A 56,216-nucleotide genomic window follows, 5' to 3' on the forward strand; every position below is an offset into this window, starting at 1 on the left:
ACGTCGCCGCGGACGACCTCGAGGCCGGGATCGGGCGCCTCGAGCGTCGAGGAGACCACGACCTCGCGCAGGTGCGGGTAGGGCCGGGTGATGCCCACGTCCAGGGCCGGCCGATAGGTCCCGAGTCCCATCAGCAGCGTGTCGAAGTGCTGGTTCGGCGCGTCGGCGAGCCCCAGCGACTCGCGGAACGCGTGCGGCAGGGTCTCGGGGTACTGCTCGCAGATCCAGGTGAGCATCTTCTCCGAGAGGGCGAAGAAGTCGACCTCGTGCTCCGGTCCGGCGATGTAGCCGTCGAGCGACGTGCCGACGTAGTAGACGAGCTTCCGCATGGGGTCCCCCTGAGTACTCTGTTCGTAGTGGTTCAACGGTAGCACTATGACTGGAGTGGTCTCACGTGGCACGATCCAACCCGGCTCGACGGGCTGCGCTCCTCGACGCCGCGATCCAGACGCTCGCTGCCGAGGGAGCACGTGGCCTGACGTTCCGAGCGGTCGACGCCGGCGCCGACGCTCCGGCCGGGACGGCGTCGAACTACTTCCGCAACCGCGACGACCTGCTCACCCAGGCCGGGGAGCGCGTCTACGAGCGGCTCCTCGACGGCGCGAGCCAGGTGGTGGTGCCCGCCGACGCTCCCCGCGACCGCGACCTGCTGGTCCGGCTGATGGTCGACACCGTGCGCCGGATCGTGGACTACCGCACCGGCTTCCTCGCCCTGCTCGAGCTTCGGCTCGAGGCCACCCGGCGCGAAGGCGTCCGCGACGTGCTGACCGATCGCGTACGGGCCGACCTGCTGAGCAACATCAGCACCCACGAGCAGTGGCACATGCCGGGCGACGCCGTCACCGTGCGTCTGCTCTACCAGGCCCTCAACTGGCTGGTGGTCGATGCGCTCACCCTCCCCGGCCTCGTCGACGACGCCGAGCTCGACGCCTACGTGGCCGAGACCGTCGAACGACTCGTGCCGTCCGACCGGCCCGGTCCCCTACCCGCCTGACGCGTGGCCGGGACCGTCGCGGGTACCTCTGGTACGAACCGCGACGAGGAGGCGACCGTGAGCGACGACAGTGTGAGCGACGACGGGCGAGAGCCGGACGACTGGAGCGGCAGCATGAAGCGGCCTTGGTACAACCCGCCTGCGCGGCGTGGGGGCAGCGGGACCGGTGAGGGCTGGTGGCGGTGGACGATCGCGGCGATCACGCTCGTGGTGGTCGCCGTGGTGGTCGTCCTCGTGCTGGTGGACCGGGACGTGCTCCCCCGACCCTGGGCATACGCCGTGCTGCCCGTGGCGATCTTCGCCGCAGGTCTCTCGAGGGTGGTGACGATCCTCAAGGCCAGGACCGCGGACCGGCGGGACCTCCAGGAGCGGGACGGCCCGCCCCACGACACCCGTTGATCTCAGGTCGTCGACTCGTCGGCGTCCGGGCGGACCGGGGCGAGACCACGCGTGGCGGGTCCCTCGATGAGTCGGCCGTCGGCCTCGAAGCGTGACCCGTGGAGCGGGCAGTCCCACGAGCCCTCGACGTCGTTCCAGCGGACGATGCCGCCGAGGTGCGGGCACACGGCGGAGACCGACCGGGTGCAGCCGTCCACGACGGACGTGGCGACGGGCGGTCGACCTCGCGTGACCACGCCCTGCGTCTCACCGGGCGTGACCGGCGCCCGACCGAGGGCGCCCAACCAGCCGGACGTCATGTGCGCGCCGACCTCGGAGTTCCATCCGAGGACCGCTGCTGCGGCGCGAGCGCCCAGGAGCCGGCGCGGAGGCACGACCGGAACCTCGTCCCCTTCTGCGACCGCTCGGGCGAGGCGGCGCGCCGCACCCACGCCTGCCACCAGGCCCCACCCGCCGAACCCGGTGATCACGTGGACCCGCGACGACCCGCGCGTCCGTCCGACGATCGGCACCTCGTCGGGCGTCTGGTAGTCCTGCGCCGACCACGCCGCGACCTCACGTCCGACGTCCAGGTGCTCCCCGGCCCAGCCCCGCAGTGCCTCCACGTGCCGTCCGGCCGGCATGGATCGACCGACCGCGTGACCGTGCCCACCGACCAGGACGAGCGGACGTCCGTCGGCGTCCGTCGCACCGCGCACCGTCCACGACGGCGAGCCGACGGAGACCGCCATCGGCTCGAGCTCCTGGTCGCTCTCGAACGCGACGATGTAGGAGCGGTGCGGCTTCGTCGTGGCGAACGCTGCGCTCCGGTCGAGCACGGGCAGACCGGTCGCGACGACCACCTGCTCGGCGACGAGCTCGGTGCCGTCGTCCAGGGTCACGACGGGCCGCTCACCGCCTCCGACCGACCTGGCACGTCGGCCGACCTGCACGTCGACCCCGGCGTCGACGGCTTCCTGGGCCAGCGCGGCGGTGTAGGCCAGGGGGTCGACCTGCAGCTGGTCCTCGAGCACCACGGCGCCGTACCCCGGAAGACCGCCCGGGACGGCGCGTTGCCAGCGCGTGGCCAGCCCGGCGCGTCGCGCAGCCGCGTCCTCGGCACGCGTGGCCTTGATCTCGCGCTCGTGCGCGGCCCAGCTCACGGCCGGCCTCCGCTGGAACGGCACCTCCCAGCGCTCCAGCACCTGCTCGATCCACGCGAGAGCCTCTTGGCAGGTCTGCACGTACGCGGCAGACGCGCTGGTGCCGTGGTGACGCTCGATCGTCGACAACCGCGTGCCCTGGAGCAGGCTCAGCTTGCCGGTGGAGCGTCCCGACGTCCCGCCGCCGATGACGGGACGAGCCTCGACGACCACGACCCGCCGTCCGCGGTGGGCCAGCTCGGTGGCCACGGACAGGCCCACCACTCCGCCACCCAGCACCACGTCGTCGTACGCCGACCCGGGCGCGGGTCGGAACTGCGGGACGTGGCTGGGGCGCTCGATCTCCCAGAGGCTTCGGGCGGTCATGCGTGCTCCTTCGTCGACGGACACCGTCGACCGACGAGTACCCGGACCTTGCACGGGCATGCGCCCCGCCGCTCTGGGTACGGGGTGTGACGTGGACGAGACGACTGCGCCCTCCCTGGACGACCGCACGACGACCGAGGCAGATCGGCACCGCAGCGCACTGGTGCTCATCGACCTTCAGGAGGACTTTCTCGACGCCCCGGGCATGCGCGAGCGAAGGCCCGCACTCCTGCGGGCGGTGCGACGCTGGGTCGACCTGGCCGAGGCTGCAGGCGCCCCGGTCATCGAGGTGCGGACCGAGCTGCCCGAGGACCCCGAGGCCTGGGCCCTCAACATGCGCGAGGACGGGCAGCCGGTCGCGCTGGCGGGGACGCCGGGCGCGTCACGGGTGTCCGAGCTCGCGGACCTGGAGATGACCACCGTCCTCAAGCGACGGGACGACGCCTTCCTCGGCACCGGGCTGGCCGCGTTGCTGCGGGGACACGGCATCGACCATCTCGTGGTCGCCGGCGTCTCGACCCAGGCCTGTGTGGCCATGACGGCTGCCAGCGCGTACGCCCACGACCTGTCCGTCGTCCTGGCGGGCGAGGCGGTCGCCTCCGACGACGCCCATGCGCACACCGAGGCGATCCGCTGGCTGGCGGACGAGTACCGGCAGCCCGTCGCGGATCCCGCCGACGGCTGGCCACACGGGTGAGCGCGGGCCGGCGTCGGCGCTTGCGCACCCGCCTCACCTGGCACCCCGCCCCACCCGATGACAGTCTGGGTTCGTGGCGGACGCGGTCGAGGTCGAGGTCGACGACCGGCTCGTGCGCGTCTCCAACCCCGACCGCGTCTACTTCCCCGAACGAGGATGGACCAAGCTCGACCTCGTCGAGTACTACCTCGCCGTCGGCGACGGCATCGTCAACGCGCTGTTCGAGCGACCGTGCATGCTGCACCGCTTCCCCAAGGGCCTCGCGGGCGACAAGGTGCACCAGAAGCGCGTCCCGAGGGGTGCACCACCGTGGCTGGAGACGGTGCGCCTGACCTTCCCGCGCTACGACCGGACCGCGGACGAGCTGTGCGTCACCGAGCTCGCCGCCGTGGTGTGGGCCGTGCAGATGTCCACCGTCGAGTTCCACCCCTGGAACAGCCGCCGCGACGACCCCGAGAAGCCCGACGAGTGGCGGATCGACCTGGACCCCGGCCCCGCGTGCGACTTCGCCACGGTGCAGCGGGTCGCAGCCGTGGCGCGCGAGGTCCTCGACGAGCTGGGTGCCGTCGGCTTCCCGAAGACGTCGGGAGGTTCCGGTCTGCACGTGTACGTCCGGATCCCGCCCGAGCACGGCTTCACCGACGTCCGACGTGCGGCCCTGGCCTTCGCGCGGGAGGTGGAGCGGCGCACGGACGAGGCCACCACGACCTGGTGGCGCAAGGACCGTGACCCGTCGCAGGTGTTCATCGACTACAACCAGAACGCCCGAGACCACACGATCGCCGCGGCGTACTCGGTGCGCGGCGTGCCCGACGGGCGGGTCTCGACCCCGATCACCTGGGACGAGGTGCCGGACGTCGATCCGCGCGACTTCACCCTCGAGACCGTGCCGCCCCGCTTCGCCCGGCTCGGCGACCTGCACGCCGGGATCGACGACGCCGTCTTCGACCTCGCCCCGCTCCTGGAGTGGGCGGACCGCGACGGGGTCGACGTCGACGACGACCCCGACGCCTGAACGAGCCGGCCGGCCCGCACGCGACGATCGTGCGTCAGGCGCTTCGCACGCGCCGGCGCGGGTACCCGCCTGGGCACGGGTCCGGCATCGTGGGCGGGCCCGCACCCACGCCGACCGGTCCCGATGGCCCGACGAAGGAGCACCACGGATGACGATTCGCAGCATCGGCGTGGAGGAGGAGATGTACCTCGTCGACCCACGCACCGCCAGGCCGGTGCCCCGGTCCGAGGACGTGCAGGAGGTCGACGACGACCGGGACGAGGGCGCACCGCAGGACGTGACGCAGGAGCTGTTCCTGGAGCAGGTCGAGACGACGACCGATCCGGCCCAGGACCTCGCGACCCTGCGCGCCCACGTCGTCGAGGCCAGGTTGCGCGCTGCGGCGGACGCGCAGGCCGTGGGCGCCGCGCTGCTTCCCTCTCCCACCCCCGTGGTGGGCCGCCCGCAGCACGTGACGCCCCACGAGCGCTACCGGTGGATGGCCGACCGGCATCGCGACCTCTTCCCGGCGGTCGCGGTCTGCGGGATGCACGTCCACGTCGACGTCGAGGACGACGAGGAGGCGGTCCGGGTGATCGACCGCCTCGGTCCGTGGCTGCCCGTCGTGACCGCGTTGTCGGCCGGTTCCCCCTTCAGCGAGGGCGCCGATACCGGCTTCGCGTCGTGGCGCGCCCGACAGTGGGACCGCTGGCCGACGGCAGGGCCCACGGAGCCGTTCGGCGACCTGGCGACCTACCGCCGTGAGGTGGAGGCCGCCGTGGCGTCGGGCGTGGCGATCGACGACGGCATGGTCTACCTCGACGCCCGGGTCGGGCGGGCGACCCCGACCGTGGAGGTCCGGGTCATGGACGTGCAGCTCGACGTGGACGACGCCGTTGCCTTCGCGGGTCTGGTCCGCTCGCTCGTGACGACCGTCGCGGAGGTCCCCGACCTCCCAGGGTGGTCCGTCGCCCGCCTGCGGACGGCGCGCTGGCTCGCGCAGCGCGACGGGGTCACCGGTCGGCTCATCCACCCTGTCGACGGGACACCCGTCCCCGCTGCCGAGGCGGTGGAGGCCCTGCTGGATGCCGTCGACGACGCGCTCGGGGCGGCGGGCGACCGCACCCTGGTCCGGTCACACGTCGACGCGCTCCTGGCGGACGGAGGGGCGGCAGGCCGCGCACGACGGGTCGCAGCCGGAGATCCCCAGCGGTGGGCCGACCACGTCGTCGAGAGGACGCGCCAGTCGCTGGCGACTGCACGCGTCGAGACGTCGGAGTCGGGTACGTCCTCGGCATGAGCGAGACGACCTGGACACCCGCCGACCTGGACGAGCTTCGCGCCCGGATGCTCCTCGAGCAGGACGACCTGGCCGCACGCCTCCGCGAGCACCGCCGCACCGGTCCGGAGTGTGGCGATTCGGTCGACCACGCGAACGTCAACGTGGCGACCGAGCTCGACGTCCTCGCCGAGGCGCGGGACCGCGAGCTCCTCACCCAGGTGGAGCGCGTCCTCCAGCAGCTGGAGGGCGGCACGTACGCCACCTGCGAGTCCTGCGGCGGTCCGGTCGAGCGAGCGCGGCAGGAGGCCTATCCCCACGCGACCACCTGCCTGACCTGCGCCAGGTCTGGGCGTCGGGGATAGCGCTGCCGTTCGCAGCGCGGGACGGGGCCCCGAGCGTGGAGCATAGGAGACTCCGTCGCTCGCAGAGCTCGCTCCTCCCCGAATCACCAGACCCTATTCGAACGAGAGAAGGCCCCCGCCGACACGAAGAAGGCCCCCAGTCCGAGGACTGGGGGCCTTCTCTCGTTCGAGTGGAGCATAGGAGATTCGAACTCCTGACCTCTTCGATGCGAACGAAGCGCGCTACCAACTGCGCCAATGCCCCAGGACGATCCAGGTTAGCACCAGGGCCGGGCGCTTCCGCACCGACCCGGCGAGCACCGGGACCTACTGGCCGGACGCCCGCCGCGGCTGCTCGGCGACCGTCTCGCCGGCCGTCCGGCCACCCGGCAGCTCGACGTCCTCGCCCTCGACGTGGCCCGACGTCCAGGTGCCCGGAGCGTCGAAGTCGATGGTGCGGACCGTGCGGCCGACCCGCGGCTTGGTCACGTAGGTGGGCAGCGTGACCGGGAGCGGGTCCCACAACGGGGTGCCCGACGTGGACACCGACGGCACCGCGATCTGCAGCTTCTCCTCCAGCGCGTCGGCCGGGAGCTCCGTGCGCTGCATGACGTGCTTGCGGTCGGGCTCGACGTCCTCGAACTGGCCGGAGACGACGATCGTGTGCTCGTCGTCGACGGTGCGCTCGGGAGTGGCGCGACGCGACGAGCGCGTGGCGACGTCGGACGCCGCCGACTGGGCTGCACGCTTGAGGGAGGGCAGCCGCGAGGCGAGGGAGGCGCGCTCACGGCGGGGGCTGCTGATGCCACGCTCGGCGCGCACCTGCACGCGGCAGGCCACGAGCCAGGCGACGACCAGAAGGGCGGGCAGACCGACCCAGACCGGGGAGACCACCGAGAAGGCGGCCAGACCGCCGACGAGGACCAGCGACGTGAGCAGGGTCAGCAGCGTGCGACGGCGACGGCGGGCGGCCACGATCGCGGCCCGACGCGTCGGCGCGGAGGAAGCGGGCTGCGGGGCGACGGGCTGGGCCGACTCGGCCGGGACGACGGGTTCGTCGACGATCTCGCCCACGGGATCGACCTCCTCGGGCTGTGCGGCCTCGCGCCGCCTGGAGACGACCCGACTCAGGGGGCTCAACGACTCGAGGGACTCCGAGGAGCTGGCCTCGTCGTACCGTCGCAGGACGAGCGGCACGAAGTACGCCGCCCACACAGCGACGACGAACGCGACGATCAGTCCATTGGCACCCACGCCGCAACGGTAGGGCGGACGCCGAACGAATCGGCGCAGGTCACACCGTGTGTCGCGTGAAGATTGTGACGGGTGTGACTCAGGTGACCGGCTCGCGGGCGTCGTCCGCGCCCGTCACGCGGGCCAGGAGGCGCCCCGGGCGGTCGTCGGCCAGCGCCTGGAAGATCCGGTGGTCACGCCACGCGCCGTCGATGTGCAGGTACTCCCGAGCGAGCCCCACCTCGTCGAGCCCGAGCTTCTCCACGACCCGCAGGCTCGCGCTGTTCTCGGGTCGCACCGAGATCTCGACGCGGTGCAGACCCACGGTGTCGAGCAGGTGGTCGGCCACGAGCGCCACCGCCACCGGCGTGATGCCGTGGCCCGCGTGCCGCCGCGAGATCCAGTACCCGATGCTGCCCCAGCGCGCCGACGCCCACGCGATGCCGTTGACGGTGACCTGGCCGACCATCTCGCCCTTCCAGGTCACGGCGAACGGCATGGCCTTGCCCTGACGGGCCCGACGGCGCTGAGCGCCGATCATGGCCCGGTAGGACATCGGCGCCGAGCCTCCTCCGGGCGGGAGGGTGGCCTCCCACGGCGCCAGCCACGCCACGTCGGCGCGCCTCAGTCGCGCCCACGCGCCCGCGTCGGACCGCTTGAGCGGCCGGACGCCCACGTCGCCGTGCGACAGCTCGACCGGCCACCCCTTCACGTCCGGACCCTCACGTGTGGGCCTGCGGGTGGTCGGGACCGCCGTGGTCGACGCCCGCGAGCTGGTCGACCGCGTGCCCGACCACGGGGGCCAGGACCTCGATCGCGTCCTTGACGCCTCCACGGGACCCGGGCAGGTTCACGACGAGGGTGCTCCCTGCAACGCCGGCGAGGCCACGCGACAGCACGGCCGTGGGGACGCCCTTGGCGACGCCGGCCGCCCTCAGGGCCTCGGCGAGGCCGGGGAGCTCGCGGTCGAGCAGGGGTCGGGTGACGTCGGGGGTCCGGTCGGTGGGGCTGATGCCGGTGCCTCCGGTGGTGAGGACGACCGCCGCGCCGGCCGCCAGCGCGACCGAGATCGCGTCGGCCACGGGCTCGCCGTCGGGCACCACGGCGGCGTCGTCGGTGTCGAAGCCCCAGGCGCGTAGCGCCTCCACGAGCATCGGACCCGTCTGGTCCTCGTAGACCCCGGCGGACGCGCGGTTGGAGGCGACGACGACCGCGGCACGGCGCCCCTCGACAGGCTCGGGGACCGAGGTCACGACGTGCTCCAGTCGCCGCTGCGGCCGCCGGACTTGGCCACGACCTCGACGTCGGTGATGCGCGCGTGCTTGTCGACGGCCTTCACCATGTCGACGACCGTGAGGGCCGCGACCGTGACGGCGGTCAGCGCCTCCATCTCCACGCCCGTGCGATCGGTCGTGCGCACGCTGGCACTGATCTCGACGGCGTCGTCGACGACGGTGAGGGACACGTCGACGCCGCTGATGGCCAACGGGTGGCAGAGCGGCACGAGGTCGGGGGTCCGCTTGGCCGCCATGATCCCCGCGACCCGCGCGACGCCGAGCGCGTCACCCTTCGGCACGCCCTCCCCGCGCAGCAGCGCCACGACCTCGGACGAGACCTCGACGCGACCCTCCGCGGTCGCGGTGCGCCGCGTGACGTCCTTGTCGCCGACGTCCACCATGCGCGCAGCGCCCGTCTCGTCCACGTGCGTGAGCTGCGCGCGTCCATCGTCCGCCCGCGGCCCGGGTCCTGCCTCGGACACGCTAGAACGGCCTGTCGAGCACGAGGGTGCGCACGGTGTCGCCGAGGTTGAGCGCCGTCTCGTCCTCCCCCACCACGATGAGCGCGTTCGCGTGCGCCAGCGACCCGAGCAGGTGCGACCCGTGGCCGCCGAGCGGCGTCACCTTCGCCCCGCGGTGCGTGACCTCGAAGACGCCACGCACGTACTGGCGCCGACCCGGGGACGACACCACGTCCTGCGTGAGGACCGCGTGCACCATGGGCCGCCGGTACGGCGTGAGGCCCATGAGGCGGCGGATCGCGGGCAGCACGAACACCTCGAACGACACGTAGGCCGAGACGGGGTTGCCGGGCAGCGTGATGATCGGCGTCTGCTCGTCGAAGATCGTGCCGAAGCCCTGCGGCTTGCCGGGCTGCATCGCGACCTTGGGGAACGAGACGGTGCCGAGGGCGGAGAGGGTCTCCTTGACGACGTCCTTCTCGCCCTCGCTGATGCCACCGCTCGTGACCACGAGGTCGGCGCGCACCAGCTGGTCCGACAGCGTGCGACGGAACGTGCGGGGGTCGTCGCCCACGGCGCCGACGCGGTAGGCGATCGCGCCGGCCGCGCGCACCGCTGCGGCCAGCATGTAGCTGTTGCCGTCGAAGATCGAGTCGTAGTCGAGGTGGGCGCCGGGCTCGCGCAGCTCGTTGCCCGTGGACAGCACCACCACGCGGGGCCGCGGGCGTGCGGCCACACGACCGAGACCCAGCGACGCCAGGAGTCCGGCCTCACGCGGACCGACCACGGTGCCGGCCGGCAGCACGAGGTCGCCCTCGCGCACGTCGTCGCCGGCACGACGCACGTTGGCGCCGACGCGGGGGGCCGACGTGAACCGCACGCGGGCGTTCCCGCGGTCGGTGTCCTCGAACGGGACCACGGTGTCGGCGCCACGCGGCACCGGGGCACCCGTCATGATCTTGACAGCGGTGCCCGGGGAGATGGCGAACGGACGAGCGGTCCCGGCGTGGATGTCACCCACCACGGGGAGCTCGACCGGCTGGGCCGTGCCGGCCTCGGCGAGGTCCTCGGCACGCAGGGCGTAGCCGTCCATCGCGGAGTTGTCGAAGCGCGGCAGGGAGATCGGGGCGCGCACGTCGGCGTGCAGCGGCAGGCCGAGCGACTCGACCACCGGCTGGTCGTACGGCTCGAGCGGTCCGATGCCGCGCAGGATCTGCTCGAGGTGGTCCTCGACCGTCAGGAACCCGTCGGGCACGCTCTGCGGACGCACCCGAGGGCGGGGTCCACGGACGGGAGCGGCGTCGCCGGTCTGCTGACCGGCCTCGTTCCCCACGTCGGACGACATGCGCGTCAGCCTAACCGGGTGCCCGCCGGAACGCTGCGGGCCGTGCCCTCGTCGTCGAGCCGGGCGTCACCGACCACGACCACGTCGCGCTCGAACCGCCAGTCGCCACGCACCGTCAACGACGACGCTCCCGACAGCGACGGGACGTGCGGCACCCGGGCGTCGAAGTCGGCGATCGTCGTGAAGAACCGGCGGTCGAGGTCCACGAGCGGGCGCGGGTCGACCGTGGCCCGGAGGCGGGCGTCGTCGCCGAGGCCGTACACGTCCGAGCGCAGCAGCATGAGGTCGTTGGTGGTCTTGACCGGCAGGAAGCGCGACCGGTCGACCTCGATGGCCGTGGCCCCGTCGAAGACCTCCACGGCCGCGCCCATCGCCGACTCGATCTGCACGACCTTCGGCGAGGTGGGATCGGTGGGGTCGACGGTCTTCTCGTTGCGGATCAGCGGCAGCCCCAGCACGCCGTTGCTCGAGCGGAGCGTCTCGAGCAGGCGCGGCAGGTCGAACCAGAGGTTGTTGGTGTGGAAGAACGGGTGCACCGTCAGGTCGGCGGCCCGCTCGGCGTCCTCGTCGGCCGTCTGCGCCGTCTCGCGCAGCACCAGCCGGCCGTCGGACCGGCGGACCACGAGGTGGCCGCCCTTGACGTCGGCGGGGGTGCGCCGGCACACCTCGGCGGCGTAGGGCGCACCGGTGGAGGCGAACCACGCCATCATCGCCGGGTCGGGCGCCGCACCGAGGTTGTCGGCGTTGGAGACGGTGGCGTAGCGGTACCCGGCGTCGACCAGGCGCTCCAGGACGCCGGAGACCAGCAGCGCCGTGTACAGGTCGCCGTGCCCGGGCGGGCACCACTCGAGCGAGGGGTCCGCGTCCCAGGTGACCGGGGTGAGGTCGTCGGCGCGCAGCTTGGGCTCACGGTTCTGCAGGAAGTCCAGCGGCAGCCCGTCGACCTCGAGCCCCTCGTGCGCCGCAAGCGCCGCGAGGGAGTCGTCGCGGGTCCGGAAGCTGTGCATGAACAGCAGCGGGAGGGACACGTCGTGGTCGCGGCGCACCTGCTGGACCTGCCGGGCGATGACGTCGAGGAAGGTGAGGTCGGCCCGCACGGGCAGCAGCGTCTTGGCACGGTCCATGCCCATCGACGTGCCGAGCCCGCCGTTGAGCTTGATGACCGCCGTGACGGCGGCGGCGTCGCGCTGGGCCTGCGCGTCGGACTCGACGTCGGCGGCGCGGTCGACGTCGAAGAGCGGGTCGACGTCGGCTTCACGCACGAGCCCCGTCGCCCCTCCCTCGAGCTGGCGGTAGAAGTCGCTGAAGACCTCGATCGCCGGTGCGGCCACGTCGGCCCGTTCCATCTTCGTGCGCGCCAGCTCCAGTCCGTCCACCCGCCTAGGCTAGTCACATGGGCCGGTCGATCGCAGAGGCGAAGCATGCCGCGCGCCGCCCGTTGCTGGAGTCGCGCCGTCGTCGGACCCCCGACCAGCGGGCGGTCGTCGCGGAGGCGCTCGCCGCGCACCTGCTGGCGTTGCCGTCGATCGCCCGCGCCGGCCGCGTGGCGGCCTACCGTTCCATGGCCGACGAGCCCGGGACCGCGGTCCTCCTCGACGGTCTCGTCGCACGCGGGTCCACCGTCCTGCTGCCCGTCACCCACGACGACGGGACGCTCGCCTGGGTCGAGCACGACCCGACGGCGGCCACCCGCAGGTCACGGCTCGGGGTCGACGAGCCGGTGGGCCCTGCCGTCGGCGAAGGAGCGCTCGACGGGGTCGACGTGGTCGTCCTCCCGGCCCTCGCCGCCGACCACCACGGACGACGTCTGGGGCGCGGCGCCGGGTACTACGACCGCGCGCTCGCGTCGCTGTCCGGGACGCGGCGCCCCCTCCTGGTCGCGCTCGTGCACGCCGACGAGCTGGTGCCGGAGGTGCCGCACGAGGACCACGACGTGCCGGTCGACGTGGTCGTCACCGAGAACGGGGTCTTCCGGGTCCCGTGACACCCGAGCCCGAGCGCAAGCACCGAGCAGCGCGTGCTGAGCAGGACTCGGCTCAGAGCACGGCCTGCCCGATCGGTCCCGGGTTGTGCGCGACCTCCCAGCGGAAGCCGGCGGGATCGGCGAAGTAGCCCGAGTACCCGCCCCACTCGCGGTGCTCCCCCGCCGCCACGTGGACGGCACCGGCCTCGCGGGCGGCCGCCAGCACGGCGTCGACCTCCTCGGGCGTGCCGACGTTGTGCGCCAGCGTGATCGGTGCGACGCCCTCGCCGCGGCGGATCGGGCCGACCTCGGCCTCGAAGCCGGCCTCGGACCACAGCGACAGCACGACCTTGTCGGCCACGCGGATCATGATCACCTCGTCGTCCGCCTCCAGCTCGACGGGCCAGCCGAGGCCGTCGACGTAGAAGCGGCGCACCGCGTCGAGGTCGGGCACGGCCAGGGTCACGAAGCTGAGACGGGGATCCACGGGTCAGACCTCGAGGCGCTCGGCATCGCGGATCTCGCCGACGAGCTCCTCCAGCACGTCCTCGAGCATGATCACGCCCAGCACGGCGCCCGACTCGTCGGCCACCCGTGCCATGTGCGAGCCCTTGGCCTGCATCACGCGCAGCGCCTCGTAGAGCCCCGACCCCACGCCCACCGTGGACAGCGGTCGCAGCCACTTGTCGGCGATCGGCTCGTTCCGGGCGGTCTCGTCGGTCTCCAGCACGTCCTTGATGTGCAGGTACCCGGTGAGGTCGCCGCCGGCGTCGGTGACCGGGAAGCGGGAGAAGCCGGTGCTCGCGCACGCCTGCTCGACGTCGACCGGGGTGGCGGACGGCGCGATGGTCATGAGGCTCTCGCGCGGCAGCAGCACCTGGTCGACCCGACCGTCGTGGAACTCCAGCGCGCCCTGCACGAGGCCGTACTCGTCGTCGTCGAGCAGCCCCTCGCGACGGGACTCCTCGACGAGCCCGGCCACCTCGTCGTGGGTGTAGGTGGACGCCACCTCGTCGACCGGCTGCACGCCGAGCAGGCGGACCGAGAGGTTCGCGATGCCGTTGAGCGAGACGACCAGCGGCTTGAGGATCGCGATGACCACCAGCATGAACGGACCGAGAACGAGCGAGGCGCGGTCGGGCTTCACGAGCGCGAGGTTCTTGGGCACCATCTCGCCGAAGACGACGTGCAGGAAGACGATGATCGACAGCGCGATGACGAACGAGATGGGGTGCACCAGGCCGTCGGGGACGTTCGCGGCCTCGAACGCCGGCTCCATCAGGTGGGCGAGCGCCGGCTCGCTGATGGCGCCGAGCCCGAGCGAGCAGATGGTGATGCCCAGCTGGGCGGCCGCCATGGCGAGCGTGACGTTCTCCATGGCCTTCAGGGCGAGCTTGGCGCTGCGCGAGCCGGCCTGGGCCAACGGCTCCAGCTGGGTGCGCCGCACCGAGATGAGGGCGAACTCCGCCGCCACGAACAGGGCGTTGAGCGCCAGCAGCACGACGGTCAGGCCGATGCCGAACCAGTCACCCATGGTCGGCCTCCTCGCCGTCGGCGGGCCCCTCGATCGTCAACGTGACCCGGTCGATGCGGCGCCCGTCCATCCGGTCGATGGTGAGCGAGACGGGCAGCGGCTCCGGGTCGTCCTCGTCGTCGTCGGGCGTGGGGTCGACCTCGAGCCGGACCACATCGCCCCGGACGCCGAGCCGGCCGAGCTCGGCGTGCATGAGGCCGGCGACGGTCTCGTAGTCCTCGCTCTCGGGTAGCGCCACGCCGGTCTGCTCGAGCACCTCGTCAGGCCGCAGCAGGCCCGACAGGGACCACGTGCCGTCCTGGCGGTGGCGGCTGGGCGACGACAGCCGGTCGTGCTCGTCGAGCACCTCGCCGACGATCTCCTCGACCAGGTCCTCCAGCGTGACGATGCCGTCGGTGCCGCCGAACTCGTCGACGACGACCGCCATCTGCATGCCCTGCTCCCGTAGGAGCACCAGGAGCGGGTCGAGCTCGAGGCTGTCGGGGACGGTCGTGACGGGGCCGGCGAGGTCGGACAGACGCACGCTCCTGCGGCGGTCGGGGTCGACGCCCACCGCCTGCTTCACGTGGACGATCCCGATCACGTCGTCGGGCGAGCGCCCCGTGACGGGGAAGCGGGAGTGACCCGTCTGCCGGGCGGCCTCGATCACGTCGAGGGCGGTGTCGCGCGCCTCCAGGAAGTGCACCCGGACGCGTGGGGTGCGCACGTCGGCGGCGGTGCGGTCGCCGAAGGCGATGCTGCGCGCCACCAGGTCGGCGGTCTCGTCGTCGATCGCACCCTCGCGCGCCGACCGGAGCACGAGCGAGCGCAGCTCGAGCGGCGAGCGGGCCGACCTCAGCTCCTCCTGCGGCTCGACGCCGAGCGCACGGAGCGTGCGGTTGGCGGTGCCGTTGAGGAACCGGATGGGCCAGGCCATGACCGTGGTGAACAGCCGCTGCGGCAGCTGGGTCACGGCCGCGGTGCGCTGCGGGAGCGCGAGCGCCAGGTTCTTGGGGATCAGCTCGCCCACGAGCATCGTCACGACGGTGCTGACGAACAGGGCGATCGCGTACGAGACCGCGCTCTGGGCCCCACCGGTGACGCCGAGGTCCTCCAGCGGCTCCCGGACGAGCCGACCGATCGCGGGCTCGGCGAGGAAGCCGATCGCGAGGTTCGTGATCGTGATGCCCAGCTGTGCGCTGCTCAGCTGGGTCGAGAGCGAACGCAGCGCCTTGAGGGTGCCGACCGCTCCGGCGTCGCCCTGCTCCGCGTCGCGCTCGACCGTGGCCCGGTCGACGGTGACGAACGAGAACTCCGCGGCCACGAACACGCCGCAGGCGAGCATCAGCAGGAACGAGAGGCCCAGCAGCAGAAGCTCGGTCATGCGGTCATTCCGGCTGAGTCGGGGTCGGTCACGATGCACTGAACTGTACCCTTTGCCCGTCAGGAGTTCCTGCCGGCTCAGCACCTGAGCGCCGGCATGACGTCAGGAGAGAAGACCCGTGCCGACCTACCAGTACCAGTGCACCGACTGCGGTGAAGCGCTCGAGGTGCACCAGTCGTTCACCGACGACGCGCTGACCGAGTGCCCTGCCTGCCAGGGCCGGCTCCGCAAGGTGTTCAACGCGGTGGGCGTGGTGTTCAAGGGCTCCGGGTTCTACCGCAACGACAGCCGTGGGACGACGACCTCGTCGGACTCCTCGAGCTCCTCGAGCACGCCGGCGAGCAAGGACTCCGGCGGCGCCAAGGAGAAGACCTCGACCAGCAGTGCGACGTCGAGCAGCTCGACGTCCTCCGGAGGCTCTGCCTCCTGACCCCGGCTCCCCGTGCTGCTTCGTGGTCCGCACCACGTGAGCCGCGCCGGGGCTGTGGACGACCGGTGGAGCGCAGACCGCCCACTTCCTAGCCTGCACGGATGGACCGACTCCTCTCCGCCGTGCTCGACCACCGCCGACTCCTGGCCGCGGTGTGCACCGGCCTGGCCGTGCTCCTCACGGTGGTCGCGGTCCGCCAGCCCGGCGACACGGTCACGGTCGCCGTGGCGGCGGCCGACCTGCCCAGCGGGCACGCCCTGACCGACGCCGACGTCACCGTGGCCCGGCTCCCCCGCACCGCGGCTCCCACCCGCGTCCTCACCGACGTCGAGACGCTCCTGGGGCGACGCGTCGGAGGCCCCATGCGCGCCGGCGAGGTGTTCACCGACGCCCGGGTGCTCTCGGCCGGCACCACCGACCAGCTGCCCGAGGGCCACGTGGTGACCACGCTCCGCCTCGCCGACGCAGCGGCCACCCACGGGCTGCGGGTCGGCGACCGGGTCGACGTCGTGGCCGTGGCCGCGCGCGACGACGGACCGAGGGCCACGGTCGTCGCGACGTCGGCGCAGGTCGCTGCCGTGCCCGCGCCGGACGGCGCCGAGGAGGCCACGCTCGCCGTCCAGACGCCACGCGAGACCGCCCTGACCCTCGCCCGTGCCGGTCTCGAGGCGCAGCTCAGCGTCGTGGCGGTCTCCCCCGGCACCGCCTGACCACCGCCACGGCGACGGTGCTCGGAGCCGCGCATCCCGTGCCTTACGCTCGAGGACGACTCTTCCAACCGTCCTAGGGGGACACCATGATCCAGGGATTCAAGGACTTTCTGCTGCGCGGCAACATCGTCGACCTCGCCGTGGCGGTGGTCATCGGCACGGCGTTCACCGCACTCGTCAGCGCCTTCACCAGCTCGTTCATCAACCCCCTGATCGGGCTGGTCAGCGGCGGTGGCACGGCGGGCGGCAGCTTCGAGGTGAACGGTCAGGTGTTCACCTACGGTGCGTTCATCACCGCCATCATCACCTTCGTGCTCACCGCGGCGGTCGTCTACTTCGTCGTCGTCGTGCCCATGAAGGCGGTCAACGAGCGTCTCTCGCGTGGCAAGGAGCCCGAGCCCGAGGGCGTCAGCGAGGACATCCAGCTCCTCCGCGAGATCCGCGACTCGCTGCAGCGTCCGATCGGCTGACCTCTGGTCTAGCCGCCGTGATGGGGCGGGACGTCCCGCATCAGCTCGTCGTCACGACGAGACGGTGCGGGCGTCCCGCCCTTCGTGCGTGGCGGTGGCGACACGTCGTCGTCGCGCTCGTCGCGCGTGATGTCGGGCAGCAGGTCCCCGAGCAGCAGCGCGGCCCGCCGCCGGCGCTCCTGCTCCGCGCGCCGCGCCTCGTCGTCAGCCGACACCGTCGAGCCAGTCCGGGGTGAGCTTGGGGAACAGGGGGTGCCAGCCGGCGCGGTCGCCGAAGCGCTGCGAGCTGATGCGCTGCGACCGCGAGAACGTCTCGAGCCGCACGCCCGCGACCTTCTGGGTGATGCGGTGGTGGAAGCGCCCGCCGCGGCGCCCGCCCGCGAGCGCGAGCTGCTCGGCCAGGTCGGCACGACGGCAGGGCTCGGCGCCCACGTTGTAGGTGCCCACCGGCGCGGTCAGGGCCGACTCCGCTGCGGTGCCGACGTCGTCGACGTGCACGAGGTGGACCCACGACTGGGGGTCGCCCCAGCCGGTGGGCCGGCCGGACCGGGCACGACGCACCATCCAGCGCGAGCTGGGGTCGGGGCCGACGATCTGGCCGAAGCGCAGCACCACCACGTCGGCGCCGTGCCGGCGGACCGCCTCGGCGTGCTGCTCGGCCTCGGCCATCGTGTCGGTGTCGCGGGTGATCTCGACGGGGGCCTGCTCGTCGATCCAGTCGTCGCCACCGTCGGCGTAGATGGACGAACGGCTCTGCTGCACGAGTCGTGGGACGCCGGCCGTGAGGGCCGCCTGGGCCACCCGCTGCGAGCCGATCGCCCGGATCCGGTCGTTGGCCCGCCACGCGCCGGGGCGCAGCATCGACAGGCCCACCGGCATCCGTCCGGCGAAGTTGATGACGACGTCGCAGCCCCGCATGCCCTCGACGAGCGCGTCGGCGTCGAACACGGTGCCGCGGTGCGGGCGGCCGCCGTGGGCCTCGACGACGGAGGCGGCCCGGTCGGATCGGGCGAGACCGACGACGTCGTGTCCTGCGTCGACGAGACTCGTCATCGTCGAGCGGCCCATGACTCCGCTGGCTCCGGTGAGAAAGACCTTCACGTTCTGGCTCCGTGACGTCGGGTGGTGTACCGCCGTGTGTGGACTGGTGTCGACCGCCGGTCGGGCGATCGATCGGACCAGGATAGCGGAACCGGGCCCAGGGCCCTCAGGCGTCGCTGTCGGCCAGCTCGGAGACGAGGGGGACGACGTCGGCGATCGAGTCGACGACGCGGGTGGGCCGGAACGGGAACCGGTCGACCTGGCCCGGGGAGGTGGAGCCGGTGAGCACCAGGATCGAGCGGAGCCCGGCCTCGAGCCCCGAGAGCACGTCGGTGTCCATGCGGTCGCCGATCATGACGGTGGTCTCGGAGTGCGCCTCGATGCGGTTCAGAGCCGTGCGCATCATGAGCGGGTTGGGCTTGCCCACGAAGTAGGGCTCGACGCCGGTGGCCTTCGTGATGAGCGCCGCGACCGATCCGGTGGCCGGCAGGCTGCCCGACGGAGAGGGACCGGTGGGGTCGGGGTTCGTGGCGATGAACCGGGCCCCGCTCTCGATGAGCTGGATGGCCTTGGTGATCGCCTCGAAGGAGTAGGTGCGGGTCTCGCCCAGCACCACGTACTCGGGGTCGCGGGTGGTCATCACGTAGCCGACGTCGTGCAGGGCCGTCGTCAGCCCGGCCTCGCCGATCACGTAGGCGGTTCCCTCGGGACGCTGCTCGCTCAGGAACTTGGCGGTGGCCAGGGCCGACGTCCAGATCGCCGACTCCGGGATGTCGAGCCCGGCGGCGTGCAGGCGGGCCCGCAGGTCGCGCGGGGTGAAGATCGAGTTGTTGGTGAGCACCAGGAACGGGCGCTCCTGCGTGCGAAGTGCCGCGATGAAGTCGGCCGCACCGGGGATGGCGCGCTCCTCGTGCACGAGGACGCCGTCCATGTCGGTGAGCCACGAGACGACGGGCTTGGTCATGGCTTCTCCTGGTCGATGGAGTGCGTGCGCACGAAGTCCCAGATCAGCTGGGTCGCGTCCACGTCACCCTTGGCCGGTCGGGTCCGGGGCGAGTCGACGGTGGCGCCGGGCGCGTCACCGCCGGGCCAGCGGTGCTTGCCGGCGCCCAGGAAGTAGGCCTCGACGTCGGCGCCGCCCGCGCACGGCGTGTAGGCGAGGTGGACGACGCCACCGGGCAGCTTGGTGCGCGCACCCGGCAGGCACCCGTTCTGCTGGGCCCAGCGTGCGGCCGTGAGAACCGCCGACGGGAGCCGCCCGATCTTCGTCTTGGCGGCACCCTTGAGCGGGACGACCTTGTCCTTCATGCCGTGGAACACGATGAGGGGTCGGGCGGGCGCCTGGGCGCACTCGGGGGTGCGGTAGGGGCCGGCCACCGACGCGTACGCGGCGAAGCGGTCGTCGTCGCGGCACGCGAGCGCCATCGTGAGGGCGCCACCGTTGGAGAAACCCACGGCGTAGGTGCGCGACTCGTCGGTGCAGGTCGTGCTGCGGACGTCGTCGAGGAGCGCGTCGACGAAGGCCAGGTCGGCCCCGTCGCGACCGTCGACCTCACGGAACCGCCACGCGGGGACCTTGCCGAGCGCCTGGGGTGCCACGACCACGGCGTCCTCGGTGTCGGCCAGCTGGTCCATGCGGGTCATGCGCAGCATCGACTCCGGATCTCGTCCGAGACCGTGGAACAGCACGACGACCGGCAGCGGGCGGCTGCCGTCGTAGCTGGCGGGTACGTGCACGAGGTAGCGCCGGTCGGCGCCACCGAAGGTCATGGTGCGCTGGCTCGTGCCGATGATGCCGGGCGCGGGGGTGCTGCACGGACCGTCGGCGACGGGCGGGGCCGCCGGCTCGTCGGAACGCGCCATGGTGGTGCCGGCGAGCACGAGGCTCGCCGTGAGCACCGACGCGAGGAGGACGAGGAGCGGTCCCGAGGCATGCGTGCGAGCACGACGGACCAGGGACACCACGGGCACATCCTACGCGGCGCGGACCCCGGCCTCGGCATCGTCGACGCGTCGGCCGTCACCCGCGCTCCGGGGCGCGCACCCCCTGCGGGCGGTCAGCCGTCTGCGGGAGCGACCACGGAGGCGAGCCCCGCAGGCTGCGGGTGCTCGCTGGTGCACCGGGCCCCGGGGTCGATCTGGTGCACGACGGCGTCGACCAGCCACTGGTCACCCGCGCCCCGGCACTCGACCACGACGTACACGCTGGACCCGTTGTGGGTACCCAGCGCGACCACGCCGCTCATCGCCGCGGTGTGGAAGTCGGCGAGGATCCTCTGCTGCTCGCGCACGCCGCTGACCTCGTACACGACCACGGTCCAGGAGCGTTCGTCCATCCGTGACATGAGGCCTCCGAGGTGCGCGGGCGTGCTGCGTGGTGCGGTGAGCGTACGACCGATCCCGCGTCGGCGCGCGTCGGCGACGTGACGACCTCGCCGGAGAGGGTGACGGATCGGCGGACCGCACGGATACTGGGTCGATGAACCTGCGCCGCGTCTCCGTCGTCCTGTGCGCGAGCGCCTCGCTCGCCGCTGCCCTCCTGGTCGGGGGCACGCCGGCCGCCACCTCCGCTGCCGCCGAGGCCCCGGCCCTGGACGTCGAGGTCGTGCAGTCCGGACTCGTCCATCCTTGGGCGCTGACGTTCCTGCCCGACGGTTCGATGCTCTACACCCAGCGCGACGCCCGGACCGTGACGATGCTCGAGCCGTCGGGCCGCTCGACGGTCGTCCTCTCCCGCCCGGCGGGCATGTGGAACGGCGGCGAGACGGGGCTCATGGGGATCGAGACCTCCGTCGACTTCGCCAAGACCGGCCTCTTCTTCACCTGCCACGGCTACCGCTCGGGCTCCACCGCCGACGTCCGTGTGGTCGCCTGGAAGCTGGACCGGACCACGCGCAAGGCGACCTTCTCGCGCAACCTCGTGACCAGCCTGGTCTCCCGCTCGGGGCGCCACGGCGGCTGCGCCCTGGAGCGCGGCGCGGGCTTCTCGCTCTACATCGGCACCGGCGACGCGGCCCGACCGGACGTGCCGCAGGCGCCTCGGTCCGGCGGCGGCAAGGTGCTCCGCGTGGTCAGCTCGACCGGCAACGGGTACCGCGACAACCCGTGGGGCACGGCCGCGAACGCGATGCAGCGGCGGCTGTGGACCTACGGCCACCGCAACGTGCAGGGGCTCGCGCGTCAGCCCTCCACGGGCCGCATCTGGTCGGCCGAGCACGGCTCGTACCGCGACGACGAGATCAACGGCCTGGTCAAGGGCGGCAACCACGGCTGGAACCCCGTGGCGCGGAAGGCCGGCGACCCGTTCTACAACGAGGGCGCCAACTCGCCCATGACCGACTTCGCGATCCCAGGGGCGCAGCGGGCAGCGTCGTGGAGCTCCGGCCAGCCGACCATCGCCACCAGCGGAGCCGCGTTCGTGACGGGCGAGAGCTGGGGTGCGCTCGACGGCGCGCTGGCGGTCTCGGCGCTGAAGGGTCAGCACCTGCGCTTCCTCACGTTCGACTCGGCCCTGAAGCTCGTCGACGACGTGCGCCCGCCGGAGCTCGACGGGACGTACGGGCGCCTGCGGGGCGCGCAGCTCGGCCCCGACGGCGCGCTCTACGTGACGACGTCGAACGGGTCCGACGACAAGATCCTGCGCATCACGCCGCGCTGACGGGACGCCAGGGCGGCACGCAGGTCCCGGCTCAACGCTCGTCGAACGGCGTCATCGGCGGCGCCAGGTGCTCCAGCTCGGCGAACCGGTGGCTCCACGGCGAGCCCTGCTTCATCCGTTCGCCGAGCGCCGTGCGCTGCCCGTCTCCCCAGAGCGGGGGCGTGCCCGTGGCCGTCGCGACCGTGCCGGCGGCGGCGAGCAGGACGGTGGACAGCCCGCTGCGCCGGCGGGTGGGGGCCACGTAGACCTGGTCCACCTCTCCGGTGCGCGGCCACCACCGAACCGCACCGGCCTGGTCGGCGGCGCGGACGCCGGCCTCGCGCGGCAGACGTCCCTGCAGGACCTCACCTGCCGGGACCGTCCCGCCGGCGAAGGCGACGAGGTTGGTCGCGGGCTCACGCTCCTGGGGCTCGTGCACCTGCACGAACCAGAGCCCACCGGTGCGCTCGAGCAGCGCGGGGGCGACCTCGAGCCGCAATGGCGTGCCGTCGGCCCGCGGGGTCAGCCGGCAGAGCACGGTCTCCCCACGCACCAGGTCCTCGGCCTCTGCGGCGAGCAGCTCCGTCACGGTGCCGTCGGGGCGAGCGCCACCGACGACCGACGCGAACCAGGCCGTGGCGCCGTCGGGCCCCAGAGCCCGACAGCGCCAGACCTGCGGCCCGAGCACGAGGCGGCTCAGGCGTCCGAACGGCGTCGGCCGGCCGCGACGGCCGTGCCGCCGGCGGCGACCATGGCGAGACCGAGCGCGAGGAGTGCGCCCTCCGGGCCCCCGGTGTCGGGCAGACGTGCCGAGCCGGCCGCGTCCGAGGAGTCGCTCGTGTCCGAGGGGTCAGCCGGGTTCGAGGGATCGGTCGGGCCCGAGGGATCGGTCGGTTCGGCCGGCTCCTCCGGATTCGGCGCGCCCAGCTCGAACCACACGTCCGCGGTGTCGTCGCAGAAGAGGGCATCGGTCTCGCTCACCTCGCACGGGGTGACGGTTGCGGTCCTCGTCTCGGGCGCCAGCTCGCCCGGGGACGAGAGGTGCTGGACGGTGACCGTGGCCCCCGGCGTCGTGTAGTACCAGTTCAACCGGTCCGTCGCGGACTGGCCGGGATCGTCGATGTCGACACCTCGGGCGCTGGCGCGCAGCTCCGGCTGGTTCGGGTAGGGCCGGAAGAAGTTGCCTTCGCACTGGCTGTCGCCGCTCCCCGGGTCTCCGACCGCGATGGTGGTGCAGTCGAAGGTCTCGGAGTCGGCGCCGTCCTGGCTCGTCACCGTCACCCGGAGGACGCTGCCCTCGGTCACGGTCCCGGCGGGGAGGTCGTTGTCCTCGGCGAGGCGGACACCCACCCGGAACTTGCGCGACCCGTAGTTCGGAACGACCTCCTCGGCCTCGTCGACGTCGTCGACGACCTTCGGGTCGGGCGTGTCCTCGGTGGACGTCGCCTCGGACGTCGACGTCCCGGTCTCCGGGCTGGTGCTCTCCTCGACGTCGGACTCGCCGTCCGGGGCCGCGGAGGTCTCGGGCGTGGAGGTCGGCGTCGACTCCTCGGAGCCGTCGACGTCGCTCGAGGTGGTGTCGTCGGCAAGCGCAGGCGCGGCGACGGTCACGAGACCGGCCACGGCGCAGGCGCCCGCGACGGTGAGGCGGGCAAGGGGCGAGCGAGCGCTCATGAGGGACATCGGTGCTCCGGACGGGACAGGGGGCGGGCCGCGACCAGTATGGGGCTCTGCGCAGGTCGACGGGGCGCACTCCCACGAAAGGGGACCTTGGACCCGGCGCGGCCCGGACCTTTCGGGCCGGCGACCGGCGAAGCCGGGCTGGGTTCGAACCTGGGACCTGCGACTGAGGAGACCGTTTCCCTGCCGCTGCTGCTCCGCGCCCATCACGACCCGGCCGTACGTGCCCCACGCCCCGGCCGTACGTGCCCCCGGCAGGATTCGAACCTGCGACCTGCGGTTTAGGAAACCGTTGCTCTATCCCCTGAGCTACGGGGGCGGGGCGCCGAGCCCCGAGGGGTGACGACGCACCCCCATCTTGGCAGGCGCGGCAGGAGCGGGGCGCAGCCGACCCGACCTCGGCAGGTCAGCGGTAGATCATGCAGGTCGTGGTGCCGTGGGCGACGAGCCGGCCGGAGGCGTCGACGATGGAGCCCTCGGCGGTGGCCACCTGGCGTCCGACGTGGATGGTGCGGCCGGTCCCGACCAGGCGTGCACCGTCGACCGGGACGGTCCGGATGTAGTTGACCTTGAGCTCGAGCGTCCCGTACCCGACGCCCGCCTCGAGCGTCGAGTGGATCGAGCAGCCCATCACCGAGTCGAGCAGGGTGGCGCAGATGCCGCCGTGCAGGGACCCCAGGGGGTTGGCGAAGGTGGGCTTGGTCGGCACCGAGAACACGACCGTCCCCTCCTCCAGCGACTCGACCTCGAGGCCGAGGAGGTCCCCGATGAAGGGCGGCCTGTCCTCGGCCGCGAAGGCGGTCCGGAGGAACTCCAGCCCGGTGAGCTGCTTCAGGTGCTCCAGCTGCTCGGCTGACAGCGACGTCATGACGGACCCTCTCGATCGACGAGGACCCACTATAGACCGATCGGTCTATAGTGGGTCGATGGCCACCGGAGCGAGGGACCGCATCGTCACCGCCACCATCGCGCTGGTGCGCGAGCGTGGGGTCCACGGCACCGGCGTGGCCGAGGTCCTCGAGCGCAGCGGTGCGGCGCGCGGATCGATCTACCAGCACTTCCCGGCCGGCAAGCCGGCCCTCGTCGCCGAGGCCGTCCGGGTCGCAGGACGACACCTGGAGAGACTGATGACCGACGGCGCCGCGGCCGCCCCCGAGCAGCCCGCCGTCGCGATGCTCGAGGCAATGCTGGACTGGTGGGAGCGGGAGATCCGTCGCCACGGCGGAGCACTGGGCTGTCCGATCGCGGCCGCGGCGGTCGATGACGACCCGGTGGTGAACGCTGCCGCCCAGGCGGTGTTCGAGCGCCTGCACGCCCTGCTGTCCGAGACCACGGGCGACCCGAGCGCCGCCAGCGTGGCTCTCAGTGCGGTCGAGGGAGCCATCCTGCGCTCGCGCGTGGCTCGGGACCCGGAGCCCCTCGACGACGTCCGGCGCCACCTGACGGGGCTGCTCGGGGCCTCCCCCCGCACCTAGGCCAGTGGCCTTCCAGGGGTCGGCACGGGGGGAGGTCCTTCCAACGTAACGGCTCAGCGGCGTCGCGCGCGACGACAGCGCGCAGTCTCCGCGACCCACCGCGTCCCCGCCCTCACGTCACTGCGGAGGCAGGGTGCGCGCGTGCTCCATCCCTCGCTCGGCCCAGTCGGCCAGTCCGTCGCCCAGCGAACCCTCAGTCGCCCAGCCCGAAGAACTCGACCATGAGGTCGGTCGCGTCGATCGAGGAGGTGGTCTTCCCCAGCACGGGCACCTCGAAGTCCGCCCCGGGCCAGGTGTGCCCACCGTCGTCGATCACGTACGTCTCGAGGCGCGCGGAGCCGTCGCAGTCGCGCCACCGCTCCAGCTCCACGTCGGAGGCCACCTCGGTCGTGCGCGGCTTCGTGGCGCAGCCGTCGTGCTTCGCCCAGTCGGCCATCACGGCGTCGACCGAGCGGACGGGGAACAACGGGGTCTCCCCGCCGTCGAACGGGACCACCTCGTCGCCCGTGCCGTGGAAGTAGACGACCGATGCCGGCGGGGCGTCACCGCAGGCAGCGTCGTCGTAGAAGGTGGCAGCCACGCCGCCGTAGGCCTTGAACGGGAACTCGCCCGAGCAGGCCATCGCGAAGATGACCGCCGACCCGTTCGACATGCCGGCCGCGTACTGCCGGTCGTCGTCGACGCACCACTCGTCGCCGAGCGACGTCGTGAGCTCGAGCCAGAACGCGGCGTCGGAGCCGGCCGTGGAGGCCGGTGTCAGGACGTCCCAGGTGCTTGGCGTCCCGGTGGCCTGCGGCGAGACGAGGATGAAGTCCCGGTCGTCGGCGGCCGCCGGGAACGACGCGTACGTCGCGACCTCCGCGGCGGAGCTGCCGAGACCGTGGAAGAGGTACACGACAGGCAGGGGGCGTGAGCCGTCGTAGCCGGTCGGCACGTGCACGATGTACTGCCGCAGCGTGCTGTCGACCGTGATCCTGCGGGTCACGTCGCGCGTCGCCCCGGTGACGTCGTCGGGCACGGACCCGCAGCCGGGAGTCGTCCCCGCGGACCCGGCCGTCGACGGCGTGCCGGTCGGTCGCGCCTCGGTGCCTGCCGAACCGCGCGTGCAGGCGCCCAGGGTGAGGGACAGGACGACGACCGCGACGAGAGCTCGCACGCCCCTAGTCTGCCGGGTCCCGCCCCACGCCGAGGTCGACACCTCGTGATCGACGCCGCGTCGGCGCTCGGCTCGAGTCGCGGCGGCCACGGAGGCGACCTACCGTCGCTGCATGGTCCGGCTGCGCAGAGTCTCCGCCTCGATGGACGGCTGGTCGCGGGTGCGACACGGCCGAGGCTTCCGCTACCTCGACCAGGATGGCGCCCCGCTGCAGGAGATCGACGTCGAGCGCTGCAAGCAGCTCGTCATCCCGCCTGCGTGGACGAAGGTCTGGATCTGCCCGGCGCACAACGGCCACCTGCAGGCGGTCGGCACCGACGACGCCGGACGCCGTCAGTACCTGTACCACCCGGCCTGGCGCGAACGGCGCGACGCCGAGAAGTTCGTGCACATGGAGGGCTTCGCCGCAGCACTGCTCGACGTCCGCGACCGTGCCCGCGACGAGGTCACCGACGAGCCGACGCTGCGCAGCGTCTCCGCCCTGGCCTTCGGTCTGCTGGACCTCGGGATCTTCCGGGTGGGCTCGGACCGCTACGCCGACGAGAACGGCAGCTACGGGCTGACCACCATCGAGAAGCAGCACGTCCGACGTGACGGCGACACGCTCGTGTTCTCCTACGTGGCCAAGAGCGGCCAGGACCTGGAGGTCGCGCTGCGCGACGAGAGGCTCATCTCGGCGCTCGAGCCGCTGCGTCGCCGCCGCACCGGCGGCGACGTCCTGCTGGCGTACCGCGGCGACGACGGCTGGTCGACCCTCGGGGCGTCAGCCGTCAACGACTACGTGAAGGAGATGCTGGGCGAGGAGTTCTCGGCGAAGGACTTCCGCACGTGGCGCGGCACCGTGATCGCGGCGGCCGCCCTCTCCTCGTCGGACGCGTCGACCAAGACCGCGCGCAAGAAGTCGGTGGCCGCCGCCATGCGGGAGGTCTCCGAGCACCTCGGCAACACCCCGGCCGTCGCACGCTCGTCGTACGTGGACCCGCGGGTCGTCGACCTCTTCGACGACGGGGTCGTGGTGGCCGGCGGCCACCGTCCCGTCGCTCCGGGCGAGCCGGTGAGCCGCACGCTGGAGAAGCAGGTCCTCGAGCTGCTCGGCAAGGGCTGAGGGCTACTCCGCCACGTCCTGCAGCACGCTCTCGACCGCTCGCCAGAACGTCGGGTAGGCGAACACGGAGTTCCGCAACGTCGCCACCGGGACCTCGGCGCGGACCGCCACCGCCAGACCCGAGACGGTCTCGCCCCCGGCGGGTCCGACCACCGTGGCGCCGACGACGACGTCGCGGGCGGTGTCGACGACGATCTTGACGACGCCCTCGGCGCCCGGGCCGTGGGTGAAACCGCGCGAGCTCTGCGCGAGGTCGGTGGTGGAGACGGCCACGTCGAGACCACGGTCGCGCGCCTGCTTCTCGGTGAGGCCGACGCCGCCGACCTCCGGGTCCGTGAACGTCACCCGCGGGAACGAGGTGTCGTAGTCGGGCAGGTCCTCCCCGAGGATCGCGCGGGCCGCGCGGTCCGCCTGGTACATCGAGACGTGGGTGAAGGCGCCGCGCCCGGCCACGTCACCGACGACCCAGACGCCGTCGGTCGCGAGCATCGCGTCGTCGACCTCGATCGACCGGGCGTCAGGGTCGAGACCGACGGTCTCCAGCCCGAGGTCGCCGATGGACGGCTTCCGTCCGGCCGCCACCAGCACCTGCTCGGCGTGGACGGTGCCCGAGGCAAGGTCGAGGGTGAACTGCGTGCCGTCGTGGGAGACGGAGGTGATGCTGTCGCCCTCGCGCACGTCGATGCCGTCGCGCTCGAACGCACCCCGCAGCACGTCGGAGGCCTCGGGCTCCTCGGGGCCCAGGATCCGGGGTCCGACCTCGACCACCGTGACCTCGCTGCCGAAGCGAGCGAACGCCTGCGCCAGCTCGAGCCCGATCGGCCCGCCACCGATGACCACGAGGGAGCTCGGCAGGACGGTCGCCTCGAGAGCCTCGTGGTTCGTCCAGAAGGGCGTGCCGGCGAGGCCGTCGATCGGCGGCACCGCGGCCCGGGTCCCCGGGTTGAGCACGACGCCGCGCCGGGCCTCGATGCGCTGCGTCCCCCCACCGGCGACGTCGACCTCGACCACGCCGGGACCGGCCAGCCGACCGTGACCGCGGACCAGGCGCGCGCCCGACTTCTCGAGCCGCTCGGCGGCCACGGTGTCGTCCCAGTCGTCGGTGGCCTGCTCACGGATGCGCTTCGCGACCACGGAGAAGTCGGGCTCGACCGTCGCGGCGCCGGCCAGCTCCACCGCGCGCCGGGTCTCCGCGATCGCGCCGGCGGCGCGGATGAACATCTTCGACGGGATGCAGCCCCAGTAGGGGCACTCACCGCCCACGAGACCGGACTCCACGGCCACGACCTCGAGCCCCTCCCCCGCCAGTCGGACCGCCAGCGCCTCGCCACCGGGTCCGAGACCGATCACCACCACGTCGCACGTCGTCATGCCTCCATCGTGGCCCCGCCGTGGTCCTCGCGCAGGACCGGGGCGCGACTCCCGGGTGAACAGAGCCGCGAAAGGCGGGCGGAGTCGGCCGCCGTGACCTACGCTCACGGAGCCCGCACCCGCGGGACGACCCACATCGCACTCCCGCGGAGCCTCATGTCCCTGCCTTCCGGCACCTCGTTCCTGCGCACCCCGATCGGCCGTCTGGCCGTCACGGGTGCCGCCACCCTCGTCACGCTCGTCGGCGTCGCGCCGACGGCCATGGCCGACGAGGACCTCGCTCCCGAGACGTCCTCGACGGACCGGACCACCACCGAGTCGTCCGGCGTCGAGCCGTCCCTCACCTCCGAGCAGGAGCAGGAAGCGCTCGCCGAGGAGCCCCCCGCAGGTGACGCCGTGGACGGACCTGCGTCCGAGGACGTCGCCGCACCGGCCGAGGAGCCGGTCGAGGTGGCCCCGACGGAGGACGAGGCCGAGCCCGCCGCCGAGGCCGCGCCGGGGCCCGAGGTGGCCGCCGCCGACACCGAGCTCGTGCTCGCCGACGACACGGGCGACGTCACCGCGGGCCGGACCGGGACGTTCTACGTCCTCCAGAACGACACCAGCACCGACGCGATCCGCTCGCTCACGATCGAGAGCCAGGGCGAGCACGGCACGGCCTACGTGGTGGGATCCCGCTTCGAGGAGCCCGGCCAGGACGTACCGGGCGAGGGCTCGCTGCGCGTCGAGTTCGACGCCGACGAGGACTACACCGGACCCGACTCGTTCACCTACCGCGTGACGACGGCCGACGGCACCACCGCCACGGCCACGGTGGACCTGCAGGTCGAGGCCTACGTCGCACCGCCGGTGAACGCGGACTTCGGCACCACGAAGTTCCGGGTGGGCGTACAGCTGGCCGACGGGTCCTACGCCCCCCAGGGGACGGCCGGCGGCGTGTTCCGCATCCAGGAGATCCGCGCCGACGGTACGACCCCGGATCCCACGACCTGCACGACGTTCACCACCTTCGAGTTCGGCCCCGGTTCGTCGAGGTGCAGCGAGCGCGAGGGGAACCCCGGCTCGACCTACGTCATCACCCAGGAGTCGGCCGCGCCCGGCGCCATCGCCTCGCCGCGTCGGCGCGTGATCGACCCGTGCACGGAGGAGACACCCGAGTACTGCTTCTTCTTCAGTCCCGGTGAGTCCTCCGACAGCGCCGTCGCCCTGTTCACGAACGCGGGCGCGATCCTCCCCGATGCCGTCGACGACGAGGACGAGTCCTTCGACGGCGACCCGGTCGACGTCGACGTGCTCGCCAACGACGACAGCGAGGACCCGGGCACGACGCTGGACGTCGCGTCCCAGCCCGACGGCGGCACCGCCGAGCTGGTGGGCGAGGCCACGGTTCCGACGCCGGAGCCGGGCCCGGACGACCGCGTCGGCGTGCTGGCCGTGCCGAGCGCGGGCACCCAGCGGATCCGGTACACGCCTGAGCCGGGCTTCGAGGGAGTGGACACCTTCACCTACCGCCTCACCAACGGCAACGGGTCCGACACGGCCACGGTCAGCGTGCTGGTCGGCGACAACGGTGCCGTCACGCCGGTCGACCCCGAGGACCCGGCCGACTCCGACGACGGCTCCACCGCGCCCGCCGACGCGTCGCGCGGGGGCTCTGCCATCGGCACGGTCGCGACGGCCACGTCGAACCTGCCCTCGACCGGTGGCCCGCGGACCGGCCTGCTGGCCCTCGGCGCTGCGCTGCTGGCGACCGGCGCCGCGGCCGTCGCCGGAAGCCGACGCCGCAGGGACGCCGCGGGTGCCTGACGACGCACCCGCGTTCCCGATCTGGCACGTGCGTGTCGTCGACTCCGGCGGCGCGCTCGTGCGGGTCTCGCTCGTCCAGTCCGACCGGCACGCCGACGGGACCGCGCTGACGGTTCCCGAGGCGGGGGCCGGGCCGGAGGAAGCCGCGGGCGTCGTCGCCGTCGCACACCTGACCGACGGGCTCGTGTCCCGGCTCGAGGTGACGGCGGACGCGGCACCCAAGGCACCTCCTCTCTGGTTCGTGGAGGTCCCGGAGCCTGAGCCGGCGTCCGGTCCGCCCGCGACGTCGATCGTGGCGTTCACCGGTGGCGACGTCGAGGAGACGGCTCTCCTGACGGTGCGCCAGGCGCAGCACCATGGCATCCAGTCGGCCGAGCAGGTCGGCGCGTTCCGCTGGATCCCGCACTCGGGCTTCGGCGACCAGCTCTACGTGGCCCCGTCGTGGCGGAGGCGGACCATCGGCACGGGTCTGCTCGCTGCGGGCGGTGTCCTGTCACTCGCGCGCGGGTGGCCCCGACCGTGGGGCGACGGCCAGCGCACGGCCGAGGGCGACCGCATGCGCCAGGTCGCCCGCTGGGCGCACCTCAGCCAGGAGCTCACCCACCTGATGCCGCCCATGACTCCCTTCGAGGAGCGCGGGGACGCGCCACCCCGATAGTGGTCGGCTACCGCGGGCCGTGCGTCTGCAGGAACAGCACGGGGCCGTCGAGAGCGCTCCCGCGGATCGCGGCGAGCGCCTTGGCCGTGTAGACAGGCTCGAGCTCCAAGCCCTGGTCTGCGGCCCAGGCGCGGGCCTCCTCGGCCTCGGGCGTCAGGGCACCGTAGGTCTCGCCGAGCCACGACGCGTCGGCGACGAGGTCGCGCGGACCGATGCGCTCCTCCACGAGAGCGCCCCGGGTGCGCAGGAGTGCGGCCGTCTGGTCGGCCAGCCGCGCGATGGTGACGGCGTCGAGGCGGAAGGAGTCGTTGACGACGATGCCCAGCACCCGCGAGCGCAGACCCGCCATGCGCAGCCCGAGCGTGAGGCCGGCGGCCGTTCCACCGGACCCGACCGCCGTCACGACGGTGGCCGGCTCGGGCAGCAGACCGGCCCGGACCTGCTCCGCGATCTCGAGGGCGGTCTCGACGTACCCGAGGCTGCCGACCGCGGTCGATCCGCCGGCCGGGACGTAGTGCGGCAGACGCAGTCCGTCGGCGTAGCGCGCGAGCAGGAGGGGCGCGGTGCGCTTCAGGCTCCGCACCGACCGGAACCGGTGGATGTCGGCACCGGAGGCGTCGAGGCGTCGTGTCTGCTCGCGCACGTGGTCGTCGACCGGCTGGTCGACGAGGCCGAGCACCACGCGCAACCCGTGCTCACGTCCGTAGAGCGCGGCGGCGAGACCCCAGTGGGTCCCGATGCCACCCACGGTGAACATCACTCTGCGGCGCCGACGATGGAGCTCGGGGATGATCCACTCGAGCTTGCGGACCTTGTTGCCACCCCACCCGCCGTCGCCGAAGCCCGCCTCGTCCTTGACCCAGAAGCCGTCGAGCTCCCGCACCGGCGTGGGGCCGGTCCCGAGCCGGACCCACGGCAGGTCGGCGTCCGGGAAGCGGCGCGCGAGGAAGGTCATCCCACCAGGGCCCTCACGTCGAGCAGGCCGGCGCCGTACGTCCGGTCCTTGCCGCGGGCGCCGAGGTCGCGGGCCGTGCTCTCGAGGCGCGCGGCAACCGTGCCGGCGCTCCAGCCACGCCGGCTCATGGCCATCGCCGCTGCGGCGGCCACGTGCGGCGCCGCCATCGACGTGCCGCTGAGCGAGCAGTAGTAGGTCCCGGAGCAGCCCACCCTGTTCTGCCTCGGCACGGTGGACCAGATGCCGCCCCCCGGAGCGGCGACGTCGACCCAGGATCCGCAGCTGCTGAAGCGCGAGGCGGCGAGCGAGGAGTCGAGCGACCCGACCCCGACGACTCCTGCGTAGGCGGCGGGGTACTGCGTGCGTCCGAACAGGCCGCACCCGGTGTTCCCGGCCGCGGCGACCACGAGCACGCCCCTGCGCTGGGCGTAGGCCACGGCCTGCCGCACGGCGGGGTCGTCGCCCGGGATGCTCAGCGAGAGGTTGATGACATGAGGCCGGCGGTCGGCCGCACGCACGATGCCGCGCGCGACCGCGTCGCTCGTGCCGCGGCCCGCGGAGTCGAGCACCCTGATCGGCAGGATGGCCGCGCGGGGCGCGAGTCCGGCCACCCCACGACTATTGCCCGCGACGGCGGCCACGATGCCGGCCACGTGCGTGCCGTGGCCGTTGGGGTCGGCCGCGCTGGTGCCGGGAGCCAGCACGTCGTAGCCCGCCCCGACGTTGCCCCTGAGGTCGCTGTGCGTGGCGTCGACCCCGGTGTCGAGGACGGCGACGACCGCACGCCTCGTGGTCCTGGTGGCGGCGCCGTTCGCCCGCGTCCAGACGGTCTCGGCCTGGAGCCGGGTCAGGCCCCACTGCCGGGGGCGGAGCGTGTCGTTCGACGCGGTCGTGCGCACGGGCAGCGCGACCGACACCGCGTCGACGTCGCGGTCGCGCAGCGCACGGGCCACGAGCAGCCTGGCTCGATCGCGACTGGACACGACGGTGGTGCTGATCTCAGGTCGACCCTGGGGTCCGAGGGTCGTGGTGACCACGCGCAACGGCTGGCCGTCCGCGGCGCGGGCCACGATCCGCTCCGCCGTCCGGTCCACCGGCGGCTCGTCCGACGCGGCGACCGGAGTGATCCCGGACGCCAGGAGACCGGCGACCGTCGCGGCGAGGACGGTCACAGCGACAGGGGGACGACGACGTCGGGGCGTCACGGGCGAAGACTACCGCGTTCGCCAGCGCCGCACGCTGTAGACGAGCAGACCCCACGCCACCACCGCGGAGGCCATCAGCCCCAGGCCCGTGGCCCATCCAGCCGCGGGGAGCCGGGGTCCGAAGCCGACGCCGAGCACGCTGAACTCCGGGATCGTCGGCGACATCCACCACACGACGCCGAGCGCGAACAGCCACACCCCGCCGAGGGCGCTGAGGGTGATGCGCGGCCAGGTGGCGACGCCGAAGCGCGCCGCCTCGATCGCCTTCTCGCGCACGGGCCCCAGTACCCGCCGCGCCCAGGCGTGCTGGCGCGAGAGCACCGTGATGCCCGCGAGGATGATCAGGAGGCCGGGTCCCGGGAGCGGCCACAGGATGATCCCCACCACGACCAGGACCCAGCCCAACGTCTCGGTGGCGACACGCTCGAGCACGCCGCGCTCACGACGCTGCTGCTTCATGGCCACAGGATGCCCTAGTCCACCCACACCGGGGCACGGACCTGGTGCGGTCCTGGACACACCGATCCACGGTGGCCACGGCATCGAATGGTTCTCGCGGACCCCGGATGGCGGGTCCACGCCGACCAGACCAGGATTGACCCATGAACAAGGCCGCCGCCCTGCTGTCCCTCGCCGAGGAAGCCCTCGACATGTCCCTGCCCGTCCGGCTCCGGCTCTGGGACGGCAGCGAGGCCGGACCGGCCGACGCTCCCGTGCTGGTGCTGCGCGACAAGCGCGCCGTGCGGCACGTGCTGCACTCCCCCGGTGAGCTCGGCGTCGCCCGCGCCTACGTGCAGGGAGACCTCGACCTCGAGGGCGACCTGGCCGATGGCCTGCGCACCATGTGGGAGGCGGTCCGCGTGGCCCGCGAGGCCGACGGCAAGGCCGGTCGGCCGAAGATCGGCCTGCGCCTCAAGCTGCGCGGCGCCTGCCTCGCGGTGCGCCTGGGCGCCATCGGCCGACGCCCCGCCGCACCGGCCGCCGAGTCGAACCTGACCGGCGAGCTGCACAGCCGCGAGCGTGACCGGGCGGCCATCAGCCACCACTACGACCTGTCGAACGACTTCTACGAGCTCATCCTCGACCCGCAGATGGCCTACTCCAGCGGGTTCCACGCCGATCCGTCGATGTCCCTCGAGGAGGCGCAGACGGCCAAGCTCGACCTCGTCTGCCGCAAGCTCGGGCTGCGACCGGGCATGCGGATGCTCGACATCGGCTCCGGCTGGGGCTCGCTCAGCCTGCACGCCGCCGCGCACTACGGCGTGCACGTCACCGGCGTGACGCTGTCGTCGGAGCAGCGCGACTACGTCATGAAGCGCGCCGCCGAGCGTGGGCTGCAGGGTCGCGTCGACGTGAGCCTGCGCCACTTCCGCGACCTCGCCGGAGCGGGCGTGGCCGACGGGACGATCGACGCCATCGCCTCCATCGAGATGGGCGAGCACGTGGGCGACGAGGAGTACGTGGTGTTCACCGAGTCGATCCAGCGCTACCTGCGCCCCGGCGGACGCGTGCTCATCCAGCAGATGTCGCGCAGCAACGACGCGCCCGGCGACCGTCCCGGCGGCGGACCGTTCATCGAGACGTACATCGCCCCCGACATGCACATGAAGCCGATCGCGAAGACCATCGGCCTCATCGCCGGTGCCGGCCTGGAGATCCGCGACGTGCAGGCCATGCGCGAGCACTACCCGCAGACCGTCGCCGGGTGGGCCGCCAACCTGGAGGAGAACTGGGCCACGGCCGTAGCCCTCGTCGGTGAGGAGACCGCCCGCGTGTGGCGCCTCTACCTGGCCGGCGGGTCGCTCGCCTTCGAGGAGAACCGCATGGGCGTCGACCAGATCCTGGCCGTGAAGCCCTCCCCCGCCGGCCGCAGCGACATGCCGGCCAGCCCCCTGGAGTGGTTGGCTTGATCGCCAACGACACCTCGCACGCGCTGGTCACGCTCGGCTTCGGCCTCCTCACGGTCGTCGTCCTCATGGCCGTCTGCATGGCCATCTCGGTGCGCATCCAGAAGCTCACCGTGGTCGACACCGCGTGGCCGCTGGGCTTCGTGGCGGTGGCCGTCGTCTCGGTCTTCGTGACCGGCTACGGCGACGGGATGCCGGGGACCCAGCTGCTGCTGCTCGTGCTCACCGCCGTGTGGGGCGTGCGGCTCGCGGTGTACCTGCACCACCGCAACAGCGGCAAGGACGAGGACCCCCGCTATGCCGAGCTGGCCGAGAAGGACGGACGCTCGTTCGGACAGGTCGCGCTCACCCGGGTGTTCCTCCCCCAGGGCATCGCGATGTTCCTCGTGGCCACGCCGGTGATGGTGGGCATGAACAACGTCGGCACGATCGGCTGGCTCGGCTGGCTGGGCGCAGCCGTGTGGGCCGTCGGTCTGTTCTTCGAGGCCGTGGGCGACTGGCAGCTGGCCCGGTTCAAGAAGGACCCCGAGAACAAGGGCCAGGTCATGGACCAGGGCCTCTGGCGCTACACCCGGCACCCGAACTACTTCGGCGACGCCTGCGTGTGGACCGGCATCTGGATCGTGGCGGCGTCGTCGTGGGCCGGTGTGGCCACGGTGATCAGCCCGATCGCCATGACGATCTTCCTCACGAAGGTCACCGGAGCCTCGCTCAACGAGAAGGGCATGAAGCGCACCAAGCCCGGCTACGACGACTACGTCCGTCGCACGAGCGGCTTCATCCCCCTGCCCCCGAAGAAGGCGTGACGATGGCGCCGGTGCTGGTCACCGGGGTCACGGGTTTCGTCGGGGCGCACCTGGCCGAGCGGCTCGTCGCACGCGGCGACGAGGTGCGTGTGCTCGTCCGCAACCCCGCTCGACTGCCCGACGCCGCATGGGTGTCGTCGGTCGAGGTGGTGCAGGGCGACGCGGGTGACCCGCAGGTCCTCGCCCGTGCCATGGCAGGCGTCGGCGTGGCCCACTACCTGCTGCACGCGATGTCCGACGGTGACGACTACGCCGCCGCCGACCGGGTGCTCGCCACCACCTTCGCCACGGCGGCTGCCGAGGCCGGTGTGCAGCGCATCGTCTACCTGGGTGGCCTGCTGCCGCCCGCGGACAGCGAGCTGACCGAGCACCTGGCCTCGCGCGACGAGGTCGCCCAGATCCTCCTCGGCGGCAGCGTCCCCGCGGTGGTGCTGCGCGCCGGCATGGTGATCGGCCGCGGCTCGGCGTCGTTCGACCTCATGGAGGTCGCCACCCGCCTCCTGCCCGTGGTCGTCGGGCCGACGTGGCTGAAGCACACGATGCAGCCCGTGGGGCTCGAGGACCTGCTGCACTACCTGGTCGGCGTCACCGATCTCGAGGGCGAGGTGCGGCGCAGCTTCGACGTGGGCGGGCCCGACGTCGTCACGTACCGCGAGCTGATCCAGGCCCACGCGCGAGCCGCGGGCCGACGGGTGCCGTCGACGCTGCTGTTCCCCGTGCTGCTGCCGCACACGTTCAGCCTGCTCGTCGGCACCGTCGCGCCGGGTCCCAGCTCGCTCAACGCCGCCCTGGTCCACAGCCTGTCGCTCGACATGGTGTGCACCGAGCACGACATCGACGACCTCGTGGGGCTCCCGCCCGGCGGGCGGACGTCGGTGGAGGCAGCGCTCCGCCAGGCCACGCAGCGCCCCTAGTGCTGCGGCAGCCCTGGGCGGGGTCTACTCCGAGACGAAGATGTGCGCGGCGGCGTCGGCGTCGATCTCGGCCGTCTCGCCCTGGCGGGCGACGACCACGCCGTCGTGACCGCGCGAGACGAGCACGTCGTTGCCGGGCAGCGCGCCGACGCGGCGCAGGACCGACATGACCTCGGTGTCCTTCTGCAGCTCCTCGGCGATGCGCCGGACGATGCGGCGGACGGGCTCGTCGGAACGGCCGGTGACCTTGGTGAGCGGCTCGACGCCGTGCAGGAACGTGGAGTCGTCGACGACCTCGCCGAGCTCCTCGAGCCCGGGGATGGGGTTGCCGTACGGCGACTCGGTGGGGTGCTCGAGCAGCTCGACGAGCCGACGCTCGACCTGCTCGGACATGACGTGCTCCCAGCGGCAGGCCTCTTCGTGCACGAACTCGATCTCGAGCCCGATGACGTCGGTGAGCAGGCGCTCGGCGAGACGGTGCTTGCGCATGACCCGCGTGGCGAGGGCACGACCCTTGTCGGACAGCTCGAGGTGGCGGTCGCCCTCGACGGTGAGCAGGCCGTCGCGCTCCATGCGCGCCACGGTCTGGCTGACCGTGGGCCCGCTCTGGTGGAGGCGCTCGGCGATGCGTGCGCGCAGGGGGACGATGCCCTCCTCCTCCAGCTCGAAGACGGTGCGCAGGTACATCTCGGTGGTGTCGATCAGCTCGCTCACGCGGCCATTGTTCCATGAGGTGCAGACACCGCGTGCACGCGTGAGGATGGTGCCCGTGCCGACCTCCGTGATGTGCTTCCGATCCGACTTCCGGCTGAACGACAACCCGGCCCTGCGCGAGGCCATCGAGGCCGGTCCCGACGGCGTCGTGCCGATGTTCGTGCTCGACGACCACTACTGGGGGCCGAACGGTCGGACCCGTCTGGCGTACCTCATGGGACTGCTGCGCGACCTCGACGAACGCGTCGGTGGGCTCGTGGTGGTGCACGGCAAGCCCGAGGAGGTCGTGCCGCGGGTGGCGCGTGCCGTGGAGGCGTCGAGCGTGCACGTGGCCGCCGACTACGGCCCGTACGAGTCGGGCCGGGACGAGCGCATCGAGAAGGCGCTGGCCGACGACGACCTGGCGTTCGTGCGCACCGGCTCCTCGTACGCCGTCGCGCCCGGTCGGGTGACCAAGGACGACGGCACCCCGTACCGGGTCTTCACTCCCTTCTACCGGGCGTGGCAGGCCCACGGATGGCGCGCTCCGGCCCCGGGTGTCCGCTCGGTGCCGTGGATCCAGGCCGACGTGCGCACCACCCAGCTGCCCGACGTGGACCCGCCCGAGGGCGTCACCCTCCCCCCGCTCGGTGAGGAGGCGGCCCGACGTCGCTGGCGCGACTGGATCGACCAGGTCGACGAGTACGACGACCTGCGCGACGTGCCCGGCCGCGACGCGACGTCGCGCATGTCGGTGCACCTGAAGTGGGGCACCATCCACCCGCGCACCATGCTCGCCGACCTGGCCGAGCGGGGCGGCAAGGGCGCCGAGGCCTACGCGCGCGAGCTGGCGTTCCGCGAGTTCTACGCCGACGTCGTGCACCACCGGCCCGACACGCTCGAGGGCTACTACGACAAGCGGTTCGAGACGATGGAGTACGACCACCCCGGCGGCGACCTGCAGCTGTGGAAGGACGGCCGCACCGGCTTCCCGATCGTCGACGCCGGCATGCGGCAGCTGCAGGCGGAGGGCTGGATGCACAACCGCGTGCGGATGATCGTGGCCAGCTTCCTGGTGAAGGACCTGCACCTGGAGTGGACCGTGGGCGCCGACCACTTCCTCGACCTGCTCGTCGACGCCGACCCCTGCTCCAACCAGCACGGCTGGCAGTGGGTGGCCGGGTGCGGCACCGACGCCGCCCCGTACTTCCGCATCTTCAACCCGACGTCGCAGGGCAAGAAGTTCGATCCCGACGGCACGTACGTGCGCCGGTGGGTGCCGGAGCTGCGCGACGTCCCGGACCGGTTCGTCCACGAGCCGTGGCGCCTGGACGAGCCGCCGGCGGACTACCCCGGGCCGATGGTCGACCATGCCGAGGAGCGCAAGGAGTCGTTGCGCCGCTACGAGGCCATGCGTTCCTGATCAGGGCCGCCGGCGACCGGACTCCTGACGCGAGAGCTTCGGGACCGGGGTCGTCGCCCGGACCGTGCGGCGTGGTTACGGTGGTCCCGTGACCACGATCCCCCGCAGGTTCAACGGCCCGGAGCACTCAGGCAACGGCGGCTGGGTGAGCGGCCTGCTCGCCGCGCAGCAGCAGGAGCGGCACGGCAGCACGGTGGTGACGGCCACCCTTCGGCAGCCGCCCCCGCTGGAGGTCCCGCTCACCTGGGAGGACCACCCCGAGGAGGTGCGACTCGTGACGGCCGGTGGCGCGCTCATCGGCGAGGCGACGTCGGGGTCGTTCGAGCACGAGCCGCTCACCGCCCCGAGCATCGACGAGGCCGAGCAGGGCGTGGCGTCGTACCCCGGGTTCGCGTCGCACCCCTTCGACCTGTGCTTCACCTGCGGAACGGCTCGCGAGCCCGGCGACGGCCTGCGGCTCTTCACCGGTCCGGTGGGCGACGGGCGCACGGCGGGCACCTGGACCCCCGACCCCGCCGTGGCCGGGAGCGACGGCCTTCTCGACGTCCCCACCACGTGGGCGGCGCTCGACTGCCCCGGTGGCTGGGCCGCCGACTTCACCGCGCAGCCGATGGTGCTGGGCCGGATGACGGCCGAGGTGCTGCGTCGCCCTGCCGCGGGCGAGACGCTGCTCGCGTCGGGGCTCCTGCGCGAGCGTGACGGCCGCAAGTTCCGCGCCGCCACCGCCCTGCACACCGTCGACGGCGAGCTGCTGGGTCGGGCCGAGCAGGTGTGGATCGAGATCGACCTCGCCCGCTTCTCCTGACCCTTCCTCGTCACCTCCGTGCCCTCGTGAGAGGTAGGTAGCGCACCTGACACCGCCGTCAGGGGTAGGTGTCGCACCTCATCGACGGCGCATGAGGTGTGAGACCTACCTCAGACGCGCCCGTTCGGTGCGCTAGCTACCTCTGACGAGTCGAGCGACGCGTCGAGCACCCGCTACGGCGTGGGTTCGCGCGCGTCGTAGGCCCGGAACCCACGCGACCGCAGGCCGAACCAGACCGTGGCGGCCACGCACAGCGCCCCGCCGATCGTCATCGCCCAGGCCTCCCCCGCCAGGCCGGCGAGCGAGCCCATCACGAAGTCGCCGAGTCGCGGACCACCGGCGACGACGACGATGAACACGCCCTGCATGCGGCCGCGCAGCTCGTCGGGGGCCGCGGTCTGCAGGATCGTCGACCGGTAGGCGGCGCTGACCATGTCGGCCGCACCCGAGCACGCGAGCATCAGCACGCACAGCCACAGCAGACTCGCGCCGGAGAAGACCGACACCCCCGCCGCCGACACCGCGGCACCGTAGACGCACACGGCTGCCACGACCGCGACCCCGTGCCGGTGCACGCGGCTCACCCAGCCGGACACGAGGAACGCGATCACCGCACCGATGCCGGGAGCGGCCTGCAGGAGTCCGAGGGTCTCCGGGCCGGTCGCGAACACCGTGACGGCGAGGGCCGGAAACAGGGCGCGTGGCTGGGCGAGCACCATCGCGAACAGGTCGATCACGAACGTCATGCGCACGTTGGGTGCGGTGCGCAGGAAGCGCAGCCCCTCGACCACCGACCGGAGGCCCGGGACGGGCTGGCGGGTGAGCGGCGGCAGCGCCGGCAGCCGGAACAGGGAGTAGAGGGCGGCCACGAAGAGCACGACGTCGACGAGGTAGGCGGCGTCGACACCCTTCCAGGCGATGAGAAGCCCGCCGAGCAGCGGCCCGGCGGTGAAGGAGAGGTTGGTCGCGGCCATCCCGAGGGCGTTGGCGGCCGGGAGCAGGTCGGCCGGCAGCAGGCGCGGCAGCATGGCCGACCGCGCTGGTTGGTTGACGGCGAAGAGCGCCGACTGCACGGCGACCAGCCCGTAGAGGAAGCCGACCGAGTCGACGCCGGCCAGGCTGTGGGCGACGAGGGCCATCGAGCAGAGCCACAGCCCGAGGGCGGACACGAGGGCGACCCGACGTCGGTCGAAGGCGTCGGCGAGCGCACCGCCGTAGAGCCCGCCGAGCACGAGAGGCAGGAGTCCGGCCAGGCCGATGAGACCGACGGAGAACGACGACGTGGTGAGCGAGTAGACCTCGTAGGCGATCGCGACGATCGTCATCTGCTGGCCGAACGCGGAGACGGTCTGGCCGAGCCACAGCCGTCGGTACGCCGGTGACGCGCGCAGCGGACGTACGTCGGTCAGCACCGCACCGGCCACCCCTGACAGTCTCCCCACGCAACGATCTTGGCGCATGGCTGACCGACCCTCGCTGGCAGGATCACGTCATGGCCCGGCCACCGATGACGACGCAGCAGGTTCAGCAGTGGATCGTGAGCCTGCTCGTCGTCGCGGTGTCCTGCTTCCCCCTGGGAGCGCTGGCCGCTGCGGTCACGATGCTCGCCGGCGAGCGGCACGACGCCGCGATCGTGCTGGTCGTGATCATGGGCGCGCTCGGCACCGCCGCGGTCTCGGCCGGCCGGCTGGTGCACCGGCTCTCGCCGGTCTCACCGTGGACCCTGCTCGGCGTGCTGCCGGCGGTGGTGACCGCGGCCCTCGTGCTCTGAGTCGGGTCGGTCTCAGGGCTGGAGGCGAGTGCGCGTCCAGCCGGCGCCCTCATGGCGGAAGAGCAGGCGGTCGTGCACGCGGTTGCGCCGGCCGTGCCAGAACTCGATGGTGGTCGGCACCAGGAGGTAGCCACCCCACGTCGACGGCCGTCGGACTTCGGCGTCTCCCGCCCGCTCGGTGGCCTCGCGCACCTGCTCCTCGAGGGCCGCGCGGTCGGCCACCGGCCGCGACTGGTGCGAGGCGACTGCGCCGAGCTGGGCGCCCCGCGGCCGGCTCGCGAAGTAGGCGTCGCTCTCCTCCTCCGGCAGCCGCTCGACGTGTCCCTCCAGCCGCACCTGGCGCTGCACGGGGTGCCAGAGCAACGTGGCCGCGGCCCGCGGGTTCGCTGCCAGCTCCACTCCCTTGCGGGAGCTGTAGTGGGTGAAGAACGTGATGCCCCGGTCGTCGAGCCCCTTCATGAGCACCGTGCGGACCGACGGGAGACCATCGAGCGTGGCGGTGGCGAGCGCCATCGCGTTGGGCTCGGCGACCTGCGCGTCGACGACGTCGTCGAGCCACCGCCTCAACAGGTCCATCGGGTCGTCACCGGCCGTGCCCTCGTCGAGTCCGGCGTTCTCGTACTCGCTGCGCATGGCCGCGAGCCGTGCCGCGTCGAGGGAGCCGGTCATGACCACCACGGTAGTGCGGCTCAGGACCACCGGCAGGACGCGCCGCACACAGGCCCTGCGGTCCAGGGCACAATGCAGCCATGGCTGAAGACGTGAAGGTTCACCACGGGCTCGAGGGCGTCATCGCGTTCGAGAGCGACATCGCCGAGCCCGACAAGGAAGGGTCCGCGCTGCGCTACCGCGGCGTCGACATCGACGACCTCGTGGGCCGCGTGCCGTTCGAGAAGATCTGGGGCCTCCTGGTCGACGGCCACTACGAGCCCGGCCTGCCGCCGGCCGAGCCGTTCCCGATCCCCGTGCACTCCGGCGACATCCGCGCCGACGTGCAGAGCGCCATCGCCCTCACCGCTCCGGCGTGGGGCCTTCGCCAGCTCTACGACATCGAGACTCCCGAGCAGGTCCGCGAGGACCTCTCCCGCACCGCCGTGATGATCCTGTCGTACGTGGCACAGGCCGCCCGCGGCGTCGGCAAGCCGATGGTGCCCCAGGCCGTCATCGACGAGCAGGCCACCATCGTCGAGCGGATGCTGATGCGCTGGCGCGGCGAGGTGAACCCCGACCACGCCAAGGCGATCGACGCCTACCTGGTCTCGGCCGCCGAGCACGGCATGAACGCCTCCACCTTCACCGCTCGCGTCATCGCCTCCACCGGTGCCGACGTGGCCGCAGCGCTCTCCGGTGCCGTCGGCGCCATGTCGGGCCCGCTGCACGGCGGCGCCCCCTCGCGCGTGCTGCACATGATCGAGCAGGTCGAGAAGTCCGGCGACGCCGAGGCCTACGTGAAGAACCTCCTCGACTCCGGCGAGCGCCTCATGGGCTTCGGCCACCGCGTCTACCGCGCCGAGGACCCCCGCGCCCGCACGCTGCGCCGCACCGCCAAGGAGCTCAACGCCCCCCGCGCCGAGGTGGCCGAGGCGCTCGAGCAGGCTGCACTCGCCGAGCTGCGTGCGCGCCGCCCCGACCGCGTCCTCGAGACCAACGTGGAGTTCTGGGCCGCGATCGTGCTCGACTTCGCCGAGGTGCCGCCGAACATGTTCACCGCGATGTTCACGTCGGCGCGCACCGCCGGCTGGAGCGCCCACATCCTGGAGCAGTACAACAAGGGCCGCCTGATCCGGCCCTCGTCGGTCTACACCGGCCCCGACCCCCGCAGCGCCGACGAGGTCGAGGGCTGGAACGAGGAGTGGGCGAAGGGCTGAGCCGCCCCCACCTGCGTCATTCGGCGGGGGTGGGCCACTCCAGGTAGCGCACCTGAGGAAAGTGCGGCGCGATCGAGCTGTCGAAGATCGCTCTGGCCTTGGGATAGCTCCCGCCGAGCAGCTCCACGTCCAGGCCCAGCATCGCTCCGGCGATGGCGACGTGGAGTCGATCGGTTCGCACCTGCCTGGACCCTGCGACGATCTGGAAGAACGGCTCCACCGGGTCGCCGGCCGTGCGCAGACGACTGATGTCGAACGATCCCGCGTCCGCAAGACCACGGTGCTGCTGCGGCGACGCCTCCTTGTCCTCCCGCAGGTAGCTCCGCCGGGTCTGTGCCGGGAGAGGGAGGTCGAGGTCCAGGTCGAGGTAGAACGCCATGTCGTGGCAGAACGTGGCGTCCGGGTTGGCGGCGCGGCTGAGCGAGGTGTCGCGCGCGAAGTAGGTGATTTCGTGGCCGTCCGGGACGTTCGCCGGCCCCAGCTCGTAGGTCGAGGGCAGCACGATCGTTCGTGCCACTGACGGCGCGAGCTCCTCGACGGCGTCACGTCCGTGGGACCAGTTCTCGCACCAGGCACCGCCTGCCGACATCAGCATCAGCGACTTCGACGTGTCGACCTCCGGATGGCGCTTGCCGAGCGTCGACCAGTACTTCCGCCAGCTGATCACATAGTCGATCTCCTCGCGCTCCAGGAAGCGCAGAACTCCCTGGTGGATCAGGGCGTCCCCCCAGTTCCCGACGTTGGGCACGTAGATCACGGGTCGGCCGTCGGCTCCCTTCCGCACGACGTCCGCCAACGTCGCGAACTCCGGAGCGTCCTGCAGATGATGCAGCGCTGTCTGGTGGAACCCGCGCGAGAACTCGCTCGCCGCTGCGGTGGTCTTCTCGTCGCGCTTGCGAAGCATCGCGTCGACGACACGCTCCGCCGCCCTGCCGTCGTCCCACGGCGCGAATCGCTCGACGAAGCTCGCGTAGGCAGCCGCATGGTCCTCGACCGTCCGGTCGAGGTCCGCGAGTGCGTCACGGAGCGCGCTCTGGTCGCGCACCACCGGGCCGGGCGCGATCTCGAGCAGGTCGACATACGTCGGTCGCTGCGCGAGGTATGACTCGAGGTCGGGCGTGTAGAAGATGATCGGTCGCCCCGTGACGCAGAAGTCGAACATCACCGACGAGTAGTCGGTCACGAGCGCATCGGCCACGAGGTAGAGGTCGTTGATGCGGGGATGCTGCGTGACGTCGATGACCTGACCGGAGGACCGCGAGGGGTCTCCTGCCCGGGCGTTGAAGCCGTGGCCGCGCAGGAGAACAGTCCAGTTCTCCCCGAGGTCCTTCGCCAGTCGCTCCAGGTCGAGCGCCTCGAAGAACTTCGCCGACCAGCCGGACTTGAGGTTGTCCCGCCAGGTGGGCGCGTAGAGGACGACCTTGTCGCCCTCGGGGATCCCCAGCATCGACCGCAGCGCTGCGATCCTCCCGGCATCGGCCCGAACGACCTCGTCATTCCTCGGGTACCCGGACTCGATCACCTCTGCCCGCGTACAGAACTCCCGGGCGACGACGTCGCTGTAGTAGGGACTCTGCGACACGAGCAGGTCCCATTGGGCACCCTCTCGAATCAGCTCGGAGTCGTCCTTGCCCTGCTGGTTCAGCAACGAGTGGCCGACGATCTTCAGCGGGGTTCCGTGCCAGGTCTGGACGTCGACCTGGTCGGGACGGCGCTCGTAGCCCTGCATGATCGAGCCCACGTTGTTCACGAGGAACCGCGAGGTGGCGATCGCCTCGTGCCACTCCTGGCTCATCATGACGACCGGCGTGCCACCCTCGGGCACCACGACTGAGCGGTCGACCACGCCCCAGTACACGGGCAGCTCGGGGAAGCGCCGCCGGATCTCGTGATGGATCGCCTCAGGTGAGTCCGACGCCTCGAACCCGAAGTAGGTGGTGCAGAAGACGGCCTCCTGGATCGGCAGCCGACGCGACGCCGCCGCCCGCTCCACCTGGCAGTGCTTCGAGCGCTCGTCGGGCTCCAGGGGTGGCTCGGACCAGAAGTGCAGCTCACGCGATCCGGTCAGGTTGACCTGGATGGCGTGATCGTCGAACACCCTTCGGAAGGGCGCGTGAGCCGCTCCCTCCACCGACGATCGCAACAGCCAGTCGTACCGGTGCGATGCCCGCTCATCGGTGGCTCGCACGACGAACTTGTAGGTGCCCGACTTCAGCGGTGCTTCATCGTCCCCCGACGACATCGGCACCTCGACCTCGAAGGTCCTTCCGTCGCGCCGGGCGGTCACCCACACCTCCGTGGTGTGGCGCAGCTGCTTTCGTCCGACGTCGATGGAGACGCCCGGAGCCGCCGTCCCACGAAGGATCACCGCTCCTGGGACGAGCTCCACCTCGTCGACCTCGACCACCCTTGGTCGGTCCGTCACGGTCAGCAGACCCCATCCCGTGCGTCCGAGCCACAGCGCCGTGTCCGGCGACTCGGTCGAGGTCGTCGCTCCCATCGGCAGCTCGACCCGGTGGACCGAGCCGGTCATGGTCTTGACCTTCAGGTACCGCGTGACCCAGCCGCGGTCGCCGACGTCGCGCAGTTCGGCCGAGACCGTGACGCGCCCGTCCGAGGAGTCCATCTCGACGTCCGTGCGCGCGCCGCTCGTGTCGTGCTCCAACCAAGCCTCGACCACCCGCGCGGCAGACGTCTCCGAGAGCTCCACCGTGAGCTGCCGGTCGACCAGGGACGCGGTCGAAGCCGTGATCCCCGCGCGTCCGACGGCGACGACGAGCGGATCGCCTGCGCGCCCGACCACGTGCACCCGCAGATCGTTGCTGGTGTGGCGTGCGACCAGGCTGTGGATCGAACCGCCACGCCACACCTTGGCGACGGGACCCTTTCGGACGAGTCCTGCCCGCTCCACCTCGACCTGCAGCGGCAGTCGCGTCGTCCGTTCGAGATCGTCCGTCCAGGCAGGCAGGTGCTCGACGTCCAACGACGCCGTGAAGCCCGTGCATGCGTGCGACCGCAGCTCCGACGCCGCGTACCTGCTGGCGTACGGGGTGTCGTGTCGTTCGACCTCGAAGGCGAACGACCGATCGCCGCGCCCGGCCACGACCCTGACGACTTGCTGCTCGAGGTGCTCGTCGTTGGGGATGTAGGCCCAGCCCGTGATGACGAGCCGCGTTCCCGTCCACCTGACGTCGGTGACGGTGCAGTTCAGCTGCGACTCCGCCTCGATCACCCAGATGGACTCCGGGAGCACCGGGGCCTCGGGGTCGAGACGTTCGAGATCCACCGTTAGTCGGCCGTCCCGGATGACGGTCGGCAGCCGGAACCGGTTCTCGCGGACCCACTGCCAAGCACGCAGCGCCTCGTCGAGACCGTGCTCGACGATCGAGGCGTAGAACACACGGCGCTCCAGCCACATCGAGTCGAGGACGTGCATCTCGCCGTCCCGCGGCCAGTGCCTGCGGACCGCCGAGACGAAGGCCTCGTCGAACGCGAGATCCTGGCCGAGCCACTGTCTGTAGGCGAAGAGATCCCCGTCGAAGAGCTTCTGCACGAAGAGCTCGCGAAGCGCTGCGTCACCGGACTCCTCGACGAGGACGGCCCCGCGGTCGACCATCTCGATCTTGTCCACGAGGTTGCGCAGGTCGCGACGGCGCTGCGTGATCGAGTCGAACTCGTCGCGGCTGCGCCAGCGGTAGATCACGTCGTGGACCACGTCGACCGCTTCGGCGGCGAAGTAGGCGCGTTGCACCGGGAACATGTCCTCGTAGAGACGTCCCTCGACCCACTGGACCTCGATGCGGTCGTAGAAGTCCTTGCGGAAGACCTTGTTCCAGGCCTGGGTGTCGTAGAGCAGCTCGGGAGTCTTGTGGATCGTCGTGCGGCGCGCCTCACGGCGGTGCGAGATCGCCTGGTTCCACGCAGGCCAGGTCCTGCTCCCGGTGAACCGCTCGGCGTTTCCCGTCACGAAGTCCGAACCGGTCTTGCGCACGACTCCGAGCATCGTCTTGTAGGCGCCGGGCGGGACGATGTCGTCGCTGTCGACGAAGGCGATGTACTCACCCCGCGCTGCTCGCGCCCCGGTGTTGCGCGCGTGGCCGAGTCCGCCGTTCTCCTGGTGGATCACCTGGACGTTCGCGTGATCGTCGGCGAGCCGGTCGGCGATGACGCCGCTGTCGTCCGTCGACCCGTCGTCCACGACGATGATCTCGATGTTCGGGTACGTCTGATCGACCAGGCTGTTCACGGCCTCGGCGAGGTAGGCCTCGACGTTGTAGGTCGGGACGATGACGCTGAGCAGTGGCGAGCCAGCGACCTCGACTCCTTTTCGCCTTCTGAGTCGGGCCTTCCAGGAGCTCATGAGACCTCGAAGCTTCCAGGCGGGAGTCCGAACCCCGACAACGTCGTGTTGAGCGCCATCACCTGGACAGCAAGGGTGTACTTGGCGACATCGGGATGGTCCTGGATGTTCTCGTTCCTGGACGACAGAAGGGCGAGATCGCTCAAGCAGCCGGCCAGCGCGCGTTCGATGTAGGGCTTCTGTGGAGACGCCGGCGAGGTGATCACCGACTGCACGAGCCGGGCGTCCGGAAGTCGTCGCGCCCGAGACTCGACGACACCGGCCACGACCTCCTGCTTGGAGCGCGGATAGATGCCGCCCGTCGTGAAGTGCAGGTCCTGCATCTCGGTCTCGTAGTAGTCGTCCGACAGGATCGGGTCCACGGCGACGAAGCTCCAGTCGCCGGCCAACCCGTGGATCGAAGCGCCCGACCCTCCTTTCGAAGGCCCGTACAGCACGACGTTCTCTCGCGGGACCCCCCACTGGAGTCGCTGGTCCTGGATGAATCTCTGCACTGCGTCGAAGTTCGACGGCAAGTACGACGTGTCGATGTAGAAGCCGCCCTTGACGCCGCCGACGTCAGCGAGTCGGATCACCGCCGTCGACGGAACGAGATGCCGAATCAGGCTCGGGTACGTCCTCACGAGGAAGCGTTGGATGCTGGTCTCGAAGGCATCGTTCGCCATCGGCGAGAAGACCACCACCAAGCGCTCGACGCGACCGCTCTCGGGCAGCTCTACGTCGTAGACGAGCCCGTCCTCCGAACGCCGATACGTGCCGTCCTTGACGTGGTTCCAGAGCCTTGGGAGCGCACCGTGCTGGACGAATCTCGTGGTCTGGTCCTCAACCCGGTAGTGATAGAAACCAAGGTTGGTCAGACCATCCTGGATGAGACGCAGCCTCTGATCGCCGAACGCCAGTCGACTCAGGTTGGCCCCGTCTGCACCCTCGGCGTGATGGGCGACGTGGATGAACTCCGGGACTCCCTCATTGCGACCGATCGCGTCCTCGATGGACTCCCAACCGTCCCGCGAGTCGACCTGCAGCACCTCTTGCTTCATTCACCGAGCTTCCAGATTGCGCACCGTGGCCAGGCCACCTCGGGAAGAACCTTACGTCCCCACCCCGTGGAGAATTCTTAAGACGCGCGTTGACCACCGCGGGGTACCGATGGACGCATTCGCGTGTCGGTAGACGCAGATCCTTGGCCGCGTCTGTCGTTTGCTTGGCGGTTTCCGTCGGCGTGATTCGACTGTTCGCCGTTCCGGCGACCGGTTCACGAAGCGCGTCGTCTCTGTTACCAGGGACACATCGCCTCACTTCTTCAGACGATTGACCAGTTTCGCGTTAACATTCTCAGGTTGATCTCAGATGGACCGGGGGACCATGCGCTGGACACGACCTGCCAGGCGAGCGCGTCAGCCTGCTCGCGGCGTGGCTCCTGCTGCCCAGGTGCAGAGCAGCTCTGGTCACAGCCTTCCTTCGATCAGCGTCGTCGTACCCGTCCACAACGTCGAGCGGTATCTGATCGACGCGGTGCGCAGCGTGCAGCGCCAGACGTACCGAGACCTGCAGATCATCCTGGTCGACGACGGCTCGACCGACCGCTCCGGCTCGATCTGCGACGAGATTGCCGCCGAGGACGAGCGGGTCATGGTCATCCACCAGCCGAACGGTGGGCTCTCGCACGCGCGCAACGTCGGCATGGCCGCGGCGACCGGCGAGTTCGTCGCCTTCGCCGACAGCGACGACCTGGTGCACCCCACGGCCTACGAGCGCATGCTCTCGACCTTGATGGTCAGCGAGTCGGAGTTCGCGACCGGCAACGTACGCCGGTTCAACTCCACCCGTAACTGGCAGGCCTGGAACCAGCGCGAGTCCCACCGTCGGCGGCGCCTCCGCACCAACCTGGCTCAGCATCCCGAGCTCGTCTACGACACCGTCGTCTGGAACAAGCTGTTCCGGCGCACGTTCATCGACCGCATCGACCTCACGTTCCCCGTCGGGCGGCTGTACGAGGACATGGCGCCCATGTCGCGCGCCTACGTGCTCGCCGAGTGCGTCGACGTGCTCCCGCAACCGGTCTACTCCTGGCGCGAGCGGGACGAGGGCGGATCGATCACCCAGCGTCGCAACGAGCTGCCCAACATGCAGGCCAAGCTCGAGGCGATCGCCGAGATGCACCAGATCCTGCGGGCCGACCGCGAGACCTCGATCAGCGACCACCTCTTCCTCAAGCTGTTCCACGGAGACCTGTGGGTCTTCGCCCGCCACGTCGGTGACGCGGACGAGGCGTACTGCGACCTGTTCACCGAGGTGGTCCGCACCTACTGGGCCCGCACCTCCGAGCAGCTGCGCAACAGGATCCACGACGGGCACCGACTGTTCTTCTCCTCGACGGTGGCCTTCGGAGCAGCCACCGCCGCCGACATCTACGCCTGGTTCCTCGCCAGTGGCACCGAGCGGCTGACCGACGTGCGCAGCGGCGAGCTGGTGCTCAGCAGCGCCAACTACCCGTCCCGCCTGCCTCCGCTGTCCCGCCCCAGCCGCACGCTCATCAGCGGGTCGCAGGTCAAGCACAAGCTCACCGCCATGCGCTGGCGCGGCAACGTGCTCGAGATCGAGGGTTGGGCCTACGTCCCCTACACCGTCGACGCCGGTCAGCAGACCCTCGAGATCAGCGCCCTGAACGTCGCCGACGGCACCCGCGTCGAGCTGCCGCACAGCCGACGCACCGACCACTCCGTCGACGTGCTGGCCAAGGACGCCATGCGCACCTACGCCGACTCCGCCTTCACCGCCGTCCTCGACCTGGACGATCCCCACGTGGCCGAGGCCATGAGCTCGGGACGTTGGGTCCTCGTGGCCACCGTGGTCGCCGGCGAGGTGAAGCGGTCGACCGAGCTGGTCGAGCAGGACCGGAACGGCACCCTGCGCACCGTCGCCGCCCACGAGGTCGGCGCCGGCCTCGTGGTCGACCCGCTCGTGGAGCCGCGCCAGCCCGTCACGCTCGTGCTGCGCCGCCCCAAGGTGCGCGCCACCCGCGTGCAGCTGTCGCACCGCCGTCTCACGGTCGACCTGAGCTCCACCCTCACGTCGCCGTTGGTGGCGGCGTGGCTCGACCACCCGCACCCGGTGGAGCGCAGCGAGGCCACGCTCACCCAGCGCATCACCCGCGGCTACCGCCTCCGCGTCGACGTCCCCCCGCCCACCACCCGCGGCAACCTGGTGCGCAGTCTCAAGGTCCGCACCGCCGCCGGGCGGGTCCTGCCCGTGGACCTGCCCGAGCACCTGGTCACCGCGCAGGACGACGTGACCATGAGCGTCATGCGCACCCGCCGCGGCATGGTCGCGGTGAGCGACGAGCGCAGCTCGGCCACCATCGAGGCGCTCGACGTGGTCAGCGCCACGAGGGTGCGCCTGTCGGGCACGACCCCTGGGCAGCGACTCCAGCTGGCGGTGCACCGGGCCGAGAACCAGCCGAGCGCCTGGAAGGACCTCGAGGTGGACGGTTCGCGCTTCTCGACCACGGTCGACCTCGGCTTCACCGACTGGTACGGACGCCGCAGGCCGCTGCCCGCGGGCCGCTACTCCCTCACGCTGCGCGATGCCGAGACGAAGGAGCCGTGGACCCTGCGCACGGCGCTGCCCATCGTCGAGACCTACCCGATCCAGCGCGATGACTTCGACGCGCACCTCACGGTCAAGGCCACCACCACCGGTCGGCTCAGCCTGATCCTCGACGCTCCCGTGCCGGAGCCGGACCGCAGCGTCTACAGCCGGCGCCAGTCGCGCATCGCCTTCGGCGAGGACGCCCAGGTCGAGCCGGAGGAGGCGGTGTTCTTCTACGTCGACCTGGGGTCGAACGCCTGCGACAGCGCCCTGGCCATCCACCGCGAGCTCCTGCGCCGCGACACGCACCTCACGCTCTACTGGGGCGTCGACGACCACTCCGTCCAGGTCCCGCCCGGCGGCGTCCCCATCGTCAAGCACAGCACCCAGTGGTACGAGAAGCTGGCCGCGGCCCGGTTCCTGGTCAACAACTACGGCGGCATCGACGGCTACGCCCCCCGCGAGCACCAGCGCTACCTGCAGACCTGGCACGGCACGCCCTACAAGTTCGTGGGCCGGTCCCAGGTCGAGCACCAGCGGATGAGCGCCGAGGAAGCAACCGTGCGCCGCGCCGAGGGCGGACACTGGCACGCGATGATCTCGCCCAGCCCCTACTTCACCGACCTGGTCCCCCGGGAGTTCTCCTACGACGGGACGGTTCTCGAGACCGGCTACCCCCGCAACGACGCCCTGGTCGACACCACCCTCGACGAGCGCCTGCGACTGCGCGAGGAGCTGGGCATCCCGCAGGACAAGAAGGTGCTGCTGTACGCGCCCACCTTCCGTGACCTGAACCGCGAGGGCTGGACCGCTTCCCTGTTCACCGGGCTCGACCTGTCGGCGCTCACCCGTCACCTCGGCGACGACTGGGTGGTGCTGCTGCGCGGCCACAGCTTCAACGCCCGGCACGACCTGAGCGACCGGTCCACCGCCCAGGTCATCGACGTCACCCACCACCACGACATCAACCACCTGTACCTCAGCGCCGACGCCCTGCTCACCGACTACTCCTCGGCCATGTTCGACTTCTGCCTGACCGGTCGGCCGATCCTCTACTTCGTGCCCGACTTCGCCCAGTACGTGCGGGCCCGGGGTGTCTACTTCGACCTCGAGCCGATCGCGCCCGGGCCGTGGTGCAGCACCCAGCCGCAGCTGTTCGCCGCGCTCGACGCCCTCGAGTCCTACGACGCGGAGTACGGCGCGCGCTACGCCTCGTTCAGGGAGCGCTTCGCCCCGTGGGACGACGGCAAGGCCGCGCGACGGGTCGTCAACGAGTTCTTCGTCGACTGACCGACCTCGCCGGCACTCAGCGCAGCAGGCCCTGCAGCTCGCTGGGCAGAGCGTCGAAGGACAGCCTCCACTGCGTGTCGGCGAGGCCGTAGGTCTCGTCCTTGCCGCGTGTGCGGGTGTAGCCGGACGACTGCGTACCGTTGAACGCCCACCAGGCGAACCCGATGTCGGTCGTCTCGAGGTTCGACGCCATGCGGGTCAGGAACTTGGCGCGCGAGGGGTCGCAGTCGGTCTCGGAGGCGTCGTGGCGGATGCACGCACCCCACTCCGTGAGCAGCACCGGAGCGGCGAAGTCGTTGCGGGCGTCGTTCATGCCGCCCCACCGGGTCTGGATGCGTCGGTTGAAGAGCGACTGACTGCTGAGCGCCTCGTCGGAGTGACGCCAGGCGTAGTCGTGCACCGCGTACACCAGCTTGTCCTGGCGCGAGATCTTCAGCGGGTCGCGGAACTGCTCGATCAGCTTGGAGTTGTGCTCCAGGCCGCCGACCACCACGAGCAGGCGTGGCGCCACCGAGTGCACGGCCTCCACGCCCAGCGTTGCCGCACGCTTCCAGTCCGTCTCCTCGTCACCGCTCCCCCAGGTGGGCATGCGGTCGGTCTTCACGTCGAACCGGATCTCGTTGCGCAGCTCGGCCGCGATCACGGCCGGCTGGTCCTCGTACCGCTTCGCCATGAGCGTCCAGTGCTCGAGCCACTCGCTCTCGGGGTGCTCGGCGGTGTACCAGAGACCGTTCCCGTCGCGGATGTTGCAGCACCAGTCGGCGGTGGAGTGGTGGTTGTCGAGGATGATCCTGAGGTCGGCGTCGGCCAGTGCCTCCACGACCGCGTCGTAGACCTCGAGCGCGGTCTTGCCCTGGAGCTGAGGGTTGGCAGCGACCCGCGCCGGGTCCGGCACCTCGTCGTCACGCACCATCTCGTTCGACCACGGGAGCCGCACCGTGTTGAAGCCGGCGTCCGCCAGCTCCTCGGCCATGTCGGCCAGCGGCCGACGGTCCAGGCCACCGGGCACCAGGTCGGGCGTCTCCGCGCCGTACCAGTTGGCGGCCGACACCTTGAACCGCTCGCCGGTCTCGTCGACGATGCGCATGCGACCGTCGATCTCCTCGGCCCGCATGCCGCCCACGGCGGGCAGCGTCGGCGTGGGTGAAGCGCTCGCGGCCGGCGTCGCCGACGTGCTCGCGCCCGTGTCACGGTAGGGACCGACGTCGAGCAGGCGGGCCCCCACCACGCCCGCCAGGGCCACGACCAGGAGCGCCACCACGGCCACGAGGCCCTTCCACGTGGTGGAAGGGCCTCGCTGCCGGTGCGAAGAGGTCATCGCAGCTTCATGAACGCTGCGTGGGTCGAGCCGCAGCTCGTGGACTTCTTCCAGATGTTGATCCAGTCGGTCTTGTACCTGTTGTAGAGCGTCGGGTCGTTCCAGACCCGGAGGGTCGTCTCGTCGCTCAGCCTGAAGCCGGAGTAGTCCAGGTTGCGCGGCCCCGTCCACACCGACGACTTCTCGTCGCTCAGGATGTTCTTGGTGTGGATGTACTGGCCACAGCGCAGGTACGTCGTGGATCCGCCGAGCTGCTTCTTCAGCCCGTCGAACGTCGCCTTGTCGGTACCGAAGACGTGCGAGCCGGACGGGATCGGCCGGCTCATGACCACGTAGACCTTGCAGCCCTTCGCCTTGAGCTCCTTGATCGTGTCGACCCACTTGGTGCCGATGTCGCCGGTTCCGAGCAGCACCGCGAACCGCACAGCCTCACCCTTGTCGCACGTGTAGCTCGAACCCTTCAGCCGATCGAGGATCGGGTCGTAGCCTCCGGACGGCGAGAACGAGACAGCCGTGCGAGCCGCGCCGAAGCCCGAGCCCTTCCGCTCCTTGGCGCTCACCATGCCGTCGCCCGAGCTGACGTCGGCCGGGGCCCACGTGTTGTCGTCGGCGCTCTTGACCAAGCCGTCGGCGCCCGAGGTCGCCCAGCCACCGTTGCCGGCCGAGGTCCGCTCGGCGGCCTGGATCATCTGCGACAACCGTGCCGAGGAGCGCGCGTAGATGTTCGCGTCGTTCCACAGCACCGAGCTGGAGTTCCAGTAGTCGCGCAGCTGCCAGTACGACCAGTTGGAGGTCGAGATGACCGTGACGGGTGCGCCCTTGGCCTTGCTGATGGTCAGGAGCTTCTGGTGGTTGTCACCCGCGTTGTTCTGCCCGCTCAGCCCGCGGTCGCTCATGCAGGCTTCCTTGCACTCGTAGTAGCCACCGCCGTTGCGGGCAGCGATCTGCTTGAGCCACTCCGTCGTGTAGGCCTGCTTGCCGGTGGTGTCGTTGACCACCATGCTGACCTTCACCTTGCGGGTCGCGCTCACGTAGTCGAGCGCGCGCAGGATCGGGTTCACCATCTCGGGAGGGTTCTTGTAGAGCCCATCGTCGTCGATGTGCCACATGGCCAGCTTCAGCTCGGCGCCGGTGTCGGCGGCGCAGATGGTCTTGACCAGCTGGTCGCGCAGTGCCTTGGACCGCTTGGTCCTGTCGGCCGTGGAGTACGCGCCGGGGTTGGAGAACGCGGGCTGGATGCCTGCAGGGCGCGAGGGGTAGGTGGTGCAGCTGACCACGTGCACGGCGGGAGTGGTGGAGTACCCGATGGCGTAGAGGCCCACCAGCTTGGTCGACACGCGGTACTGCCACCGGCCGGGGGGCGTGGAGACGGACCCGAAGCTGACGGTCCGGTTGGCACCGGTGGAACCGGTCGTGGCGGTCTTGACCGTGGCCCACTGGGTGCCGGTGATCTTGCCCGACGAGCTGCGGGTGGGCACCCGTCGCTGCAGGTAGGCCGGGTTGCCCTTGACGCCGTACGACAGGACGGCCGAGAAGGTGATGCCGCTGCGGCTGTAGATCTCCTCGTTCGTCGCCACGGCGGTCTTCTTGCCGCTGATCGTCTTGCTCAGCGAGACCGACACGGGTCGGTAGGAGTTGACCTGCCGGGCGGCCGACTGGGTGGAGCCGACCCGGACGCGGTAGTTGCGGAAGCCGTCGACGTACTTCTTGCCCTCGACGACATGGGCCGAGACCACGGTGATCTTCCAGGTGCCGTTGGAAGTGGCCTTTGTGCTGGCTCCCGGGACCTTGGTGCTGGCCGTGGTGCTGGGCGTCGGGATCTTGTGTGCCCCCTGGTAGAGCTGCACCGTGGAGCCGGCGGGCGCCTTGCCGGAGAACTCCACCGGCGAGCCCTCCCGGACCTTGGTGAGGTTCGACGTGATGGTCACCGTGACGGCCGAGGCCGGGGCGGCGACCAGCAGTCCGCCGAGCAGCGCGAGCAGCGGTGCGAGCACGGCTGCGCGCATGAGTGAGCGGACAGACACAGGGGTACGACCTTCCAAGCCCGAGACGAAGTCTGGATGATCGTACCAAGATGGCCGCCGCGCACCGACCGGTTCGCGCACATCTCCCCTGCTCTTCAGGGCGGTCGACCGTCGGACTTGCCGGTCCCCACCTGGTTGCCATGCTGGGGGTTGTGGCTGCGGAGCGCCGACCATCGCGCAGCTCCCGCCCCGACCGACCCTCCCCCACGAACAGGAGCACCACCATGACCGTGCGTGACATCGCCCTGAACGACGGAACCACCATCCCCCAGCTGGGGTTCGGCGTGTTCCAGATCGATCCCGCCGAGACCCAGGCGGCCGTCGAGAAGGCCCTCGAGGTCGGCTACCGCCACATC

General features: G+C 71.6%; 55 protein-coding genes and 2 tRNA genes (2 of these 57 running past the window's edge). 24 read left to right on the top strand and 33 right to left on the bottom strand.

Going from position 1 to position 56,216, the window contains the following annotated elements; all coding sequences use genetic code 11:
• A protein-coding gene (locus tag ASF35_RS14800; protein ID WP_055969059.1) for a dihydrofolate reductase family protein crosses the window boundary here: on the bottom strand, positions 1–329 show its 5' portion. 241 nt of this gene lie to the left of the window's left edge; only the first 329 of its 570 coding nucleotides appear in the window; it begins with the start codon at positions 327–329; its stop codon lies beyond the left edge, outside the window.
• Between the two features lie 65 nt (positions 330–394).
• Between ASF35_RS14800 and ASF35_RS14805 the strand changes: the two genes are divergently transcribed.
• A complete protein-coding gene (locus ASF35_RS14805) occupies positions 395–994 on the top strand; it encodes a TetR/AcrR family transcriptional regulator (protein WP_055969061.1) in 600 nt (199 codons plus the stop codon).
• Positions 995–1,051: 57 nt separating this feature from the next.
• On the top strand, positions 1,052–1,393 hold the full coding sequence (locus ASF35_RS14810; protein WP_055969063.1) for a hypothetical protein: 342 nt from the start codon (positions 1,052–1,054) through the stop codon (positions 1,391–1,393).
• A 2-nt stretch (positions 1,394–1,395) separates the two neighbouring features.
• Here ASF35_RS14810 and ASF35_RS14815 read toward each other — a convergent pair whose 3' ends face one another.
• Entirely contained in the window at positions 1,396–2,901 is a 1,506-nt protein-coding gene (locus ASF35_RS14815; protein WP_055969066.1) for an FAD-dependent oxidoreductase, read from the bottom strand.
• A 91-nt stretch (positions 2,902–2,992) separates the two neighbouring features.
• Between ASF35_RS14815 and ASF35_RS14820 the strand changes: the two genes are divergently transcribed.
• The 4 genes from ASF35_RS14820 to ASF35_RS14835 all read left to right on the top strand — a co-directional run bounded on the left by ASF35_RS14820 (position 2,993) and on the right by ASF35_RS14835 (position 6,236).
• Positions 2,993–3,598, top strand: a complete 606-nt coding sequence (locus ASF35_RS14820) for a cysteine hydrolase family protein (RefSeq protein ID WP_055969069.1) — start codon at positions 2,993–2,995, stop codon at positions 3,596–3,598.
• 73 nt (positions 3,599–3,671) lie between these two features.
• Positions 3,672–4,613, top strand: coding sequence for a non-homologous end-joining DNA ligase (ligD, locus tag ASF35_RS14825; protein ID WP_055969072.1), 942 nt, complete (start codon positions 3,672–3,674; stop codon positions 4,611–4,613).
• Positions 4,614–4,761: 148 nt separating this feature from the next.
• Positions 4,762–5,892: a glutamate--cysteine ligase gene (locus ASF35_RS14830; RefSeq protein ID WP_055969075.1), complete on the top strand. Its 1,131-nt coding sequence runs from the start codon at positions 4,762–4,764 to the stop codon at positions 5,890–5,892.
• Positions 5,889–6,236 (top strand): TraR/DksA C4-type zinc finger protein, encoded by a 348-nt coding sequence (locus ASF35_RS14835; RefSeq protein WP_055969078.1) that lies wholly within the window; start codon positions 5,889–5,891, stop codon positions 6,234–6,236. Before ASF35_RS14830 ends, ASF35_RS14835 begins: the two co-directional genes overlap by 4 nt.
• 171 nt (positions 6,237–6,407) lie before the next feature.
• Here the strand turns inward: ASF35_RS14835 and ASF35_RS14840 are convergent.
• From ASF35_RS14840 to ASF35_RS14870, 7 genes are all read right to left on the bottom strand, one after another.
• A tRNA-Ala gene (locus ASF35_RS14840) sits at positions 6,408–6,480 on the bottom strand.
• A gap of 62 nt (positions 6,481–6,542) precedes the next feature.
• On the bottom strand, positions 6,543–7,469 hold the full coding sequence (locus ASF35_RS14845) for a hypothetical protein (RefSeq protein WP_055969081.1): 927 nt from the start codon (positions 7,467–7,469) through the stop codon (positions 6,543–6,545).
• A 79-nt stretch (positions 7,470–7,548) separates the two neighbouring features.
• Positions 7,549–8,160 carry a GNAT family N-acetyltransferase gene (locus tag ASF35_RS14850; RefSeq protein ID WP_055969084.1) on the bottom strand — a complete coding sequence of 204 codons (612 nt, stop codon included), beginning with the start codon at positions 8,158–8,160 and terminating at the stop codon, positions 7,549–7,551.
• 10 nt (positions 8,161–8,170) lie between these two features.
• A complete protein-coding gene (locus ASF35_RS14855) occupies positions 8,171–8,701 on the bottom strand; it encodes a molybdenum cofactor biosynthesis protein B (RefSeq protein WP_055969087.1) in 531 nt (176 codons plus the stop codon).
• Entirely contained in the window at positions 8,698–9,126 is a 429-nt protein-coding gene (gene moaC / locus ASF35_RS14860; RefSeq protein WP_056580971.1) for a cyclic pyranopterin monophosphate synthase MoaC, read from the bottom strand. Before moaC ends, ASF35_RS14855 begins: the two co-directional genes overlap by 4 nt.
• Positions 9,127–9,208: 82 nt before the next feature.
• Positions 9,209–10,531: a gephyrin-like molybdotransferase Glp gene (glp, locus tag ASF35_RS14865; RefSeq protein WP_082495541.1), complete on the bottom strand. Its 1,323-nt coding sequence runs from the start codon at positions 10,529–10,531 to the stop codon at positions 9,209–9,211.
• Positions 10,532–10,536: 5 nt separating this feature from the next.
• Positions 10,537–11,877, bottom strand: coding sequence for a UTP--glucose-1-phosphate uridylyltransferase (locus ASF35_RS14870; protein WP_055970259.1), 1,341 nt, complete (start codon positions 11,875–11,877; stop codon positions 10,537–10,539).
• Between the two features lie 47 nt (positions 11,878–11,924).
• Here ASF35_RS14870 and ASF35_RS14875 point away from each other — a divergent pair, with 47 nt between their 5' ends.
• Complete coding sequence (locus ASF35_RS14875; protein WP_055969093.1) at positions 11,925–12,515, top strand: 5-formyltetrahydrofolate cyclo-ligase; 591 nt, start codon at positions 11,925–11,927, stop codon at positions 12,513–12,515.
• A gap of 52 nt (positions 12,516–12,567) precedes the next feature.
• Here the strand turns inward: ASF35_RS14875 and ASF35_RS14880 are convergent, their stop codons facing one another.
• Genes ASF35_RS14880 through ASF35_RS14890 form a run of 3 tightly spaced genes read right to left on the bottom strand, consistent with a single transcriptional unit; the run spans position 12,568 to position 15,391 of the window.
• Positions 12,568–12,981 (bottom strand): VOC family protein, encoded by a 414-nt coding sequence (locus tag ASF35_RS14880; protein ID WP_055969096.1) that lies wholly within the window; start codon positions 12,979–12,981, stop codon positions 12,568–12,570.
• Positions 12,982–12,984: 3 nt separating this feature from the next.
• Complete coding sequence (locus ASF35_RS14885; protein ID WP_055969099.1) at positions 12,985–14,028, bottom strand: hemolysin family protein; 1,044 nt, start codon at positions 14,026–14,028, stop codon at positions 12,985–12,987.
• Positions 14,021–15,391, bottom strand: a complete 1,371-nt coding sequence (locus ASF35_RS14890) for a hemolysin family protein (RefSeq protein ID WP_055969102.1) — start codon at positions 15,389–15,391, stop codon at positions 14,021–14,023. The genes ASF35_RS14885 and ASF35_RS14890 overlap by 8 nt, the downstream gene beginning before the upstream one ends.
• A gap of 118 nt (positions 15,392–15,509) precedes the next feature.
• Here ASF35_RS14890 and ASF35_RS14895 point away from each other — a divergent pair, with 118 nt between their 5' ends.
• The 3 genes from ASF35_RS14895 to mscL all read left to right on the top strand — a co-directional run bounded on the left by ASF35_RS14895 (position 15,510) and on the right by mscL (position 17,001).
• Positions 15,510–15,821: an FmdB family zinc ribbon protein gene (locus ASF35_RS14895; RefSeq protein WP_055969105.1), complete on the top strand. Its 312-nt coding sequence runs from the start codon at positions 15,510–15,512 to the stop codon at positions 15,819–15,821.
• Between the two features lie 101 nt (positions 15,822–15,922).
• On the top strand, positions 15,923–16,531 hold the full coding sequence (locus tag ASF35_RS14900) for an SAF domain-containing protein (RefSeq protein WP_055969109.1): 609 nt from the start codon (positions 15,923–15,925) through the stop codon (positions 16,529–16,531).
• An 86-nt stretch (positions 16,532–16,617) separates the two neighbouring features.
• Positions 16,618–17,001: a large conductance mechanosensitive channel protein MscL gene (gene mscL / locus ASF35_RS14905; RefSeq protein ID WP_055969111.1), complete on the top strand. Its 384-nt coding sequence runs from the start codon at positions 16,618–16,620 to the stop codon at positions 16,999–17,001.
• Between the two features lie 8 nt (positions 17,002–17,009).
• Here the strand turns inward: mscL and ASF35_RS14910 are convergent, their stop codons facing one another.
• The 5 genes from ASF35_RS14910 to ASF35_RS14930 all read right to left on the bottom strand — a co-directional run bounded on the left by ASF35_RS14910 (position 17,010) and on the right by ASF35_RS14930 (position 20,378).
• Positions 17,010–17,216, bottom strand: coding sequence for a hypothetical protein (locus ASF35_RS14910; RefSeq protein WP_055969116.1), 207 nt, complete (start codon positions 17,214–17,216; stop codon positions 17,010–17,012).
• Positions 17,206–18,102 (bottom strand): NAD(P)-dependent oxidoreductase, encoded by an 897-nt coding sequence (locus ASF35_RS14915; RefSeq protein ID WP_156368056.1) that lies wholly within the window; start codon positions 18,100–18,102, stop codon positions 17,206–17,208. The genes ASF35_RS14910 and ASF35_RS14915 overlap by 11 nt, the downstream gene beginning before the upstream one ends.
• 106 nt (positions 18,103–18,208) lie before the next feature.
• Complete coding sequence (locus ASF35_RS14920) at positions 18,209–19,006, bottom strand: HAD-IIA family hydrolase (protein ID WP_055969122.1); 798 nt, start codon at positions 19,004–19,006, stop codon at positions 18,209–18,211.
• Positions 19,003–20,007: a PHB depolymerase family esterase gene (locus tag ASF35_RS14925; protein ID WP_055969125.1), complete on the bottom strand. Its 1,005-nt coding sequence runs from the start codon at positions 20,005–20,007 to the stop codon at positions 19,003–19,005. Before ASF35_RS14925 ends, ASF35_RS14920 begins: the two co-directional genes overlap by 4 nt.
• Positions 20,008–20,099: 92 nt before the next feature.
• Positions 20,100–20,378 (bottom strand): hypothetical protein, encoded by a 279-nt coding sequence (locus ASF35_RS14930; protein WP_055969128.1) that lies wholly within the window; start codon positions 20,376–20,378, stop codon positions 20,100–20,102.
• 143 nt (positions 20,379–20,521) lie between these two features.
• On the opposite strand from ASF35_RS14930, the gene ASF35_RS14935 reads away from it, so the two are divergent.
• A complete protein-coding gene (locus ASF35_RS14935) occupies positions 20,522–21,700 on the top strand; it encodes a PQQ-dependent sugar dehydrogenase (protein WP_055969132.1) in 1,179 nt (392 codons plus the stop codon).
• Positions 21,701–21,731: 31 nt separating this feature from the next.
• Here the strand turns inward: ASF35_RS14935 and ASF35_RS14940 are convergent, their stop codons facing one another.
• From ASF35_RS14940 to ASF35_RS14955, 4 genes are all read right to left on the bottom strand, one after another.
• Complete coding sequence (locus ASF35_RS14940; RefSeq protein WP_055969137.1) at positions 21,732–22,367, bottom strand: hypothetical protein; 636 nt, start codon at positions 22,365–22,367, stop codon at positions 21,732–21,734.
• 8 nt (positions 22,368–22,375) lie between these two features.
• Positions 22,376–23,353, bottom strand: a complete 978-nt coding sequence (locus ASF35_RS14945) for a hypothetical protein (RefSeq protein WP_156364665.1) — start codon at positions 23,351–23,353, stop codon at positions 22,376–22,378.
• 252 nt (positions 23,354–23,605) lie between these two features.
• Positions 23,606–23,678, bottom strand: a tRNA-Arg gene (locus ASF35_RS14950).
• Between the two features lie 87 nt (positions 23,679–23,765).
• Positions 23,766–24,227 (bottom strand): PaaI family thioesterase, encoded by a 462-nt coding sequence (locus tag ASF35_RS14955; protein ID WP_055969144.1) that lies wholly within the window; start codon positions 24,225–24,227, stop codon positions 23,766–23,768.
• 58 nt (positions 24,228–24,285) lie between these two features.
• Here ASF35_RS14955 and ASF35_RS14960 point away from each other — a divergent pair, with 58 nt between their 5' ends.
• The gene (locus ASF35_RS14960; RefSeq protein WP_055969147.1) at positions 24,286–24,834 is read left to right on the top strand and encodes a TetR/AcrR family transcriptional regulator; all 549 of its coding nucleotides are present in this window, start codon (positions 24,286–24,288) and stop codon (positions 24,832–24,834) included.
• 193 nt (positions 24,835–25,027) lie between these two features.
• Here the strand turns inward: ASF35_RS14960 and ASF35_RS14965 are convergent, their stop codons facing one another.
• A complete protein-coding gene (locus ASF35_RS14965; RefSeq protein WP_055969149.1) occupies positions 25,028–25,990 on the bottom strand; it encodes a PHB depolymerase family esterase in 963 nt (320 codons plus the stop codon).
• A 112-nt stretch (positions 25,991–26,102) separates the two neighbouring features.
• Between ASF35_RS14965 and ASF35_RS14970 the strand changes: the two genes are divergently transcribed.
• Entirely contained in the window at positions 26,103–27,095 is a 993-nt protein-coding gene (locus tag ASF35_RS14970; RefSeq protein WP_055969152.1) for a DNA topoisomerase IB, read from the top strand.
• A 3-nt stretch (positions 27,096–27,098) separates the two neighbouring features.
• On the opposite strand, the gene ASF35_RS14975 is transcribed toward ASF35_RS14970, so the two are convergent.
• Positions 27,099–28,466 (bottom strand): NAD(P)/FAD-dependent oxidoreductase, encoded by a 1,368-nt coding sequence (locus ASF35_RS14975; RefSeq protein WP_055969155.1) that lies wholly within the window; start codon positions 28,464–28,466, stop codon positions 27,099–27,101.
• A gap of 156 nt (positions 28,467–28,622) precedes the next feature.
• Between ASF35_RS14975 and ASF35_RS14980 the strand changes: the two genes are divergently transcribed.
• Together ASF35_RS14980 and ASF35_RS14985 are read left to right on the top strand one after the other, a co-directional pair.
• Positions 28,623–30,272, top strand: coding sequence for an Ig-like domain-containing protein (locus tag ASF35_RS14980; RefSeq protein WP_055969158.1), 1,650 nt, complete (start codon positions 28,623–28,625; stop codon positions 30,270–30,272).
• Positions 30,265–30,930, top strand: a complete 666-nt coding sequence (locus tag ASF35_RS14985; RefSeq protein ID WP_156368057.1) for a hypothetical protein — start codon at positions 30,265–30,267, stop codon at positions 30,928–30,930. Before ASF35_RS14980 ends, ASF35_RS14985 begins: the two co-directional genes overlap by 8 nt.
• Before the next feature lie 7 nt (positions 30,931–30,937).
• On the opposite strand, the gene ASF35_RS14990 is transcribed toward ASF35_RS14985, so the two are convergent.
• From ASF35_RS14990 to ASF35_RS15000, 3 genes are read right to left on the bottom strand one after another with little or no spacing between them, the layout of a single operon-like run.
• Positions 30,938–31,885: a 1-aminocyclopropane-1-carboxylate deaminase/D-cysteine desulfhydrase gene (locus tag ASF35_RS14990; protein WP_055969163.1), complete on the bottom strand. Its 948-nt coding sequence runs from the start codon at positions 31,883–31,885 to the stop codon at positions 30,938–30,940.
• A complete protein-coding gene (locus tag ASF35_RS14995) occupies positions 31,882–33,090 on the bottom strand; it encodes a S8 family serine peptidase (protein ID WP_082495542.1) in 1,209 nt (402 codons plus the stop codon). Before ASF35_RS14995 ends, ASF35_RS14990 begins: the two co-directional genes overlap by 4 nt.
• Before the next feature lie 9 nt (positions 33,091–33,099).
• On the bottom strand, positions 33,100–33,549 hold the full coding sequence (locus ASF35_RS15000; RefSeq protein WP_055969169.1) for a PGPGW domain-containing protein: 450 nt from the start codon (positions 33,547–33,549) through the stop codon (positions 33,100–33,102).
• Between the two features lie 143 nt (positions 33,550–33,692).
• Here ASF35_RS15000 and ASF35_RS15005 point away from each other — a divergent pair, with 143 nt between their 5' ends.
• From ASF35_RS15005 to ASF35_RS15015, 3 genes are read left to right on the top strand one after another with little or no spacing between them, the layout of a single operon-like run.
• A complete protein-coding gene (locus ASF35_RS15005; RefSeq protein ID WP_055969173.1) occupies positions 33,693–35,000 on the top strand; it encodes a cyclopropane-fatty-acyl-phospholipid synthase family protein in 1,308 nt (435 codons plus the stop codon).
• A complete protein-coding gene (locus tag ASF35_RS15010) occupies positions 34,997–35,803 on the top strand; it encodes a DUF1295 domain-containing protein (RefSeq protein WP_235492863.1) in 807 nt (268 codons plus the stop codon). Before ASF35_RS15005 ends, ASF35_RS15010 begins: the two co-directional genes overlap by 4 nt.
• A gap of 2 nt (positions 35,804–35,805) precedes the next feature.
• Positions 35,806–36,717, top strand: a complete 912-nt coding sequence (locus ASF35_RS15015) for an NAD(P)H-binding protein (RefSeq protein ID WP_156368058.1) — start codon at positions 35,806–35,808, stop codon at positions 36,715–36,717.
• A gap of 24 nt (positions 36,718–36,741) precedes the next feature.
• On the opposite strand, the gene ASF35_RS15020 is transcribed toward ASF35_RS15015, so the two are convergent.
• Complete coding sequence (locus ASF35_RS15020; protein ID WP_055969178.1) at positions 36,742–37,431, bottom strand: metal-dependent transcriptional regulator; 690 nt, start codon at positions 37,429–37,431, stop codon at positions 36,742–36,744.
• Between the two features lie 46 nt (positions 37,432–37,477).
• Between ASF35_RS15020 and ASF35_RS15025 the strand changes: the two genes are divergently transcribed.
• Entirely contained in the window at positions 37,478–38,833 is a 1,356-nt protein-coding gene (locus ASF35_RS15025; protein WP_055969182.1) for a deoxyribodipyrimidine photo-lyase, read from the top strand.
• An 88-nt stretch (positions 38,834–38,921) separates the two neighbouring features.
• Entirely contained in the window at positions 38,922–39,638 is a 717-nt protein-coding gene (locus ASF35_RS15030; protein ID WP_055969185.1) for a hypothetical protein, read from the top strand.
• Between the two features lie 173 nt (positions 39,639–39,811).
• Here the strand turns inward: ASF35_RS15030 and ASF35_RS15035 are convergent, their stop codons facing one another.
• Positions 39,812–41,080, bottom strand: a complete 1,269-nt coding sequence (locus tag ASF35_RS15035) for an MFS transporter (protein WP_200931782.1) — start codon at positions 41,078–41,080, stop codon at positions 39,812–39,814.
• Positions 41,081–41,130: 50 nt separating this feature from the next.
• Here ASF35_RS15035 and ASF35_RS15040 point away from each other — a divergent pair, with 50 nt between their 5' ends.
• The gene (locus ASF35_RS15040; protein ID WP_156368059.1) at positions 41,131–41,409 is read left to right on the top strand and encodes a hypothetical protein; all 279 of its coding nucleotides are present in this window, start codon (positions 41,131–41,133) and stop codon (positions 41,407–41,409) included.
• A 12-nt stretch (positions 41,410–41,421) separates the two neighbouring features.
• Here ASF35_RS15040 and pdxH read toward each other — a convergent pair whose 3' ends face one another.
• Positions 41,422–42,078 carry a pyridoxamine 5'-phosphate oxidase gene (pdxH, locus tag ASF35_RS15045; protein ID WP_055970264.1) on the bottom strand — a complete coding sequence of 219 codons (657 nt, stop codon included), beginning with the start codon at positions 42,076–42,078 and terminating at the stop codon, positions 41,422–41,424.
• An 80-nt stretch (positions 42,079–42,158) separates the two neighbouring features.
• Between pdxH and ASF35_RS15050 the strand changes: the two genes are divergently transcribed.
• On the top strand, positions 42,159–43,277 hold the full coding sequence (locus tag ASF35_RS15050) for a citrate synthase 2 (protein ID WP_055969195.1): 1,119 nt from the start codon (positions 42,159–42,161) through the stop codon (positions 43,275–43,277).
• Between the two features lie 16 nt (positions 43,278–43,293).
• Here ASF35_RS15050 and ASF35_RS15055 read toward each other — a convergent pair whose 3' ends face one another.
• Complete coding sequence (locus ASF35_RS15055; protein WP_055969198.1) at positions 43,294–47,637, bottom strand: CDP-glycerol glycerophosphotransferase family protein; 4,344 nt, start codon at positions 47,635–47,637, stop codon at positions 43,294–43,296.
• Positions 47,634–48,677: an XcbB/CpsF family capsular polysaccharide biosynthesis protein gene (locus ASF35_RS15060; protein WP_055969201.1), complete on the bottom strand. Its 1,044-nt coding sequence runs from the start codon at positions 48,675–48,677 to the stop codon at positions 47,634–47,636. The genes ASF35_RS15055 and ASF35_RS15060 overlap by 4 nt, the downstream gene beginning before the upstream one ends.
• A gap of 373 nt (positions 48,678–49,050) precedes the next feature.
• On the opposite strand from ASF35_RS15060, the gene ASF35_RS15065 reads away from it, so the two are divergent.
• On the top strand, positions 49,051–52,518 hold the full coding sequence (locus tag ASF35_RS15065; protein WP_162239317.1) for a CDP-glycerol glycerophosphotransferase family protein: 3,468 nt from the start codon (positions 49,051–49,053) through the stop codon (positions 52,516–52,518).
• 16 nt (positions 52,519–52,534) lie between these two features.
• On the opposite strand, the gene ASF35_RS15070 is transcribed toward ASF35_RS15065, so the two are convergent.
• Positions 52,535–53,836 (bottom strand): glycoside hydrolase family 5 protein, encoded by a 1,302-nt coding sequence (locus ASF35_RS15070; protein WP_082495545.1) that lies wholly within the window; start codon positions 53,834–53,836, stop codon positions 52,535–52,537.
• Positions 53,833–55,842 carry a phospholipase D-like domain-containing protein gene (locus tag ASF35_RS18575; RefSeq protein ID WP_055969209.1) on the bottom strand — a complete coding sequence of 670 codons (2,010 nt, stop codon included), beginning with the start codon at positions 55,840–55,842 and terminating at the stop codon, positions 53,833–53,835. Before ASF35_RS18575 ends, ASF35_RS15070 begins: the two co-directional genes overlap by 4 nt.
• Before the next feature lie 242 nt (positions 55,843–56,084).
• Here ASF35_RS18575 and ASF35_RS15080 point away from each other — a divergent pair, with 242 nt between their 5' ends.
• Positions 56,085–56,216: the start of an aldo/keto reductase gene (locus ASF35_RS15080; RefSeq protein WP_055969213.1), read on the top strand. 687 nt of this gene lie beyond the right edge of the window; 132 of the gene's 819 nt are visible here — the first part of the coding sequence; the start codon lies at positions 56,085–56,087; its stop codon lies off the right edge, out of view.

This window comes from Aeromicrobium sp. Leaf291, assembly GCF_001423365.1.
Taxonomy (GTDB): Bacteria; Actinomycetota; Actinomycetes; order Propionibacteriales; family Nocardioidaceae; genus Aeromicrobium.

Bases quoted from the DNA above. Each gene is read 5' to 3' on its own strand.
- ASF35_RS14815 (WP_055969066.1), bottom strand. From the start codon at position 2,901: ATGACCGCCCGAAGCCTCTGGGAGATCGAGCGCCCCAGCCACGTCCCG.
- ASF35_RS14830 (WP_055969075.1), top strand. From the start codon at position 4,762: ATGACGATTCGCAGCATCGGCGTGGAGGAGGAGATGTACCTCGTCGAC.
- ASF35_RS14835 (WP_055969078.1), top strand. From the start codon at position 5,889: ATGAGCGAGACGACCTGGACACCCGCCGACCTGGACGAGCTTCGCGCC.
- moaC (WP_056580971.1), bottom strand. From the start codon at position 9,126: ATGGTGGACGTCGGCGACAAGGACGTCACGCGGCGCACCGCGACCGCG.
- glp (WP_082495541.1), bottom strand. From the start codon at position 10,531: ATGTCGTCCGACGTGGGGAACGAGGCCGGTCAGCAGACCGGCGACGCC.
- ASF35_RS14870 (WP_055970259.1), bottom strand. From the start codon at position 11,877: ATGGAACGGGCCGACGTGGCCGCACCGGCGATCGAGGTCTTCAGCGAC.
- ASF35_RS14875 (WP_055969093.1), top strand. From the start codon at position 11,925: ATGGGCCGGTCGATCGCAGAGGCGAAGCATGCCGCGCGCCGCCCGTTG.
- ASF35_RS14885 (WP_055969099.1), bottom strand. From the start codon at position 14,028: ATGGGTGACTGGTTCGGCATCGGCCTGACCGTCGTGCTGCTGGCGCTC.
- ASF35_RS14890 (WP_055969102.1), bottom strand. From the start codon at position 15,391: ATGACCGAGCTTCTGCTGCTGGGCCTCTCGTTCCTGCTGATGCTCGCC.
- ASF35_RS14900 (WP_055969109.1), top strand. From the start codon at position 15,923: ATGGACCGACTCCTCTCCGCCGTGCTCGACCACCGCCGACTCCTGGCC.
- mscL (WP_055969111.1), top strand. From the start codon at position 16,618: ATGATCCAGGGATTCAAGGACTTTCTGCTGCGCGGCAACATCGTCGAC.
- ASF35_RS14920 (WP_055969122.1), bottom strand. From the start codon at position 19,006: ATGACCAAGCCCGTCGTCTCGTGGCTCACCGACATGGACGGCGTCCTC.
- ASF35_RS14930 (WP_055969128.1), bottom strand. From the start codon at position 20,378: ATGGACGAACGCTCCTGGACCGTGGTCGTGTACGAGGTCAGCGGCGTG.
- ASF35_RS14935 (WP_055969132.1), top strand. From the start codon at position 20,522: ATGAACCTGCGCCGCGTCTCCGTCGTCCTGTGCGCGAGCGCCTCGCTC.
- ASF35_RS14945 (WP_156364665.1), bottom strand. From the start codon at position 23,353: ATGAGCGCTCGCTCGCCCCTTGCCCGCCTCACCGTCGCGGGCGCCTGC.
- ASF35_RS14955 (WP_055969144.1), bottom strand. From the start codon at position 24,227: ATGACGTCGCTGTCAGCCGAGCAGCTGGAGCACCTGAAGCAGCTCACC.
- ASF35_RS14960 (WP_055969147.1), top strand. From the start codon at position 24,286: ATGGCCACCGGAGCGAGGGACCGCATCGTCACCGCCACCATCGCGCTG.
- ASF35_RS14970 (WP_055969152.1), top strand. From the start codon at position 26,103: ATGGTCCGGCTGCGCAGAGTCTCCGCCTCGATGGACGGCTGGTCGCGG.
- ASF35_RS14975 (WP_055969155.1), bottom strand. From the start codon at position 28,466: ATGACGACGTGCGACGTGGTGGTGATCGGTCTCGGACCCGGTGGCGAG.
- ASF35_RS14980 (WP_055969158.1), top strand. From the start codon at position 28,623: ATGTCCCTGCCTTCCGGCACCTCGTTCCTGCGCACCCCGATCGGCCGT.
- ASF35_RS14990 (WP_055969163.1), bottom strand. From the start codon at position 31,885: ATGACCTTCCTCGCGCGCCGCTTCCCGGACGCCGACCTGCCGTGGGTC.
- ASF35_RS15000 (WP_055969169.1), bottom strand. From the start codon at position 33,549: ATGAAGCAGCAGCGTCGTGAGCGCGGCGTGCTCGAGCGTGTCGCCACC.
- ASF35_RS15005 (WP_055969173.1), top strand. From the start codon at position 33,693: ATGAACAAGGCCGCCGCCCTGCTGTCCCTCGCCGAGGAAGCCCTCGAC.
- ASF35_RS15015 (WP_156368058.1), top strand. From the start codon at position 35,806: ATGGCGCCGGTGCTGGTCACCGGGGTCACGGGTTTCGTCGGGGCGCAC.
- ASF35_RS15025 (WP_055969182.1), top strand. From the start codon at position 37,478: ATGGTGCCCGTGCCGACCTCCGTGATGTGCTTCCGATCCGACTTCCGG.
- ASF35_RS15040 (WP_156368059.1), top strand. From the start codon at position 41,131: ATGGCCCGGCCACCGATGACGACGCAGCAGGTTCAGCAGTGGATCGTG.
- pdxH (WP_055970264.1), bottom strand. From the start codon at position 42,078: ATGACCGGCTCCCTCGACGCGGCACGGCTCGCGGCCATGCGCAGCGAG.
- ASF35_RS15050 (WP_055969195.1), top strand. From the start codon at position 42,159: ATGGCTGAAGACGTGAAGGTTCACCACGGGCTCGAGGGCGTCATCGCG.
- ASF35_RS15055 (WP_055969198.1), bottom strand. From the start codon at position 47,637: ATGAGCTCCTGGAAGGCCCGACTCAGAAGGCGAAAAGGAGTCGAGGTC.
- ASF35_RS15060 (WP_055969201.1), bottom strand. From the start codon at position 48,677: ATGAAGCAAGAGGTGCTGCAGGTCGACTCGCGGGACGGTTGGGAGTCC.
- ASF35_RS15070 (WP_082495545.1), bottom strand. From the start codon at position 53,836: ATGACCTCTTCGCACCGGCAGCGAGGCCCTTCCACCACGTGGAAGGGC.
- ASF35_RS18575 (WP_055969209.1), bottom strand. From the start codon at position 55,842: ATGCGCGCAGCCGTGCTCGCACCGCTGCTCGCGCTGCTCGGCGGACTG.